The sequence below is a fragment of the Pontibacter ummariensis genome (assembly GCF_900188175.1).
Taxonomy (GTDB): Bacteria; Bacteroidota; Bacteroidia; order Cytophagales; family Hymenobacteraceae; genus Pontibacter; species Pontibacter ummariensis.
The window spans coordinates 1-57,671 of the sequence record NZ_FZOQ01000025.1 but is presented as its reverse complement, the minus strand read 5'-3'; the positions used below and the strand labels follow the sequence as shown (position 1 = coordinate 57,671).

At 51.2% G+C, this 57,671-nt stretch carries 39 protein-coding genes, 3 tRNA genes, 1 pseudogene and 1 riboswitch (1 of these 44 running past the window's edge); of the genes and pseudogenes, 20 read left to right on the top strand and 23 right to left on the bottom strand.

Annotation, left to right across the window (positions count from 1 at the left end; genetic code table 11):
- From CHB92_RS20785 to CHB92_RS20720, 14 genes and pseudogenes are all read right to left on the bottom strand, one after another.
- Positions 1 to 409: the start of a zinc-binding alcohol dehydrogenase family protein gene (locus CHB92_RS20785; RefSeq protein ID WP_089321164.1), read on the bottom strand. The gene continues 608 nt to the left of window position 1, outside the view; the window shows 409 of its 1,017 coding nt (coding positions 1–409); the start codon lies at positions 407 to 409; its stop codon lies off the left edge, out of view.
- A gap of 428 nt (positions 410 to 837) precedes the next feature.
- Positions 838 to 2,589, bottom strand: a complete 1,752-nt coding sequence (locus CHB92_RS20780) for a glycoside hydrolase family 43 protein (RefSeq protein WP_308701869.1) — start codon at positions 2,587 to 2,589, stop codon at positions 838 to 840.
- A 142-nt stretch (positions 2,590 to 2,731) separates the two neighbouring features.
- The gene (locus tag CHB92_RS20775; protein WP_089321162.1) at positions 2,732 to 4,324 is read right to left on the bottom strand and encodes a glycoside hydrolase family 43 protein; all 1,593 of its coding nucleotides are present in this window, start codon (positions 4,322 to 4,324) and stop codon (positions 2,732 to 2,734) included.
- Positions 4,325 to 4,411: 87 nt separating this feature from the next.
- Entirely contained in the window at positions 4,412 to 4,921 is a 510-nt protein-coding gene (locus CHB92_RS20770; RefSeq protein WP_245842764.1) for a VOC family protein, read from the bottom strand.
- A 134-nt stretch (positions 4,922 to 5,055) separates the two neighbouring features.
- On the bottom strand, positions 5,056 to 5,910 hold the full coding sequence (locus CHB92_RS20765) for a sialate O-acetylesterase (RefSeq protein WP_089321160.1): 855 nt from the start codon (positions 5,908 to 5,910) through the stop codon (positions 5,056 to 5,058).
- Between the two features lie 137 nt (positions 5,911 to 6,047).
- Entirely contained in the window at positions 6,048 to 8,006 is a 1,959-nt protein-coding gene (locus CHB92_RS20760) for a glycoside hydrolase family 97 protein (RefSeq protein ID WP_089321159.1), read from the bottom strand.
- A gap of 10 nt (positions 8,007 to 8,016) precedes the next feature.
- Positions 8,017 to 9,171, bottom strand: coding sequence for an endo-1,4-beta-xylanase (locus tag CHB92_RS20755; RefSeq protein ID WP_179223121.1), 1,155 nt, complete (start codon positions 9,169 to 9,171; stop codon positions 8,017 to 8,019).
- A 543-nt stretch (positions 9,172 to 9,714) separates the two neighbouring features.
- Positions 9,715 to 10,545, bottom strand: a pseudogene (locus tag CHB92_RS20750) (alpha/beta hydrolase); the annotation flags it as partial.
- Positions 10,546 to 10,819: 274 nt separating this feature from the next.
- Positions 10,820 to 12,970 (bottom strand): endo-1,4-beta-xylanase, encoded by a 2,151-nt coding sequence (locus CHB92_RS20745; protein ID WP_089321157.1) that lies wholly within the window; start codon positions 12,968 to 12,970, stop codon positions 10,820 to 10,822.
- Between the two features lie 24 nt (positions 12,971 to 12,994).
- Positions 12,995 to 14,023 (bottom strand): DUF5627 domain-containing protein, encoded by a 1,029-nt coding sequence (locus CHB92_RS20740; RefSeq protein ID WP_089321156.1) that lies wholly within the window; start codon positions 14,021 to 14,023, stop codon positions 12,995 to 12,997.
- Positions 14,024 to 14,079: 56 nt separating this feature from the next.
- Complete coding sequence (locus CHB92_RS20735) at positions 14,080 to 15,828, bottom strand: RagB/SusD family nutrient uptake outer membrane protein (protein WP_089321155.1); 1,749 nt, start codon at positions 15,826 to 15,828, stop codon at positions 14,080 to 14,082.
- Between the two features lie 24 nt (positions 15,829 to 15,852).
- Positions 15,853 to 18,876 carry a SusC/RagA family TonB-linked outer membrane protein gene (locus CHB92_RS20730; protein ID WP_089321180.1) on the bottom strand — a complete coding sequence of 1,008 codons (3,024 nt, stop codon included), beginning with the start codon at positions 18,874 to 18,876 and terminating at the stop codon, positions 15,853 to 15,855.
- Positions 18,877 to 18,920: 44 nt separating this feature from the next.
- Positions 18,921 to 20,807, bottom strand: coding sequence for a RagB/SusD family nutrient uptake outer membrane protein (locus CHB92_RS20725; RefSeq protein ID WP_089321179.1), 1,887 nt, complete (start codon positions 20,805 to 20,807; stop codon positions 18,921 to 18,923).
- Between the two features lie 10 nt (positions 20,808 to 20,817).
- Complete coding sequence (locus tag CHB92_RS20720) at positions 20,818 to 23,859, bottom strand: SusC/RagA family TonB-linked outer membrane protein (RefSeq protein WP_245842762.1); 3,042 nt, start codon at positions 23,857 to 23,859, stop codon at positions 20,818 to 20,820.
- A 1,784-nt stretch (positions 23,860 to 25,643) separates the two neighbouring features.
- Between CHB92_RS20720 and CHB92_RS20715 the strand changes: the two genes are divergently transcribed.
- Complete coding sequence (locus tag CHB92_RS20715) at positions 25,644 to 29,771, top strand: hybrid sensor histidine kinase/response regulator transcription factor (RefSeq protein WP_089321153.1); 4,128 nt, start codon at positions 25,644 to 25,646, stop codon at positions 29,769 to 29,771.
- 920 nt (positions 29,772 to 30,691) lie between these two features.
- On the opposite strand, the gene CHB92_RS20705 is transcribed toward CHB92_RS20715, so the two are convergent.
- The 3 genes from CHB92_RS20705 to CHB92_RS20695 form a co-directional block, all read right to left on the bottom strand.
- Positions 30,692 to 30,765 (bottom strand) — tRNA-Arg (locus CHB92_RS20705).
- Positions 30,766 to 30,836: 71 nt separating this feature from the next.
- Positions 30,837 to 30,910: transfer RNA gene (locus CHB92_RS20700), tRNA-Pro, on the bottom strand.
- A 122-nt stretch (positions 30,911 to 31,032) separates the two neighbouring features.
- Positions 31,033 to 31,119 (bottom strand) — tRNA-Ser (locus CHB92_RS20695).
- A gap of 345 nt (positions 31,120 to 31,464) precedes the next feature.
- On the opposite strand from CHB92_RS20695, the gene CHB92_RS20690 reads away from it, so the two are divergent.
- From CHB92_RS20690 to CHB92_RS20670, 5 genes are all read left to right on the top strand, one after another.
- Positions 31,465 to 32,436 carry a VWA domain-containing protein gene (locus tag CHB92_RS20690; protein WP_089321178.1) on the top strand — a complete coding sequence of 324 codons (972 nt, stop codon included), beginning with the start codon at positions 31,465 to 31,467 and terminating at the stop codon, positions 32,434 to 32,436.
- Positions 32,433 to 33,413, top strand: a complete 981-nt coding sequence (locus CHB92_RS20685) for an aerotolerance protein (RefSeq protein ID WP_089321151.1) — start codon at positions 32,433 to 32,435, stop codon at positions 33,411 to 33,413. The genes CHB92_RS20690 and CHB92_RS20685 overlap by 4 nt, the downstream gene beginning before the upstream one ends.
- Positions 33,414 to 33,460: 47 nt before the next feature.
- Positions 33,461 to 34,003: a heme NO-binding domain-containing protein gene (locus CHB92_RS20680; RefSeq protein WP_089321150.1), complete on the top strand. Its 543-nt coding sequence runs from the start codon at positions 33,461 to 33,463 to the stop codon at positions 34,001 to 34,003.
- 47 nt (positions 34,004 to 34,050) lie between these two features.
- The gene (locus CHB92_RS20675; RefSeq protein ID WP_089321149.1) at positions 34,051 to 34,572 is read left to right on the top strand and encodes an acyl-CoA thioesterase; all 522 of its coding nucleotides are present in this window, start codon (positions 34,051 to 34,053) and stop codon (positions 34,570 to 34,572) included.
- A 63-nt stretch (positions 34,573 to 34,635) separates the two neighbouring features.
- Positions 34,636 to 35,274, top strand: coding sequence for an HD domain-containing protein (locus CHB92_RS20670; RefSeq protein WP_089321148.1), 639 nt, complete (start codon positions 34,636 to 34,638; stop codon positions 35,272 to 35,274).
- A 9-nt stretch (positions 35,275 to 35,283) separates the two neighbouring features.
- On the opposite strand, the gene CHB92_RS20665 is transcribed toward CHB92_RS20670, so the two are convergent.
- Positions 35,284 to 35,676 (bottom strand): VOC family protein, encoded by a 393-nt coding sequence (locus CHB92_RS20665; RefSeq protein WP_089321147.1) that lies wholly within the window; start codon positions 35,674 to 35,676, stop codon positions 35,284 to 35,286.
- A gap of 113 nt (positions 35,677 to 35,789) precedes the next feature.
- Between CHB92_RS20665 and CHB92_RS20660 the strand changes: the two genes are divergently transcribed.
- Positions 35,790 to 36,230 carry a PaaI family thioesterase gene (locus CHB92_RS20660; protein ID WP_089321146.1) on the top strand — a complete coding sequence of 147 codons (441 nt, stop codon included), beginning with the start codon at positions 35,790 to 35,792 and terminating at the stop codon, positions 36,228 to 36,230.
- A gap of 51 nt (positions 36,231 to 36,281) precedes the next feature.
- Here the strand turns inward: CHB92_RS20660 and CHB92_RS20655 are convergent, their stop codons facing one another.
- A complete protein-coding gene (locus tag CHB92_RS20655) occupies positions 36,282 to 37,412 on the bottom strand; it encodes an SMP-30/gluconolactonase/LRE family protein (protein ID WP_089321145.1) in 1,131 nt (376 codons plus the stop codon).
- 271 nt (positions 37,413 to 37,683) lie between these two features.
- Here CHB92_RS20655 and CHB92_RS20650 point away from each other — a divergent pair, with 271 nt between their 5' ends.
- The 9 genes from CHB92_RS20650 to lysA all read left to right on the top strand — a co-directional run bounded on the left by CHB92_RS20650 (position 37,684) and on the right by lysA (position 48,755).
- Entirely contained in the window at positions 37,684 to 38,868 is a 1,185-nt protein-coding gene (locus CHB92_RS20650) for an acetyl-CoA C-acyltransferase (protein WP_089321144.1), read from the top strand.
- A 165-nt stretch (positions 38,869 to 39,033) separates the two neighbouring features.
- Positions 39,034 to 40,347, top strand: a complete 1,314-nt coding sequence (locus tag CHB92_RS20645; protein WP_089321143.1) for a toxin-antitoxin system YwqK family antitoxin — start codon at positions 39,034 to 39,036, stop codon at positions 40,345 to 40,347.
- A gap of 257 nt (positions 40,348 to 40,604) precedes the next feature.
- Positions 40,605 to 41,609, top strand: a complete 1,005-nt coding sequence (gene bioB, locus CHB92_RS20640) for a biotin synthase BioB (protein ID WP_089321142.1) — start codon at positions 40,605 to 40,607, stop codon at positions 41,607 to 41,609.
- 8 nt (positions 41,610 to 41,617) lie between these two features.
- Positions 41,618 to 42,751 (top strand): aminotransferase class I/II-fold pyridoxal phosphate-dependent enzyme, encoded by a 1,134-nt coding sequence (locus CHB92_RS20635; protein ID WP_089321141.1) that lies wholly within the window; start codon positions 41,618 to 41,620, stop codon positions 42,749 to 42,751.
- Positions 42,748 to 43,362, top strand: a complete 615-nt coding sequence (gene bioD, locus CHB92_RS20630; protein WP_089321140.1) for a dethiobiotin synthase — start codon at positions 42,748 to 42,750, stop codon at positions 43,360 to 43,362. The genes CHB92_RS20635 and bioD overlap by 4 nt, the downstream gene beginning before the upstream one ends.
- A 132-nt stretch (positions 43,363 to 43,494) precedes the next feature.
- Complete coding sequence (gene bioA / locus CHB92_RS20625) at positions 43,495 to 44,811, top strand: adenosylmethionine--8-amino-7-oxononanoate transaminase (protein WP_089321139.1); 1,317 nt, start codon at positions 43,495 to 43,497, stop codon at positions 44,809 to 44,811.
- A gap of 83 nt (positions 44,812 to 44,894) precedes the next feature.
- A complete protein-coding gene (locus CHB92_RS20620) occupies positions 44,895 to 46,094 on the top strand; it encodes a beta-ketoacyl synthase N-terminal-like domain-containing protein (RefSeq protein WP_245842760.1) in 1,200 nt (399 codons plus the stop codon).
- 194 nt (positions 46,095 to 46,288) lie between these two features.
- Complete coding sequence (locus CHB92_RS20615) at positions 46,289 to 47,620, top strand: aspartate kinase (RefSeq protein ID WP_089321137.1); 1,332 nt, start codon at positions 46,289 to 46,291, stop codon at positions 47,618 to 47,620.
- Positions 47,613 to 48,755 carry a diaminopimelate decarboxylase gene (gene lysA, locus CHB92_RS20610; protein WP_089321136.1) on the top strand — a complete coding sequence of 381 codons (1,143 nt, stop codon included), beginning with the start codon at positions 47,613 to 47,615 and terminating at the stop codon, positions 48,753 to 48,755. Before CHB92_RS20615 ends, lysA begins: the two co-directional genes overlap by 8 nt.
- 84 nt (positions 48,756 to 48,839) lie before the next feature.
- On the opposite strand, the gene CHB92_RS20605 is transcribed toward lysA, so the two are convergent.
- The 4 genes from CHB92_RS20605 to CHB92_RS20590 form a co-directional block, all read right to left on the bottom strand.
- On the bottom strand, positions 48,840 to 49,469 hold the full coding sequence (locus CHB92_RS20605; RefSeq protein WP_089321135.1) for a S8 family serine peptidase: 630 nt from the start codon (positions 49,467 to 49,469) through the stop codon (positions 48,840 to 48,842).
- Between the two features lie 227 nt (positions 49,470 to 49,696).
- Positions 49,697 to 50,941 carry a homoserine dehydrogenase gene (locus CHB92_RS20600; protein WP_089321134.1) on the bottom strand — a complete coding sequence of 415 codons (1,245 nt, stop codon included), beginning with the start codon at positions 50,939 to 50,941 and terminating at the stop codon, positions 49,697 to 49,699.
- Positions 50,922 to 51,983, bottom strand: coding sequence for a homoserine O-acetyltransferase family protein (locus CHB92_RS20595; RefSeq protein ID WP_089321133.1), 1,062 nt, complete (start codon positions 51,981 to 51,983; stop codon positions 50,922 to 50,924). The genes CHB92_RS20600 and CHB92_RS20595 overlap by 20 nt, the downstream gene beginning before the upstream one ends.
- A 9-nt stretch (positions 51,984 to 51,992) precedes the next feature.
- Positions 51,993 to 53,315, bottom strand: a complete 1,323-nt coding sequence (locus CHB92_RS20590; RefSeq protein ID WP_089321132.1) for an O-acetylhomoserine aminocarboxypropyltransferase/cysteine synthase family protein — start codon at positions 53,313 to 53,315, stop codon at positions 51,993 to 51,995.
- Positions 53,316 to 53,601: 286 nt separating this feature from the next.
- Positions 53,602 to 53,709, bottom strand: a riboswitch (SAM riboswitch).
- Positions 53,710 to 54,140: 431 nt separating this feature from the next.
- Between CHB92_RS20590 and CHB92_RS20585 the strand changes: the two genes are divergently transcribed.
- From CHB92_RS20585 to CHB92_RS20570, 4 genes are all read left to right on the top strand, one after another.
- Entirely contained in the window at positions 54,141 to 55,088 is a 948-nt protein-coding gene (locus tag CHB92_RS20585; protein WP_089321131.1) for a phosphoribosylaminoimidazolesuccinocarboxamide synthase, read from the top strand.
- Between the two features lie 54 nt (positions 55,089 to 55,142).
- Positions 55,143 to 55,520 (top strand): STAS domain-containing protein, encoded by a 378-nt coding sequence (locus tag CHB92_RS20580; RefSeq protein WP_089321130.1) that lies wholly within the window; start codon positions 55,143 to 55,145, stop codon positions 55,518 to 55,520.
- 12 nt (positions 55,521 to 55,532) lie between these two features.
- Entirely contained in the window at positions 55,533 to 56,450 is a 918-nt protein-coding gene (locus tag CHB92_RS20575; protein WP_089321129.1) for a ribonuclease Z, read from the top strand.
- Positions 56,451 to 56,673: 223 nt separating this feature from the next.
- Positions 56,674 to 57,459 (top strand): queuosine precursor transporter, encoded by a 786-nt coding sequence (locus tag CHB92_RS20570; protein ID WP_089321128.1) that lies wholly within the window; start codon positions 56,674 to 56,676, stop codon positions 57,457 to 57,459.
- Positions 57,460 to 57,671 lie beyond the last annotated feature (212 nt).

Sequence of the window (57,671 nt, the reverse complement as noted above, 5' to 3'; positions counted from 1 at the left end):
CGTCATAAGACAAACTGCCTCCATGCACCAGAGCACTGGAGGGCACTGTTAGATATTCTGCCATGCCGCCATCCACATGCACCCCGCACACCTGCATTTTTGTGCAGCAATTGGGCTTACCGGAGCGACAGGCAATACAGACACCGCAGTTGAAATAGGGAATAAAAGTGACCGCCTCTCCCTTCTGAAAGCCTGGTGCATCGTCAAAATCAACTAACTCTCCGGCGAGTTCATGCCCCAGTATGCGCGGATACTCAAAGTAGGGCTGTGTCCCCTCAAAAGCATGCAGGTCAGTGCCGCAGATGCCAATACGCCTGATTTTTATGATCGCGTGGCCTCTGGTAAGCGCTGGCATTGCTGCTGCACTATACGCTAACGTCCCGGGTGTTGTACATACTAATGTTTTCATATACTGTAATGTTATAGGCTGCTTCAAGCTCTTACCATTGTCCTCTCCAGGTGCCTATAGCCGCCATTCACATGGATAAGCTGCCCTGTGGTATGGGTGGCGATACTGAAAAATCAATTCTTCCCATGGGATGATAGGTATTTCCTGTAATGTAAAAAGTTTTTTTTAACAGGCGTTTTTTAAGTATGCCTGTTATTCTGATATAAGAAGCTTGTTACATGTACATTCTCATCTCCCGGCGAATTTCCACCAGTACATGCCAATAACATTCTTATCTTCTTTGAGCACCAGGTACAGCCCCCTTACTCCTTCTGTCCCGTTTATGCTACATGTTTTCCAATGTCACTTTCAGATCGAGCGATACATTGTAAGCGAAATCAAAAGTGCCGGTCAGTTGAATGCAGCATCCGGAAATAGATAGGAGCCTTTTACTTGGGGTAAGCATCATTTGCTGAAGTGGCGTACAAGCCAAGCAAAGTACCCGTGAAACCTCCTGCCACGTTGGTTGACAGGATATCACCTGAGACTGTGCCACCCACATTCACCAAGTCGGTTCCGTTCGTTGCGTAGCTGAACTGATAATCGTCCCCGTCGGCCTTCACCTGTAGCCGTATTGGTTTCTTAAGATCAATTTTGCTGCTGGCGATAATGTTCGACTGCCCCTTTTCTGTTCTTTGCAACACGATGTAGTAATCCTTGTCTTTTTTGGTAACACCGAATACGTAGTTAAATTTTTCACTTTGCAAGGCCACGATACCGGCCAAATCCTTTTCTGATGCAGGCTTGTAATCCAGTGTGGTGGTATAAGTGAACGCATTGTGCTGTTGCCGGTGAAAAAGCGTTGAGGTAGGTTTCACCTCCTTGATATTGACCGGGAACGGGTTGATCCGCAATCCCTCCTTTGTGGTAGAAGCAAACGCTTCCCGGGGTCCTCTCAAGCCAATCCACCGGTAATCCAGCTTATCAGAGGCAAAATTATCGGTGAAGGTAAAATTACCATTGGGGAAGTAACCTGCTTCGCCGGTTTTGTTTTCTACCCCTTCAGGCGTTTTCAGTTTCGGTTCCATCGGCACAAGCCCATTCTCGAAAACAGGGAATTCTCCGGACCAATCGACAGGCAGGATAAAAGTCTCACGACCAATGTTGACCCGGCCCTTTTCGTTTGGCCGGATAGCCAGAAACACACCATAATGTTTGCCGTCAGGCCCTTCCACTAAGTCGGCATGCCCGGCCCAGTCCACTTTGTTTGCCCTGTTTGGGTTCAGATACCTTTGCGACAAGATGGGGTTGTTCGGAGCAGGTGTATAGGGGCCTTTCGGATCATCGCTTACAAAAACGACTTCGCTATGGTTGCCGCCCGTACCGCCTTCGGCACACATTAAGTAATAACGTCCGTCTTTTTTATAGATATGAGGAGCCTCTATCCAGATTGGTTTCTTTTCAAGATCAACCCCGCCATTGACAATAATTTTGTCGGTTCCGGAAATTACCTGGTCCTTTTCAAGGTCGTACTCCCAAACCTTGATCACCCGGTGCCCTTCATACAGCTCTTTTCCTTTATCTGGGGCATCGTTATGCACCACATAGGCTTTCCCGTTGTCATCGAAGAAAAGAGAAGGGTCTATTCCGTTGAACTGTAACTTGTTCGGCTCGCTCCAGCCCTGTAAGGGATCTTTCGTTTTGACGACGATGTTTCCCAGCCCTCCGGCAAAGGCTGTCGTGATCATATAGAAGGTGTCATTGTTCGGGTTGTACTCTATATCCGGTGCGTACACGCCAGCGCTGATTCCCGTATCGTGCACATCCAACTGCGAGGGCCTGTCCAGCACATGCCCGATCTGTGTCCAGTTCACCAGATCATTGGAGTGGAAAATGGGCACTCCGGGAAACATGGCAAACGAGGAGTGCACCATGTAGTAATCATTGCCTTTGCGGGTGATGGCCGGGTCGGGGTAAGCACCTTGCAAAATGGGGTTGTAAAATTCCCCCGCCTTTAACGGATGGTTTTTGTATACCTCGTCTTTTCCCTCATATACAAAATCGGAAAATATGGGAGCGTTCTTTGCCGCCTTCCCCTTCGTTTGGCCCTTTCCCTCCAATCCCATAAAAGAAAACATAGTCAGAAGAACGCACAGTAGCGCAAACCGCCTGTTTACCAATGGGGTAAATTCAAATTTCATTCTATTCATCTTTAATTTTAGCTGTTGATTTATTAGTTCAGATCTGACATTACTCAGGCCTCAGAGGAGCAGGGGAATTTAAATAAATCTCTTTCTCCCTCCTTATTGGAAAATGGACTCCGCATCATCATCCGACGTACTTCTACTCTGCTGCCTGCGCTTTACTTGCATTGGTAATTCGGTCATCGATGTGGAAATAGTCAAAGTCTACGTAGCCGCCCGGCGTTTTCGTGGCATAGTTGAACAGGCCAAAGCGGTAGCCCATGAAATGCGGAATGGTGTAGGCCATCTTCAGCTGTGAGCCGATCCTCTTCCAGGTTTTGCCATCCAGGCTATAGTAGAAGGTGGCCACGTCCCTGCGGTTACGGAAGTCTCCTTCGGCTTTCAGGTATACCTTTTCCTGTTTGAGCGGTATACTTTCCGCTACCACCGGGCTGCCCGAGTCGGCATTGACCATCACAATGGATTTAGCCCCATTTTCGTATTTGACCCCAACCAGGCCGTACCCTTGCTGCAGCAGGGCCAGACCAGCAACATCACCCGCCTTCATGTTCGACACATCGATCGCTGTTGAAGCGGCGCTTTCAGGTCCGATGGTGCGTTGGGTCAGCGTATTTCTTGCCTGCAAAAAGTCCTGGTCTACCCGCCCGGTTTTCAACCTCAAGTGACCTTTCCGCTCTGTAACCGACCAAAGCGCATCCACAGGATTATGGTTCCACTGCCACACTAATGGCAATGCAGAATTCCCTTTTTTGCGCGTGAACTCATCGGATGCCACAATGCCTGGCACCAGGCCCTTGCTGGCAGGAAGGGATAGCTCATCGGGCACCTTGCCCTCCACGCCCAATATAGGCCAGCCATCCTCCCATTTTACCGGAACCAGGTATGGGATGCGCCCCACCGCGCCATAATCGCGGAACAGGTATGCATACCAGTCGCCATCGGGTGTATCGATCAGCCCTCCCTGCGCCACACCTTTATCCTGGAAGGCCACCCTGCTTTCGTAAGGACCCGTTATCTTATCCGCCCGGTGGACGATAACGGTTCGCATGCCGCCTTTGGGCCAGGCGATGTTAAACAGGTAGTATTTCCCATTCACCTTAAAAAGCTGAGACCCTTCGGCAGGCAGCCCGACATTGGGGCCGGCAGGTGCCGTGGCATTTTCGATCAGCACCCTTTCCGTACCCGGCTTTATGCCGGACAGGTCCTCCCTAAGTTCCACCATCTTTAGCTGTCCGCCGCCCCAGATCATGTACACCTTTCCGTCATCGTCGAAGAACAAGGTATGGTCATGAAGGGAAGGCTCGAAGGACTGGACTTTCCAGGGGCCGTTCTCAATATCCTTTGTCGAAAAAATGTAGGTTTTCCCGGTAGTCTGGGCGAAGGTGGTCACATAGTAGGTGCCGTCATGAAAACGCAGGCTGCTGGCCCAGGACCCCTTGCCGTAGGCACTTTCCCCGTTGGTCAGGTTTAACGCGTCAACGTCTCCCAGCGTGTCGTAGGCATAGTTCACCAGCTCCCAATTAACAAGGTCCCTGGACTTCATGATGGGCAACCCGGGGCTCATGTGCATGGTGGTACTGCTCATATAGTAGGTGTCTCCAACCCGAATCATGGCCATGTCGGGGACATCGGCGTGAATGATGGGGTTTTGTGCGCCCTGGCCGTGTGAGGGCAGCGCAATGAACAGGTAAAGAAAATTAAGTAAACTTAGTTGAAGAAGATGCTTAATCATTCGTGTAACCTATATTTATAAAAACTAACTACCGGAGACTGTTCTGGTGGTTCAGGTTGAAAGGGTACAATGGTTTTGAATGGCTACTTATTCCATAGGTCCTATCAGTTCAATAAAGGTTCCGTCAGGATCCTGCACCAACACAAAATGAGTATTCTGGTTCAAAGGGGTTGGCGAACTACCCAGAAATGCAACATTCCGCTGCTTCAGCCTTTCGATGACGGGCTTTAGTGCTTTTACATGGATGGTAATGTACTGTACTCCCGTGTCATCCTGAATAAAGGTTTGTTTCGGATGCGTGGCTTTTTTCCCAAAGCTCATGAGCTTCCATTCGCTGGCGTCCGGACTATTCTCAAGTTTTAGGACTGTTACCGAAGCCGGAACGCCGTTCGAAAGCCCCGAACGCTTTGAGAATTCTTCGTTGATCGTAAAGCTGTAGGCTTTCACCATACCGATTCCATTTACATAGAAGTCTAAAGAGAGGTCCAGGTCAGACACCACCACACCCAAGCCAATTAGCTTGCTGCTGAAGTTGGATTGCGCATGAGAAGCAAAAGTCACTAGCAATGCAGCAATCAGGAAAAACCATTTTTTCATAGATTCTCTCATATTTTTAATATTTTGGTGTTGTGTTATGGACCATTTCAGGAGTGATGATGCGGTAGATTCCGCTTAAATGCTTCTTTTCGTTTGCATAAGCTTATCTGTATTTAAAATCTTAGATTAACTACTTACTTAGGCTGAATGTTATCATACCCCATCAGTGACAGCATCTTCTCTCCGTAGCGCCTGCCCAGCATCCTGTAGCCTTCCGCACTGAAGTGCAGGTGATCAGACACGGCAGGGCAGCCTTCTGAAGAAATTATGTGTGCGTTGGGAATCGTTTCGGGCAGCTTCGCGATGATGGCGTTCATACTGGCGCAGGCTCCTCCCTGTTCCTTGCTTACCATTTCCCCGGCTAACAAAGGAACTGCAGCAGCGTTAAGTCCCAGGTCCTTCACCAGGTTATCATACACCCCTTTAACCTTTACGGGCCACTCCGTGTCACCTGTGTTTGACTCTCCCTGATGCAACAGGATTCCTTTTATCACCCCGTCTTCCTGAGCCAGCTTTGCCATCTCCACCAGGCGTCCGTAAGGGTTTTTATCATAGGGCACCAGGGCAGCCGTCATCCAATCGGGAGCTGTCGCAACATAGGACTTGTAACCTTCTTTCTCGAAGAGCTCGATTTTGCAGCCTCCAACAGAAACGTTGATAACCCCAACTTTGATGCTGTCGGGCAGGTTCGCGATTAAGGTTCTGCCAAAATAATCGGCGGGCGTCAGGCCAGTATTGCATCTGGCTAAAGGCGGAACAGCGGTATACCACTCCCCCTTCTCTCTTCCCAAGTCGGGGCAATCTACTGCTTCCAGAACCCTAAACCGCTTATCCACCCCTGTTGTGTCCTGAGGCTCGAACTTGGCATGCCCCTCCATGTTGGACTGCCCGAAGCACAGGAACACGTAGAAGTTCTTGTCCTGCGAAAAAGCGGCTGTGTGCACTAAAAACAACACGGTAAGAAGGGAAAGGCTGATTCTAAATTTCATGTTCTCATAGATTTAAGCTTCAAATAGCGACACGTTGAAAGTATCTTCTTTGAATACCTTGTCAGATTGGTGCCTCTCTTATGATGGTTGCTGTATCACTCACATTAATTTCAAGTAGTTTACCTCTCCAGGAATAGCTACTGTTCTAAAACCACTCCACCCCGCGGCTGAATAGTAATATCAAGCTCACCTTTCTTATTCACCTTCACCCGTTTCATATAGCTGGTTCCGTCTTTTTTGTCTCCATAGAACTTCACCTCTTTCCCGGAAAGCATCGGCACACTTAACTTCAACTTTACAGGTTCCGAAAGGGCGTTAACCCCTGCTACATACCACTTATCTCCGTGCTGCCGGGCCAGGACACAAGACTTACCAGGGTACCCATCGATGAACATGGTTTCCTCCCATGTAGTAGGTACCTGCTTCATAAAATCAATTGCGAAATCCGGTGCATCGTTCAGGTTATTGGGTGTCAGGGCAAAAAACTGTACCGGGTTCTGAAATAGGACTGCAGTCGCCAACTGAAACACGTCGGTTGTTTTCCTGTAATTTCCTCCGTCATTGGTCCGGTTGTAGCGCTTGTTTAATACCACACCGCCAAACTCCATGCTGCCCACCGCATTTCTGATAAAGGGATGCAGGGTGGCATGAAACGCTTCCATATCATTGGCGTGTTGGCTGAACATCAGGTTTTCTGATGCCAGAACAGCTTCACTTCCCACATAATTCGGGAACATCCTCTCCCATCCGCGCGGCAGCGTCGTCCCATGAAAAACTACCATCAAGCCGTAATCATTGGCATCCGATAAGATATCCTCATACAAACGCATGGTCTCCTGCTTGTCGCCTCCGAAGAAATCCACTTTGATCCCCTTCACACCATTTTCCTTCATCCACTGCATTTCCTTTTTCCGAGCGATGGCTGTATTCATTTTATTGATGGGAGTTTGGGGAGCATCATTAACTGCACCGTTAGAGTTGTACCAGAGGAAAACCCCAACATCTTTGGACCGTGCATATTCGATCAGTTCCTCCATTCGCTTGTAACCGATGCGCTGGTCCCACCAAGCATCAATCAAAACGTATTCGTAGTTCAGTTGCTCGGCCAGATCTATGTACTTTACCTGATCCTCATAGTTCATGCTTTGGTCCTGCCACATAATCCAGCTCCACGTGCCTTTGCCGTACTTGTACTCCTGAGAGGGCTCATAGAGTGGCTCCACTACATCGTAAGGAATGGTTGTTTCTACAATGGGCTCTAAACCCTTGCCAACCGTAATGGTGCGCCAGGGAGTAGTGGCCGGCAAGCCTATGGCTGCGCCTGTGCTTCCGAATCCGTTGTTCTCTGTCTCGTCAGGAAAAGCGATGGTGTAAGTTCCATCAGGAGTAGGATCGCTTAAATGAGACCCGCAGTAAAGTCCCCTAACACCTGTTTCGGAAACTAGTGCCCATTTTTCTCCTACTTTGAAAAGGCTGGGAAATGTGTAGCCAAGCCCATTGGCTGACTTAGCGGAAATGTCCTGCTCCACTTTATACCCTTCTTCATAACTAGGCTTGGTTCTGGCAAAACCTACCATTGATTTGGACTGCGGGGTTAAAAACCCTTTAGCCTGTTGAGGGAAATTAAAGCCCGTAGCCTCTCTTTCGACTACAAGCGCTCCCAGGTCGCCGGATTCCGGAATATCGTATCGAAAGGCGATGTCATTATTGCTGACCCTAAACTCAACCTTTAGCGGTTTGCCGTCTTTGTTTTTAAAAGAGCAAACCAGTTTGTTGGCCTGGTAAAAAATTTCTGATTGCTTTATTTTATCCTGCCGGTACGTTTTCTCAATCCTTTCCTGCTCAGTGCCACCCCAAGTCAATTCTCTGGAGTAATCAACGAGGTTGGTAACTAAGCCCAAAGGTGAATCCTCCAGCACCGCATCCCCCCCGTACATTACCCGGTAATAAGGCTGACCGCCCTGCAGCAACACCTCTACCTGGAGCTTACCGTCAGGACTTTTGACTGTGCCGTTTTGTGCCTGTGCCAGGCATGGGATTAGGGTAAATAATAAAACTAAAAGCTTTAATGATCTTTTTGCTTCTTTTAAATTCATGATAATCTTTTTATTGAGCAACGTGAATCAGCGCCTTCACCACAGACTTCGGTTGATTTTCTCTGTCGAAAAGCAGGGGATAGTCTGTTCTGCCTCTGACAGGAAAGTTGTTTTTCCAGGATTGCCCATCGTGTACACCCCACAGTGTCACCCTGGAAATTTTATCTTGGTGCTTTAAAAAGAGCTTAAAGAAATCCACATAACGTGCGTTGAATGCCTCCGTCACGGAATCAGGAAGCCCTTCGGTATAGGGGTTCAAGCTTTGCTGGTATTCAAAACTGGTAGCCACATCGGCCCCTACATTCCGTCTTGGAGAAGGAAGCGCAGAAAGGTCCAGCTCGGTAATGGAGACTTCCAGCCCCAGGTCAGAAAAGGCAAGAAGACTCTTTTCAAACTCCTCGAGGGAAGGATGGTCTAAGCCTATATGGCCCTGCATGCCGATCCCATCTATCCGCACACCCTGCTGCTGCAGATCCTTTACCATGGCCACCACACCGTTTCTTCTGCCAGGCAGGGCCATGGAGTAGTCGTTGTACATCAACTTTGCATCAGGGTCGGCCTCATGGGCAAACTGGAAGGCCAGCTTTACAAAGTCTTCACCGATGATTTCATAGAACTTAGTTTTCCTCCAAGAGCCGTCGTCCATGATAGCCTCATTCACCACATCCCAGGTGTTCACCCGCCCTTTGTAACGGCCGACAACAGTGTAGATGTGGTCTTTCATGCGCTGGATCAGCACTTCACGCGATACATCATTGCCAAGGCTGTCGGTGAAGAACCAACGTGGCGGCTGCGAGTGCCAGATGAGTGTATGTCCGTTGATGTACATGTTGTGCTGCTCACCGAACGCCACAAACTGGTCAGCCAGGTTAAATCGGAATTCACCCTCTCTTGGTTGGATCAACCCGCTCTTCATGATGTTCTCGGCAACAATCGCATTGAAATGCTGCTTCACCACCTTGATGGCTGCCGTGTCCTGGCCTGTAATCTGCTGGGTGTTGAGCGCTGTACCAATGTAAAACTTGTTTTTGTAGGCGTCCTTGAGCGTTAGTTCGGCGGCATTGGTTTCAGCAGCACCTGTGTTAGCGACCTTACAGCCGCCACAGAGAAGCACAACTCCAAGAATAGCTACTATTGATTTAATTAATATTCCTTTTTTCATCATTCTTAAAGATTTTCGGCCCCTCGGAGTGTGCAGAAACATAGCTACACTATCTGGTTTTATGCCATTCCGGTATGTATAACCACTGCGTCTAACTCACCTGGGGACACCCAAACCTATACAAACATTAGTTTGAAAACACATAAACAAATATATCTAATCAGTAGAAGAAAGTATCCCAGTATGTGGTGCAGGCCTTTTACACCATGTTACATTACCAGAACTGAGTGTTACAAACATTTTCGCTCATGTAACATTTTAGCCATATGTAACCTGGAATAGGCTTTTTCAGCTTAGAAAGTTGAGCTGGAGGGTACACTCTTACAGCAACAGCAATAGTTGCTGTCTACTATAACAAGACGATGGGTTGGCACAGGCAGAACAAGCAGTACTAGGCAGGTTTCAACCTTAAAACGCAATTTTACGAAGGCAAACTTGCATCGCTTTATCATTGGCTGCCTGTTGGTCAGGTAACGCATAGGCTGCGTGAAAGCTTAGCCTTTGCGCCATGCTGCTGATTTAGAAAGTTCTGTACACATTCCCTTTCTTGAACAACAGCTGAGAAAGCATATACAGGTCGTTTTTCCAGACTTCGAAGTCATGCCCGCCTGGTTCTACATAAAAAACATGGGGCACCTGGTGCTTGTCCAGGTAATCGTGGGTGCGCTTACTGAAGCTCATCAGGTTGTCCTCATCGCCGCAGGAGATCCAGAGCAGCTTTAGCTTCTCTTTTGCCTTCTTCTGATCAGGCACTAACTTTTCCGGTGCTTTTGTGTTCGGTGCCGACGAGAACCCGCCGACCCAGGCAAACTTATCCAGATTGCCCAAACCAAAATTCAGGGCCTGCCCCCCTCCCATGGACAGCCCCGCTATTGCCCGGTGTTCCCGGTCTTTGTAAACGGGGTATCGCTTTTGAATAAAAGGGATAAGGTCTTTCAGAAGGTCCCGTTCAAAGGTAGCAAACGCCTGTACCTTGACGCTATCGAAAACATTCCCGACAGCCCGGTCGTCTTTCATGGCCCGGCCGTTAGGCAGCACCACCACCATAGGCTCCAGTTTGCCTTTTGCATACAGGTTGTCCAGAATAACCTGGGGCTTACCGTTCTGCAGCCACTCATACTCGTCACCGCCAATCCCGTGCAACAGGTACAAAACCGGGTACTTCTCTTTTTTCGAAAAGCCGGGCGGCGTATAAACCAGTGCTTTCCGGCGGGTGCCTACGGTTTTGGAGTAATAGGTAACAGTATCTATGTTACCATGGGCAATACCAGGCTGTATGACGTCGAAACCCGTTGGGGCTATAGTCTCATGAGGCTGTGCCCAACAGAGCGGGGAAAGCAGCAAGCAGGCGAGAACAGCAAATACATGTTTCATCATTTCAATTGTAAATCGTAATCAGTAACTATACCAGGCATTTCGGGCACTCCGCCCCGGAAAGGCTGCCAGGAAAATGCATACTCCCCCTTTACTTGGCAAGACCTCTTTGGCAGATTCGCTATGACCTCATCTGCTGCCATGCGCCAGCCCCCCTTCCCTTGGCAATGTGTTCCTCAACACCTTACTCCGGTGTGGCCTACTCAAAAATATAGAAAATTAAGTGTTTTTTTGACATATTTTTGAGTAACCACCGTAGCCTTTACAACAGCAGTTTCTATTTCTGCCCTCCTAAACCGTTCGCAACGCCTGGATAGGCCGGCTTACGGACAAAGCCTTCTGTCCAAAGGCCGATTGGCTCATTGGCCCGCCAGGAGGCAGTTTTAGGGCTATCAAGCGGGCTCCAGACGGTGATGCCATAGCGCTGACCGGCAGGAATGAGCTCCATGTATTTTTCTACCACATAGCGGTACATTTCTTCCTGCGCCTTGTAATCCTCTTCCGAGGCGACGTCTGTCGTCACCCCTACCGAGACATTCAGCTCCGATACTCTGATAAGTTTTCCTGTAGCCGCAAGTAAGGTAAACATTTCAGCGATGCTTTCTTTGCTTGAACTTGTGCTAATGTGCATCTGGGTTCCTATGCCATCCACTTTTGCCCCTTTGCTTTCCAGGTAGCTTACATATTGGATGAGTCCCCTGGTTTTATCCAAATTAGACTCTAGGTTGTTGTCATTTATAAACAGCAGGTCACCTTCGTTTCCGTATTTCCTGGCCAGTTGGAAGGCTTTCACACCATAGTCCTTCCCAAGGTAGTCCTGCCAGTAAAACTCGTCTGTCGCCAGCCCTGTTTTCCCTGTGCCTGTCTTCAGCTCGTTCGGCCGTATGTCATCCATCGGCTCATTCACCACGTCCCATGCTTTTATGTAGGGGGCACTGCTGGTGACAACTCCTGAAATCCAGTGCTCCAACTGCCCGGCAATGATATCTGTTTTCTCTTCCGGGGTCCTCTGCACCACTGTGGTTGTGCCTCCGGATAAAGAAGCACTGCTCAGGCTAACGTTGTCCAGATACACCGTTCCGGCAAACTCACCGTAGCTGATGATAAAGCGGCTCCTGTCGGCTGCCGTCACGGTCGTGGAAATGTTCACGAGTTTCCATTCCCTGGTCACGTTCACCATCCCAAAACCATTGGAAGCGTAGCTCGGGCTCTGTAGTTCAGGCCTGATCACGCCTTCAGCGTCACCTTTTACCCAGAAGCTGAGGTTATAGGTTTCCCCATTCTTCAAAGGCTCGGCCAGTTCATAGGAGGTTTGTACACCCCAATAGCCACTCGTTGTAGAAGGGTTCGTGACGTAGAAGGCCCGCCCTTTGTTTCCGGCACCCTTGCCGTCCTCGGTCACTCCTCGCGTGGAGCCATTGCCCCAGCCTCCCCAGCCGGTGCCTGACTCAAAGTCGCCGTTTGCGATCAGGTTGTTTTTGATAGGCTCCCCCTGGGTGTCATACACGTAGAGATTGTTGATATCCAGGTGATAAGTGACACCGGGAGCATAGCCCAGATCGAAGTGGAGTTTGATAGCATCACCCTCAAAATCGCTGATCCTGAACCTGACTTCCTTCCAGCCAAGATTGGTGGTAAAGGTTTCTGTTGCCTCCCCGGAATTTGTCCAGTCTATTTCAGGGGTATTGTTTCCTAATCCTTCAAAAGCGACGCGTCCTTCTCCCGGCAGGTCTGACTTAATGTAAAAAACCACCTCATACGCATGCCCTGGCACAACCGGGATTTCCGGGCTTACCAGCTGTAAGTCCTCCGGTGCTGCTGCCTGGGCACTTGCGGTGAGCTTTACCGCTTTCACGCCGCCGCCCATGCCTTCGTTCTCCACAACCGATACACTTGCTCCCCCACCGGAATAAGTCCATCCCTCCAAGGTTCCGGCTGTAAGGCTGGAAACATCCAGTGCATTGGCAAAGGGGGGCGACTCGACAACCAAGGGAGAAAGCAGGCCATTCAGGTAAGTCGCATTCTGGTTACGATGCCAGGCAAGTGCGCTCCCAAATATTGTGGTTCCGGCCTTTTCAGCTGTAGACAGTAAACTCTTTACACTACCCAGGTTCAGGCTGCCGTCTGGCTGAACGACGGCGCCATGGCTCATCCCTTGGGCAGGCGTGATTTCATCGAAGTTACTGTTTATAAGCCTGTACAAGACACCTTTCTGTGTATAGCCGGTCAGGGAAACCCCTGCGCCTAACTGAAAGGCAGGGTTCGCGTCCCGGTCAACATAGGTTTTCAGGTCCCCGTAGGCGTTGATCTCTTCCTGCTGCGCAAAACTTGCCGGTTTCTTGACCTCAAATTCTAATGGGTCATCGTCACAAGAGCTTGCCACTACTAAACTTGAAACGCAAAGCAATACTTTATATAAATGTTTCATACTGTTCTGATGTGATGAAAAAGATTATTTGAGTACCGGAGAAAACGTTTCCATGGCAACCCCGCGGTCCCGCAAGACCAAGGTATCGGTGGAGGCAACGTGCATGTCCTCTAAATCAACCTCGTAGTCTAGATAGAGGACATCGCGGTCCTTACTGCCCCAGCTGTTCTTTTCCCCTTTTTTCACGAACTTGCCGCTACCGGTGGCAGTGTACCCTTCAGCCCCGGCCCGAACCGTTACGTTACCTTGCTCATCAAAACGGAGCAGTAGCGTTGCCTCAGCGTTTACCCCTTCACCGTTCTTGAATACCAGCGGCAGAGCTACCTCACCCAACGACTGGGTCGTTAATTTGATGACTTCGTCTTGCTCCACGTATTGCTTATGCCTGACAATCGTTTGGTTTAACCCGGTGTTGCCATTCTTCCCTTCTATGACGTCTTTCCCCCTGCGAAGGTAGAGTCCATGCCACGGGTTGACATATTTTACAGCATACAAGACATAGTCTTTGGGGGCGACACTCCAGTGCTCTGCAACAACCCTGTTAGGGTTCTCCACCAAAGGCACTCCGGACAAAATGGAGTCCGCATTCACCACATTGGTCATGTACAGCGGCAGGACATAGGTGTTCTTTAGCGCCAGCGGGTCGGCAAAGAATGCATCCGTGAGCTGCACCTCCACGCCACCTATCAACTCACCCTTTGGAATGACAATTTTGTCTGACGCTAATTTGTAGTAGCTGCCCGGTAAGGGCCTCACTTCATCCCCGCCCTGCGAAAACAGCACTCCTTCGGTTAGCGTGTTATCCACCGCCACGTCAATGATAACATCCTGGCTATTGTCATAAACACCTCCTGTGGTCGCCATAACTCTGAACTTGTGCTCATTATCAAGTGAGGTATCAAAGATGTCTTCACCTAAAACAATGGTGCGCACAGGATACTGATAAGCGAAGTATGTGGACTGGTATTCGTAATTCGGGAACACCCATTCCTTGTTCTCACAGGAAGTCAGGGTGGCAAGTAAGAGCAAAAACTTAAAGCATATCTTTTTCATCTTTCCTAATGTTTAATTCTGGTTTAGCAGGTAAATGGAATGCATTTCAATGTCTCTTACCATCCCACGTTTTGCGATAAGGCGTCGTATTTCAACGTTTCACTGTATGGGATTGGCCCATACTGCATGTAGCTTCCATACACCCTGGCCTCAACTGGTATTATCTCGTGATTCCCGTTTTCGATCCTCACCCCTGTGGCGGTTTCTGTAAGGTCTTCATTCCATCGCCGCAAGTCCCAGAAGCGGAAGCCTTCAAAGCACAACTCCAACCTTCGCTCATTTCTGATGAGGGCACGCATGGCCTCCTTGTTTGATTTGATAGACTCCAGGTAAGCATCAGGCTGGGCAATGCCCGCACGGTTCCGGATAGCGGCAATCACATCGTAGGCAGAGAACCCAAAAGCACCGGCTCCCGTGGGGCCCCAGGCTTCGTTGGCAGCCTCGGCATAGATCAGGTACAGCTCCGTGTAACGAATGCGGGGCTTGTAGTGCTTTTGTCTGTTGGTTGTTGTCGGGTTAAGGTTGACATCCTGCCGGAGCAGCTTGCGCATGTAGTACCCTGTTCGTGTGGAGGTTCCTACTTTGTTCAGTGCGTCATTCGTAGTACCGTCCGCTGCCGTGATGATGGTAGCGTTGCCCGGCCCGGCCGTACCGCCGTTCACCAGGATGTAATGCTTTAAACGCGGGTCGCGGTTGCTGTAGGGTGCCGAGGGATCATAGCCGGCGGAAGCCTCCGTGATAGGATACCCGTTGGCCATCGGAAATGCATCAACCAGGTTCTGCGAAGGATTCAACAACCCGTTACCGTAAAGGGTAGGCGGGAAATGCTGGCGCTCCAGATCGTTGCTTTCTGACACATCACTGCGCCACAGGATCTCCCGGGGATTAGCCCCCGCTGCCAGCCCTCCTATTTCCGTAGCGTTTGCGTACCAGGTCAGGCCATTGGGGTCCAGCCCCATAAGCCCCCCGTTAAGCTCCAGCACCTGCCCGGCGTAGTTGGCAGCGTCTGCCCAGGTAGTACTGTTACCTGTGTTATAGGCAGGGCTTGCGGCCAGTAGCGCAGCCTGCGCTCTTACGGCCATGGCGATACGAGCGGTCATGCGCTGGCGGGCAAATTGGCCGAACACACGGTTGTAATCGTCTAGACTACCCTTGTAATCGGCAGGCAGCCCGGAGTTGTCTGAAGCTCCCTCAAAATCAAGCGGAAGAAGCTCCTGTGCTTTCTGCACGTCACTGTAAATCTGTTGCATGCACTCCTCAAACGTCGCCCGTGGCTTGTTGAAGTCGGAATTTGTCTGCTCCGGTTCCAGCACGATGGGCACCCCCAGCAACTCACCGCTTTCACTCCACCCGGCATGGTTCTGCAACAGATGAAACATAAAAAGTGCCCGCAACCCGTACGCTTCCCCCTTCATGCGGTCTTTAAACATTTGACTGACATTCTCGTCTTTGGCCCACTTAACTTTATCCCCCTCTTGCAGCAGTATGTTCAGATACTGGATGGCTGCCTTGGAGTTCCTCCATTGGTCCAGCGGGTTGTTGTTAGCTGTCCACTGGCCTGTGGCCACTTTCAGGTAGTTGTTGCTTCTGTTGTTGCTCACCGCATCATCCGTTGCCATATCATTGAAGGACCAGGAGTTGGTGGGGATGCGCGCATAGCCGTTCAGCAGGAAGCCTTGGGCATATTCCGCCTCCTCATACATATCGTCCAGACCCCGCAGGTTTTCGATGCTGGGTTCAAACAGGTCCTCGCAACTGCTCGCCATCATGGCGACCGCTATAAATAAAAGTAATCTCTTTTTCATATTTCCAGAATATTCAAATACCTATTAGAATGATGCTTTCAGCCCGAAATTGTAGAACCGGGTCTGCGGAGAGCTTCCGACATTCAGCTCCAGCACGTCGCGTTCCGGAGAGACAGTGAGCAGGTTAGCACCGCTGAGGTAGACTCCCCAATCCCGGATAAAGGTGCGCTGCAGGATGCTTTGAGGAAGGTCATAGGACACCTGGACTTTGGCCAAGTCGAACCGGTCAGTGCTGTAAAGCCAGAAGTCGGAAGCGCGGAAGTTGTTATCGCTGCTCAATGTCGTCAGGCGTGGATAGGTTGCCGTGCTTTGGGTTTCTTCCGTCCAGCGCTCACGCACCACCTCCGAATACTTATCTTCCCCGTCTACCCAGAAGTAAGAGTTGTTCTTCAGGGCATGGGCCCCGAAGCGGCCAACGCCCAGGGCAAAGAAAGTCAGGTTCCGCCACTTGGCAGTCAGGTTAACACCCAGTGCGAGCGGGGATCCGTACCAGCCGCCTTTCCCGAGGTACACCTCGTCCTGCGTGTCAATAACGCCGTCCCCGTTCTGGTCGATGTACTTGATATCTCCCGGTTTTACCTGGCCAAACGCTTGTGCAGGCGAGTTGTCAATGTCCCCCTGGTTCCTGAAGAACCCATCGCTTTGCAATCCCCAGATCGCATCCAGCGGCCTGCCCTGTCTGTTCTGATACTCATCCTCGTACATTTCCGCCCGCTTTGTGGCTTCTGTCTTATAGTAAGTTCCTGCCACTCCTACCGTCCAGTCAACCGCCCCGATGCGTTTGTTCAGATGCACATTGAAGTCAAAGCCCAGGCGCTGGTCGTCGTTGTAGTTGACATAGGGAATGAAGGAAGAGTTTGGCCAGCCTGTAGAGAAGTAACTTGGGTACAGCACAGAAGCCTGTACCACACTCCCCTTGATCCTGTTCGCAAAAAGGGAACCTCCAAACGTCAGCAGCCTGTTAAAGGCAGCCCCTTCTATCCCAAGGCTTACTTCTTCTCGCCTGGAGAATGTAAGGTCAGGGTTTTCCCCGCGCCTTGCGTCTGTGGTCCGGTTCAGGGCGCCATCCCTCCAGCTGTACCATGCTCCGTCTGTCTGCGAATAGATGCTTTGGTACAGATAGTAGCCGGGAATATTCAGGTCTGTGTGCAATATGCCTGCTGTTAACGACAACTTGAGGTCATCTACCGCTGGCACATCCTGCATAAAGCCTTCTTCGCTCATCCGCCAGCCCAGCGAGAGGGTAGGCGAAAAAGCCTGTCGGTTCCCTTCCGGCAAACGGGCTGAGTGCACAAGAGCACCATTCAGGTCAACATAATACTTATCCTTGTAATCATAGCCCATATGGAGCCCCAGGTTCGCGTTGCTTGTTTTATGGTAAACTGCCGACTCAGCCTGCTGATAGCCGTTCGCGATCAGCATGGATGAAAAATGGTGCTTCTCGTTTACTGAGGTCAGGTAATTGAATTGCCCTGAAAACGCAATTGTTTGACGGTACCAGCTGTTGCTGATATTCTGCACCCCTGTTTTAGAGTCCTCCCCGTATTTTGTCAGGCTGCTGATCTGATCGTACCCGGCGTAATTGTTCCAAGCCGCCTCGTACACGGCGTAGTTGTTGTTGAAAGACTGGCTATAGGACGTGGAGTAGTCTACCCCGAAGGTGGACTGGAAGGACAGCCCTTTCAGCACATTCCGTAAGTCTGCCCCCACTCCTGTGTTAAAGAGAAATTGGCGGCTGGTGTACTTGTTGCTCCCGCCGGCGTAAATACTGGCAAAGGGGTTTGATTGATCTAGTTGCGTACCTCCTAAAAGATACTTCCCGTCTATCAGGTTGTTGCTGTTGTTCACCAGTTGCCAGGAAGCCTCATCGCTTTCCTCAAGCATGCTGATCGGGATAAGCGGGGAGAACCGGTGCGGACGGAGTGAGGCAACGCCGCTCCAGTAATTTGCGTTTACACCCCGCCCACTGTTGTAGATGGCGGCAGCGTCTACCTTCGCATAGATGAACTCATTCAGGTCTATGTCCACGTTTCCGCGGATGTTGAAGCGCTCGTTGCTGTTGTCCTTTGCCTCCCCGAAGTTCAGGAGAGAACCTGTAGTGTTGAAGCCGAGATTGGTGTAGTAGCGGGCCTGCTCGTTCCCCCCGGAAATCTCGACCGTACCGTCGTACCGGTTGTAGGTCTCTTTCAGGTAGTCTGAGGAATAGTAATCGACATTCGGATAGCGGTAAGGATTTGCCCCGGAGGCATGGCTGTAGATAACAGCATCTGAATACAGTTCATCCAACCCGTCATTTCGACGCGCCTCATTGTACAGGGTCATGTACTCAGCGGAGCCCAGGTATTTAGGATAACTTTTAGGAACAAACACGCCCGCATTTACCCGTACGTTGATTTGCTGCTCCTGTGCCTTTCCCCTTTTGGTAGAAATATAAATAACTCCTTTGGCAGCACGGCTTCCGTAAAGCGCCACGGCCGACACACCTTTCAGAAAAGTCACCTGTTCAATTTCCGTAGGCACCACACTTCCGGCATCCCGGGGGATCCCATCCACCAGTACCAGATAACTGTCCATTCCCCAGATACTGTTGCCGTTAAAGCCCCCGATGTAGGCTTCCATATCCTCCAAGGTGTAGGTGGTATAGTTTTTTTCCAGGACTGCAGGAACGCTAACAGCCGAGACCCCGGCCAGCAGATCATTTTTGTCTACTTGCCGGAACGCTACCTGTACTGGCTGAACAGCTGTGCCGGGCAGCAGGGTGATTTCCTTTAAACCAGGTGTCGCTTCTACAAGCATTGTTTCGTAGCCCGAAGCACTAACCAACAAAACAGAGTTAGGGGTGACTTGAAGAGAGAAAGCGCCTAAAGAGTCTGTCACTGTACTGGTAGCCTCCTCTTGGCTATTCACTACAGCACCTTGAAGAAGCTTTCCCTCAGCCCCACGAACAACAGCCGTGATATCAACCTTGTTAGTACTCTGCGCTCTCAGTATCACCGGAGTAAAAGCGATTATCGCGCACAATACTATTTTAATATAGATGTATTTCATTTTGTTCCCGTTTAAGACTATAGCTTTTTCAATCATCGTCCGTTTTACCAACCCGGGTTTTGTGCAAATTCCAGGTACATGTTTACATCGTTGTTTTTTAGAGGCAGCCAATAGTGCTTGTTACTGAACTTGCGCTCCAGAATAACCTCCTCACGCAGGTTCACCACCCTGTTTTGCCTCGGGTCTTCGGTGTTGAACTCACCGGCCCTGTCAAATTCAACTGACTTTTTAAGCGTATAGGGGCTCTCCGTTAACAGCAGCCAGCGACGAAGGTCATTGAACCTGTGCCCTTCAAAAGCCAGCTCCACGGCACGTTCGCGCCTCACTTCGCCCGTAAAAGCATCCAAGGAGCCTTGGAATTGATCGGCTACGTGCCCGACACCCGCCCTGTCACGAACCACATTGATGGCTTCCACAGCCGTCTTGCTGTAATTGGGGTCTTTGCCATTGGGCGCACCATACCCTTGGGCAGCGGCTTCCGCATACATGATATAGATATCCGCCAACCGCATCCAGGGGATGTGGATGTTGAGGCTGTTGCCGTAGCCATAGCCGTTGTCGTATTTATTAGCTGTTATGGGAATGAACTTGTAAAGCAGGTACCCTGTGCGGCTGCCGGTGCTCACATTCCTGTAGCTGCCCCCCGTGAACAAGTTTGCATACCGGTCGTCTTTCACGTTGTCAGGCATGGATCCCTGCACCACTTTTACCCCGTCGAACACAATGTCATTGTAAAACCGAGGGTCACGGCCGCGCCAAGGATAGGCCGGGTCGTAGCCAGACTCCGCGTCGGCCTGTGTTATGTCTTTAATGGGCAACCCGTTCGCCATGCCGTAATAGTCCACGTAGTTCGCTGTTGGCAAAAACTTTACGTCGCCGTCGGCAATGACAGGGGCAGGTTGGTACTGCTTACTGGTTCCCCAGTTAGACCCATTGGCGCCATAGTAAGGGCCACGGAAAATTGCTTCGGTACCACCGGGCATCTGCCAGTTCTGGCTGGTGGTATAGAAGTTTTTGGAGTATTCAGAAAAAGGAAGGAGCCTGTACGGGGCCTCACCGCTTTCGCAAAGGTTCAGCAGTTCGGCAAACGCCGCGGCTGCCTTTTGGCACAGTTCGGGGTTGTAGCTTCTGCTACCCGTCGACTCGGAGTTCATCAAGGGGCTGCCCGCCCACAGATAGTTTTTGCCCAGGTAGCCCAGCGCCATGATCTTGTTGATACGCAGCGCATTCTTCCCCAAAGTTCTTCTTCCTACAGTTGTGTTGTCCCAGTTAACAGGCAGCAAGTCGGCAGCCTCCCTGAAATCCTGCGCCGCTTTTTCCGCGCACTCCTGGTAGCTCAGCCGGGGTAATGTCAGCTTCTCGTCGCTGGGCAGCACATAATCAATGTAGGGAAGGCCTCCAAAGTACTGCATGAACTGGAAATGGAACCAACCTCTGAAGAACAGCAACTGCCCCTTGATCAGATTCCGCTCTTCTTCCGTAGCGCCTGTCATTTTGTCGAGGTTTTCCAGCCCCATGTTGGCCTTGCGTATCCCGTACCAGCCCAACTTCCACAGAGACTTCGTAAACCGGTCGTCATTCGTGTTCGTGTTGTTTCTGTCCATCCAGCCGGCCTGCCACCCGTCATGCTCTGACTGCCAGCCCCAGAAGTTACCGTTATCAATTTTAACCCCGAAGTGGAAGTCGCGGGCCGAAGACTGGATTTCGTCCTCTCCCCAGTTCCATGAGTTGGTCCAATAAGCATTGGTAAAATCCGGGATGCAGTGGTAAAGCTCTTCGGTATAGCCCTGAAAATTGGTAAAGTTCTCAAAAGCCTCATCGGGTGAGATGACAGATTCATCGGTGGCGTCCAGGTAGTCCTCACAGGATGTAGTGAGGACCAGGCTTAAGGCGACGCTGCACCTTAAGATAACTTTTATAAAAGATTTCATGATGTACAGTTTAGAAGGAAAGATCAACACCTAGATTATATCGCTTTACAGTCGGGTAAGCTCCCTGAGAAGCCCATCCTGTACCTGCGAAGTTGGATTCCCGGTCGTCTGGCATTTTCGTCCACACATGAAGATTATTCCCGTTTAAGTAGATGCGGACGTTTGTAAAACCAAGCTTCTTGATAGCCCCCGGGTTGAAGGTATAGCCGATTTCCGCGTTCTTCAGGCGGAGGTAAGAGCCATCAAACATATAGCGATGCGCGCTGGTATAGCCGCTTGGGGTAGAAAGCCAACGGGGCATCGGGGTATCGGCTCCGGTATTGTCCTTCGACCAGTAGCCACCCTCTTCGTAAACGACATGGTTCTGGGAGCTTAAGCTGGTCAGCACGACCTGCCGTGTCACATTATTTACACCGTAGAACTGCACGAAAGCATTGAACCCTTTCCACTCAGCACCCACAGTTGTGTTATAGGTGTTTTGCGGGGTTCCGGTAAATCCATAAGGGATGTTGTCATAGGTATCGATCACCCCATCGGCGTTATAGTCCACTAGCTGGTAATTACCCGGCAACTTCTGGTTATCGTTTGTGTTGTGGATCGTGCTGGCGTACAGCTCATCCCAGGTGTTGTAGTAGCCGTGGCCCACATAGGCATAAGCCTGCCCGATCGCCTTGTTCGCGTCTTTCTGGTACTCCGGCAACAAGCCCGCGTCATCCGCATCCAGCACTTTGTTTTGGGCATGGGTCATGTTCAGGTTAGACCACACATTTAAACCATTGGCGAAGGTGTGGTTCAGGTTCAGCACAAATTCAAAGCCCTGGTTCTGCACTCTTCCCAGGTTGGCTACCGGGGCTACTGTGCCGTAATAAGAAGGAATAGCTCTGCTTCCCCCCACTATGAGAATATCGGTACGTTTGTCGCGAAAGAAATCCACGCTACCGTCAATGGCGCCTTTCAGGATACCAAAGTCAAGGCCTACATTGTACTTGCTTACCTTTTCCCAGCGAACATCCGGGTTGCCGACAGCAGATTCCTTGTACCAGGTATAAGGGCTCTGTTCCGCCTGCTCGCCGGTCGTACCAAGCCTGGCCCGCCCTTCATAAGCCCACTGCGTCATGTACAGGAACCGTCCGTACACATTGTCATCACCCACTTCCCCATAAGAGGCGCGTAGCTTGAGCATGTCGAGAAAAGCAACGGACTCCAGAAACTTCTCCCTAGAGAGCATCCAGCCAACCCCTCCGGAGGAGAAGAAGGCAAAACGGTAGTCCCTGCCGAATTTTTCAGAGCCATTGTAGGCCCCGTTGTACTCGAGCATGTACTTATCGTTAAAGTTGTAGGTGGTGCGGAACACCCAGTCCTCCCGGTACTGTGGGACTTGGCTGCCAACAGCGTACTCATTCCGGTTAAAAAGCCCCATGGCCGTCAGGTTATGCTTCTCCCCAAGGGTAACTTTGTAGTTCAGCTGCCCTTGATAGAAAAGCCTGCGCTGGGACGCATAATTTAAAACAGTTCCCGGGCTGGCGGACCATTTTACTCCTTCCTGAAAGTCAAACCTGTTGTTGGGGTCATAGCTTTGCTTATAGGTGATCAGGCCGGTCACAGGGTCCACCCACGACTGCTGGGTGTCATTGTACAAGTCGTTCACCCCTCTGTCGGCCTCGACAAACGTATTGTCCAGGGCAAGAGTGCCTCTAAAGCTCAGTCCGTTGGCCAGCATGTCCAGGTTCTGCTCCAGCGTAAAGTCTGTGTTCAGGCGCGTTGTGGTTCTGTACTGTATCCCGCTGATGGCCAGGCTCCTGACAGAGTTCTCCGCCTTCCCCTCGTTCGGCGCGTAATATCCCCAGGAACCGTCCGCATATTGTGGCAGGAAAGCATCGGGTGCGTTGCTGTAGGCAGCGATCCACATGCCATACTCCCCACCGGTTGCTCCCCAAGGGCTTTTCTTCACGCCGTACGAACCGGCCAGGTTCGCCTTGAAAACCGTGGAAGGAGTCAGCTGGAAATCCAGGTTGCTCCGGACATTCAGTCGGTTAAAGCCATAGCCGGGGTCGTATCCCCGGTTGTTGTCATACTGCCGCATCAGGTCCCCCTCGCGCAGGAAATCGACACTGGAGAAATACTTGACAAACTTGCTCCCCCCACTTACGTTGAGGCTGGCATTGTAAGACATCGTGTGATCCTTAAACAAGGTGTTTGCCCAGTCTACATTAGGATAACGCGCCCTTTCCTCCTCATTGGCCGGGAACCGGTATTTATCAAGAATATCCTGTGGAAGGAAATCCCCCCAAGCCTCCGGCCTAAGCCCAAGCTCGTTCTCAATAGCCTGGTTACGGATCCTTAGCGCATCATAGGCGTCGTACTTCCCAGGCAGCTTGGAAGGGACTTTCATGGTGGTGTTCACTCTTCCCCTGATAATCGCTTTTCCTGCCTGGCCTCTTTTGGTAGTGATGAGCACCACGCCGTTCGCCCCTCTTGACCCATACACAGCAGTAGCCGAAGCATCTTTCAGGATAGAGATGGACTCAACTGAGGTAATGTCCACGCTACTCATTGGTCGCTCAATGCCATCCACCAGCACAAGTGGAGACGAGCTGTTCCAGGAGCTGCTCCCACGAATGACGATTCGTGGGTCTTCCTCACCTGGCATACCCGTACTGGCTGATGTAACGACGCCAGGAACATTACCTGTTAATGCCGCCCCAACGTTGGATACCCCACCGGCACGTTCCAGCACCTTGCCGGTCGTTTGGGTAATGGCAGCAACCACGCTTTCTTTTTTCTGCTCGCCGTACCCCACCACAACAACCTCCTGCAAAGCCTTGACATCTGCTGATAGCGTCACATTGATCTCTGTTCGGTCACCGACAGTTACCTCCTGCGTGGCATACCCAATGAAGCTGTAAACCAACACAGACTCCTGGGAAGGCACTTTGATGGAGTAATTCCCATTCGCATCTGTAGCTGTTCCGACACTGGAGCCTTTCAGGTACACGCTTACCCCGGGTATGCCCTGTTGGTCGTCACTTAGTATAACCTTCCCGGTAATCACTATACCCTGTTGCAGACGGCTCTTAACCCGAGTATGGGGTGTAGCCCCTTCTGTTAGAAAGGATGCCGTGTTCAGGCTTTTCGAAGGGGGACCAAGTTCAGACGCCCAGGACGCTTCGACTAAAAAACACTGAACACAAACCCCCAGGAACGCATATTTGACCCTATGCAGGTTTTGGTGTAGTAATTTTTTCATATTGCAATCTTATAGTTGAACCTCTTGAACAGCTTTAAACAATAGCCTCTCCTGTATATCAAGCGTCATCTAAACACTTAATCTGCAGGACATGGGTCGGCGCTCCCCCTACTGCAGTCTCACTTAGCAGAGGCATCTTTTCTCCTTACCAGTTCCCTCACAAACAAGCACTTGCCTTTATGCCGAATGGGTAGTCGTCGCGTGGAAGCTATGCTGTTACTTGTCAAGCCAAAGGAGTTGCCGTAGAAATTTGTACCACCTCGTACCTCTACCCCTCCCCTATTACAGTTTAAAAACTTGTAGCCGGGAACGGCGCTCCAGCACAGGGCCATCCTGCTTCCAGTTTACCTGACTCCTGCTGCTGAAAAGCGGAAGTAATCATCCGGTAGCTCTTGCCCTTTTATATGCTATATGCCCAAGTAAGGGGCCCCGCCAGGAAAAAGGTAGTTCTGATTGTAATTGTCCATGCCTCTTAAGCAATGTGGTCAGAATGGGCACCCGCCTTACCTGATAAAGGTTTCGCCTGACCCGCCATTGCATTCTTTCCTGCCATAAAGCGGCCGACGTAACTAACACCTATAACACTTCATGCGAGGAGCCCCAAATAACAGATGCGGTTCCACGTTTTTCAGATAGCCCGTTAAAGCCATACAGACATTTTCACCGTCTTTCTATTTCATTGCTATCACTTTCTTGAGTAGCTATTCATCTTAAAAAAGCAAACACTCACTCATTACAGCAACCACTCACTTACATAGAAGCAAATATAACTTCTTCCATGACTATGTGAATATTTTCATGTAACACGTCTTTCCAGCCATGTTACATCCGCAAAAGAACATGTAACATATCGTTGCACTCATGTTACATAATAGCCTGAATGCGGCGTAACGGCACTTTTTCAGACAAAACAGACCAGGCAAAGCAGCGCCGTCCACTTTCTCTGGAAACTTGCCTGAGTTTACTAAATGGTTGGCCGACGGCGGAGCAAGATTGTGTACTCCTGAAGCTTGCGCACTTCTGCTTTGTGGAGATCCTGTAACCAAAAACATAGGAGACAGCTCCAACTGTATCCTGCTTCCTTTACCGCTGCCTATGCATTAAGAAGGTTTACCCGAGCCGGCACGGCCCGCTCTATACCCTCACCAACTTCTGCTTTTCAGAGTTTCTGCTCCGCATGAATGAGTCCCGTGAACGAAAAGTGCAAATAAATTGTCCGGTAAGCACAACTTCCGCAGCTGCTTCCCTTGAAGCTGTACAGGAACAAAAGCGTATCGCATGCTCTTCTGCTTCTAAATAAGAACCGCTGGTGCAATAGCGAAAGGACTCTCTATTTTGGATAGTTTTTGTTCTTTTCCCGGCAAACCGCTTGGAAAGTAGACGGCAGAAAGCTAAGTTAGACAGGGCAATGCTTTGGCAGGAAGGCAATGATTGAGCGGGTTGTACCATACTATGCTTTTGGTTCAGATACAGCCCCACTAAGAGGTAAAGGAGCCGGAGCTAACGCCCACACCTACGCTCCAGGAGCGTGCAGGAAGGCTACAGTTTTAATTTAAAACAGACGGTGTGGCTGGCTGAAACTGCTTGTCATGAACACTTATTTTACGGTGAACATCAAAAACAAACTTCTTTTTCTACTCCTCCTGCTCTTCTCCGGGGCTTCTGCACAGCCGGGGAAAATGTTTTCCGTGGACGTAGAGCTATCCAACAGCCTTATCTATCAGGTGTATCAGGATAGCAAGGGCCTTGTCTGGGTGGCCACTGAGGATGGCTTGAACCGATACGATGGTTCCAAGTTCACCATCTATAAGCATGATCAGCGGAACCCGGCTTCCATCTTAAATAATTACGTACGCCTTCTGTTCGAAGACTCGAAAGGCCATCTGCTGGTAGGTTATTTCAATGGCCTGCAGCTGTACGACCATGCGACAGACTCCTTCAGGCAAATCCGCCTCTTACCCGAAGACGGCAAAGAAGCGGATGCCCATGTCCTCAGCATCACGGAGCGCGAAAACGGGGAGATCCTTATCGGCACCTCAGGATTTGGGGTGTTCTCGCTCACTTTTGAGGGAAACCAGCCTGTTATCCAGCAGAGACACCAGTTCATCCCTGCTGCAATCATTGATTATCTTTTTGAAGACAGGGAACAGCGGCTTTGGGTAGCCACGCAGGACAAAGGGCTTTTCCTTATCGACAGGAATGGGAAAACCAGGCACTTCCGTGGGATAGAGGCACCCAGTAATACGATTAGCGGTATTTGCCAGGATAGAGCGGGAAACGTGTATGTCAGCAGTTTGAGCAATGGGCTCTTTATGTACAAGGAGTCAGTTGGTGCATTCCAGCAGATTCCGTACCCTCCTTCTCCGGAGCTGTCCATCAGCACCATGCACATGAGCAGGCGGGAAGGCAAGCTCTACCTGGGAACGGACGGGGAAGGCGTAAAGATCTATGACCTGAACAGTGGAACAATAACTGAGGGGAACTTTAACGTAGCTACCTTTAACCTTTTAAAGTCAAAAGTGCACTCTATCCTGGAGGATCAGGCGGGTAACCTCTGGCTGGGAATTTACCAAAAAGGCGTTCTGCTGTTGCCTGCAAACTCCAGCAACTTCAAGTATGTCGGGTACAAATCCGTCAACCACAACACCATCGGCTCTAATGCCGTCCTTTCTGTTCATGAAGACCATGAGGGCACACGTTGGGTCGGAACGGACAGCGACGGCCTTTACGCCATCGATTTGGATGGGGAACAAATAGCGCATTTTGACCGAACGGCTTCCCCCTCCTCGGTGCCCTCCTCCATTATGAGCATTTACGAGGATTCGGACCAGAACCTTTGGCTGGGCTCCTACCTCAATGGCCTGGCAAAGCTAGACCGCAGCACAGGAAAATGCGACTATATCACCGCCTTGCGTGATGAGCATAATGATCCGGTAGAGCGCGTGTACAGTATCCTGGAAGACAGGCACAAGACAGTCTGGATCGGCACGATGGGAGCCGGTCTCTTCTCAATGGACTTGCGCACCCAGAAGCTCACCCACTACTATGCCCGTCCGGGGGCCAGCAACACAGGCGTACAGAACCACCTCCCCAGCCGCTGGATCAATTGCCTGCTGCTCACCAGCAAAAACAAGCTCTACATTGGCACTTACGATGGTATCGGCTGCCTTGACCTGGAAACCAAAAACTTTGCCTCTACCCACGGCACCAACCGCCTGCTGCAGGGCTCCATCATCTACGCGCTGCACGAAGACCCGGAAGGGAATATCTGGATTGGCACTTCTCAGGGACTGATGCGCCTGGAGGTAGAAACTAACAAGATAAAAACCTATACGATGGAGGACGGGCTGCCCAGCAACGTCATCTGCGCCGTGAAGGGAGACAAGGCCGGCCGCCTTTGGATCAGTACGAACTACGGCGTGACGAAATTGGATCCGAAAAAAAACAGCTTCATCAGTTACTATGCGAATGACGGCTTACAGGGCAATGAGTTCAGCAAAGGAGCGGCGTACGTAGACAGCAAGGGACAGATCATTTTCGGGGGAATTAACGGCATTACCTTGTTCAATCCAGCTGATATACCAGATAATCCCCCCACTACAGGAAATGACCTGAACGTGCGTATAACCGGTTTTTACCTGCATAACCAGGCAGTGAAAAAAGGAATGAGGTCCGGCCCGTATGCCATTGTCAATGCCGCTGTGATGGAGGCGGACAGCTTCCATCTCTCGCACAAGGACAATTCCTTCAGTATGGAGCTGTCGGCCATGGACTTTGCCAACCCGGAGCGGATCACCTACCAGTATTCCCTGCAGAACGAGGAGTGGATTACCCTGCGCCCGGGAACAAACACCGTCAACTTTACGGATCTAACTCCGGGTACTTACCGCTTCCGCTTCAGGGCCAGAAACTACAGCGACTATTCTGATGTAAGGGAGGTGACCGTTGTTATTTCTCCAGCCTGGTATTTCTCTCCCCTGGCAAAGTTTTTTTACGGGCTTATCCTGGCAGCCGTGCTTTTACTCGTATGGCTGCAGGTCCGCCACCGGCTGCGCACCCGTCAGAAAATGCTGGAGCATCAGCATGCAAAGCAAATCATTGACGCCAAGCTGCAGTTCTTTATCAATATCTCCCACGAGATTCGCACTCCCATGACCCTGATCATCAGTCCGCTGAAAAAACTCATTTCAACAGACAAAGACCGGGATCGCCAGCAGACTTACCTTACCATGCAGCATAACGCTGAACGCATTCTGCACCTCATCAACCAGCTCATGGATATCCGTAAGATCGACAAGGGACAAATGCAACTGAAGTTTCAGAAAGTGGAAATCGTGGGATTCATCAGAAAACTATGCGCCATTTTCGAAGAGCAGTCCCAGACCAGGAACATCGGCCTCCATCTCCACCGCAGCACCGAACAGCTACCGGTATGGGTAGACCCTGATTATTTTGATAAGGCTGTCCTGAATGTGCTCTCCAATGCATTCAAGTTTACACCTGATGGAGGTAACATTGACATTTATCTCCAGACCGGCGAGGACGATGGCGCAGCAGGTGCATTGCGCCGCTATGTTGAGTTAATTGTTTCGGATAGTGGCATTGGCATTCCATACCACGAACTGAAGAAGGTTTTTGAATGCTTTTACCAGGTCCGCACATCCCATAATCATTTTGCAGCGGGCACGGGCATCGGTTTAAGTCTCACCCAATCCATTGTAGCGCTTCACCATGGCAGTATCAGGGCAGAGAACAATAACGGAGCCCAAGGGTGCCGCTTTGTCATGCGCTTTCCGCTTGGGAAGGATCACCTGAAACCGGAGGAGTTAATGGAACCCAGCCTTTTCGTACAGGCCTCCGAGCCTGCTGTACCAGCGTTGCCAGCTCCAGTGGAAGGGCCGGAAGAGTTTAAAGTGAGTTCCAAAACCAATATGCGGGTGCTGGTGGTGGACGATGACAAGGAGATCCGGAAGTATATCTGCCGGGAACTCTCTTCAGAGTTCCATATGACGGAGAGCGCGAACGGGAAAGAGGCACTCTCCGCCATCTTGGAAAAGGCTCCTCACTTGATCATCAGTGACGTGATGATGCCTGAAATGGATGGGATCACCCTCTGCCGGAAAATCAAGCAGAACGTGAATGTCAACCATATTCCTGTCGTGCTGTTAACAGCCAAAGCAGAGGAAGAGGACACATTAGAAGGGTTGGGTATTGGAGCGGACGCCTACATGGTGAAGCCCTTCAACATTGACATATTGAAAAAGACGGTTCAAAACATCATTAGGAACCGCGATATGCTCCGGAATAACTTCAGCGGGAACCAGGACCAGCGCGATAAAGTACAGAAAGTCGCCATCAAGTCGGCGGATGAAAAGCTGTTAAACAAACTCCTGGACATCATAAACCGCAACATGGACAATCCGGCCCTGAGCGTGGAAATGATTGCCGGTGAGATTGGCATCAGCCGGGTGCATCTGCATCGTAAGATGAAGGAAATCACCAACCAGTCTACGCGTGACTTCATACGGAATGTCCGCCTGCAGCAAGCCGCAGACCTGCTCTCGAGCAAGCACCTGAACATTTCGGAAGTTGCCTTTGCGGTAGGGTTCACAAGCCTGGCCTCCTTTTCCACTGCTTTCAAAGACCTTTACGGCGTTCCGCCAACAACCTACATGGAATCACACCTGAACCAGTATGAGAACGCTGTTAGCAATTGAAAAAACTATTCACCCTTGGAGTCGCGGTTAGCCACCTCTCTTACTTATCTTCATTCGAGAAATTCACGAATATAGAAAGTTTCAGGATGTGCATGCATGAAAACGTAAATCAGTTCGTGGTAACTGTTAGACCTCGTGTAAAGGATTCGGATACACTTCTATAGTAAAGTGCCAGACCAAAGACATCACTACAGAGCTAGAAAGGTAACTGGCAGCTCCCCCGATCATAAAACTGTTTTACAATAGAGAAAAATATTTGATTTTGTACAGTTACTTTTGAAAAGAAAGACGTTCACTCCCCAGCAGATCACCAAGCCCCTGAAGGAGTTCGAGAATGGCAAGGGGGCAGCAGAGCCAGCCGGGAGTATGGCGTGAGCCAAGCTGCCTTCTACAAGTGACGCCAGCGCGATAATGCAGTGGACGCCACCAAACTCAAACGCATGAAGGAGCTGGAGGATGAGAACCGCCACCTCAAGGCCAAGTGTTCCGACAAGCCCTGCCATAAGCGACAAACAGCCTAGGAAACGGCCTCTGCAGAGGTAGGCATTAGCAGATTGTGCCATGTGCTCTAACTGAGCAAGTGCGTCTACTACAAGTCCAAAAGGCCGAGCAGCGCCCGAATTACACTTCTAGTATTTGTGTTTCCGGAAAACCGGGGTAATGAGGTAAGCCTATTTGTACGCTTATGCTCCGACAGGAGTATTTGGACTATCAACTTCAATGATATAGGATTACACGGCAGCATGTTGAACTACACCACCTAGTAAATACACGAAAAGATAAGCTGTTCTCTTTCTTGAGTAAATCAGCTCTTGATAACCGGAAAGATGTTGCGTGCACGGCTATTTTGCTGAAAAAAATTTGTGTGCACATAAAAAAAGCACTTATAAGCTAAAACTTATAAGTGCTTGATAATGGAGTGATCCCGTTTGGATTCGAACCAAAGACCTACTGCTTAGAAGGCAGTTGCTCTATCCAGCTGAGCTACGGGACCAGCGTTCTCAGGAGAGCAAATGCTCTACCCTTAAACAAAAAATTTCGGAATTGCTTCCGAAATTTTTTTAGTCGGGGTGGCAGGATTCGAACCTACGACCTCCACATCCCAAATGTGGCGCGATACCGGGCTACGCTACACCCCGAACTATTTTCGCTTTCTGGCTTCTGATCTTTCAACCGTTCTGCCTGATTGCGGTGCAAAGGTAAGTGAAGATTTTAGATTTGCAAAAACTTTTTTTCAGTTTTTTTCATCGTCATCTTACAGCGGAGAAGGGGGGATTCGAACCCCCGGTACCCTTACGGGTACGGCAGTTTAGCAAACTGCTGGTTTAAGCCACTCACCCACCTCTCCGTGGTGTCTCTTACTGCTTAAGAGATTGCAAACATACTACATTAGTTTTTATAGCGCAAGAGCAACCCCTAAAATTCAGGCCCCATAAACGTAAAATTGCGCATCGCCATCGGCTAACTATTTGATTCTTTTCTGCTTGCTGAGGCACATTTTTTTAAAACTTTTTTCAGCGCATAGCTGCGGCAACATAAATACAGGCCTTTCGGCGTTCAAGGTACCGCGCAGGGTAGCGGATTTCCCCTTTTCCCCCGCCGGTAAAACTTAATTTGAGAGGCAGCTTTTGTATCTTTGCAGCTAGCAGCAAGTGCAAAAGCGATAATGTTGCGTAGCCCTGTTCCTAAAAACATGATCTGGTACCAAACCCTTACCCTGCTTGAGCTACTTTTAGGCATCCTGTTCTTCGGGTTGTACGTAGGGTATCTGCTGCGTGTACGGAAGGTTGCCTTATTTTTCGGACAGCGCCCGCACGGCATCTGGTTTAAGTTCCTCTTGCGCCACGTGTATGCGGTCCTCCTCATTGTCGCCATCCTGGGCCCCTCCTTCGGGGCCATGAAAAAAGAGATCAGGACCATTGGAAAGGACCTGTTCATTGCAGTAGACCTGTCCAAGTCCATGGACGCAACCGATGTGCAGCCCTCGCGCCTGGAGAAGGCCAAGCACGAGATACAGCGCCTGATCACGCGCTTCAACTCCGACCGCATCGGGCTGCTGGTGTTCTCGAACGAGGCCTTTGTGCAGAGTCCGCTCACCTACGATCAGAATGCCCTGCAACTGTACACCCAAACCCTACGCACCAGCCTTGTGCCCCACTCCGGCACCGACTATGCGCCCGTGCTGGCATTAACCCTGGACAAGCTAAAGCAGAACGCTATGCCGGAGGCAGAAGAGCAGAAGGCCCGGGTACTGGTATTGGTAAGCGATGGGGAGGACTTTGGAGGAGAAGTAACAGAGCTGGCCGAGCAACTGCGGGACCAGAACATCAGGGTATATACCCTGGGCATTGGCACCACCGCGGGTAGCCCCATACCAACAAACCGCGGGCTGAAGAAAGATGCGGAAGGCAACACGGTCCTTACCCGGTTAAACCCGGAGCCACTGATGCAACTGGCGGCGCTAACGGGCGGACAGTACTACGAGGTAAACGACCGGGTGAGCGAGGTTAGCAAGCTCATCAGCGCCATTAACAACATAGAGGGAGAGTTGCGGGAGAGCAAGACGATCGATGTGACGGCAAACAAATACATCTACCCCCTGGCACTGGCACTGTTTCTGATTGCACTGGATGTTTTGATCACCATTAAACTCGTGCGTATATGAAACCGTTCTTTATCCTGTTCCTGATCAGCATCCTGGGTGGCGGGCTAAACACGATCTCGCGCATCAACGAGTATGCGAAACGCGCGGCTGTTGCTTATGAAAAGAAAGACTACGTAGAGGCCATTGCGGCCTACGAATACCTGCTCAGCGACCTAGATGTGCAGGACGATCAACTGCGGCTGAACCTGGCCCACGCCTATTACCAGGCGGGTCTCCTGCCGCAGGCCCAGGAAAGCTATTACCTGCTGGCGGATCACCCTACTCAGCACCTGAGGGCCATTACCCACCTGCAGTTGGGTAACATTGCCACTAAGCAGCAAAAATACAAGCAGGCGCTCTCGCTGTACAAGCAGGCCCTGATCGCCGAACCCTCGAACGAGGCGGCCCGGTACAACTTTGAGTTACTAAAAAAGTACCTGGACCTCCACCCGGAGAAAGCCCAAACCCCGCCTCAGGAAAAACTGCAGGCGCCCGAGGCCGAAAGCGCGCTCCCCGACAGCATCCCCCCTCCTCCACCGGCGAGCGACGAAGTGGAGCCACAGCCCCGTAAAAAGCAAGATGCGAACGGCACTTCTGAAGAAGAGGTAGAGCAGCCACAGCCCGATAAAAAAGGGCAACAGGAGTCGGGCATCGGCCAGGGCCAGGGAGAAGGCGGCCAGCAGGGCGAACAACCCGGCAACCAGGACAGAGAAGAGAGCAGCGGCAAGTTACCCGGCGACACCAAAGGGCAAAACCCGGAGGGCACGCCCGATCCGAACCAAAAGCCACGTGGTGGGGCGGATGCCCCCTCCGCAGAGGACGAACGGGCGCAAACCCGGCGCGACAGGCTACAGCAAATAAACATGAGCCCCGAAAAGGCCCGTTTGCTGCTGGATGCCATGCGTAACGCAGAATTACAGTACATTCAACAATTACCCAGAAAGTCGACCAGAAAGCCTGACCATACCAAGCCTGACCATACCAAGCCTGACTGGTAAGACCAGATCACAGGAACAGTTTCTGGACACCAAAGCAAGAAAAAGAGATGCATGGATTCATATTCTTACAGTTCAAAAAATTTGTGCAGCAAACGCACGGGGTGCAGGCGTGGCAGGAACTGAAAGACGAGGCGCAGGTCTCGCGCCCGCAGTTTAATGCCACAGAGATTTACCCTGATGCAGACATCATCGCCCTCGTTCATACTGCCGCTGCGAAGTGGGAGCTCCCGGCAGAGGTGTTTCTGGAGCAGGTGGGCACTTTTCTGGTACCAGACCTGCTCGATGTGTACCAGCTCTACATAAACCCAGCGTGGCGCACACTCGACCTGGTAGAGCATACCGAAAACAACATGCACCGCGCCGTGCGGGTAAGCAGCCCGGAAGCCACTCCGCCGATACTGCACGTTACCCGCGTAAACGCCAAAAAGCTCATCATCGACTACCACTCCAAGCGCCGTATGGCCGCCCTTGCCGTTGGCATCATCAAAGGGATAGCCGCCCATTACCAGGAGTCGGACAGGATAAACATTGTGCTGCATAAATACAGCGGCGGGGAGCGTGTCCAGATCGAGTTAACCTACAGCGCTTAACGAAGCGCAGCTATCAAAGAAGCAAAAGCCCTACGCATCATCATAACATGGATAAAGATCAAAGCACATTACCACAGTACCCGGAAAGCACCGTGCGCATCCGGTTCGAGGATTCTGACCCTTTTGGCCACCTGAACAATGGCCGCTATGTAGACTACTTCATGAACGCACGCGAAGACCAGATGCGCGAAGTGTACCAGCGGGACATCTACGAACACATGCGGCAAAGCGGGAAAGCCTGGGTGGTGGCCTCCAGCCAGATCGCTTACCTGCGGGAGGCAAAGTACAACGAAGAAGTGATCATCCGCACCAACCTGCGCTGGTTTACGGCATCAGACCTCCTGACGGAGGGCCAGATGCTGGATCCGGAGACAGGCGCTCTAAAGTCGGTGGTTTGGATGCGCTTTGCCTACCTGGACGTGCGAAAAGGGACCAAGGCTACCCATGAACCGGAGCTGATGGATTTCTACAAGACCATCGCCATTGTAGGCGAAGGAAAGGAAGACCTGTTCTTTGAGCAAAGGGTAAAAGAACTCCGCGCTTTAGCCAGCGCCTCATCCGGGGCTTAAGCAGCCCATCCACTTATTCCTTAGCTGCTGCCTGAGGACTTTTGAAACCTGTTACTAGATCAATTGAAAGAAGACCTGAAAAGGGTGCTGGAGGTACTGCACCTGGCCGAAAAGCTGAAGTATGAAATGCGCCACAGCTGGCTGTCTAACGGACGGCAGGAAAGCGTGGCGGAGCACACTTGGCGGATGTCGCTCATGGTGGTGCTGTTGGAGCCTTACCTAGACAAGCGCATTGATATAGCCCGCACCCTGAAAATGGTGATCATCCACGACCTGGTGGAGGCAGAAGCCGGGGACGTTCCTGCCTTTGAGGTGAAGACCCCGGAGGCAATGGAGCTGAAGCGCCAGAAAGAACTGCAGGCCATCGCAAACCTCCGCCAAACACTAGGCGAGGGCATCGGCGAGCACGTGTACGAACTGTGGCATGAGTTTGAGGAGAAAGCAACCTATGAGGCCAAAGTAGCCCATGCTCTGGACAAACTGGAGGTGCGGATACAGCATAACCATGCCGACATCGCGACCTGGTTGGAGATAGAGCAGGAAATGGTGTTCCTGATGGGGCAGCACACCGCATTTGATACCTGCCTGTCCACTTTAAAAGAGCTGATCGAAGAACTGGCGGTGCAGAAGATGGAACATGCCGGCATTGATGTGACCGCTGTAAAAGCACGCATGGCTGCAAAAAACCTTCTTAAGCCTTAGCCCTTCTCCCTATAAAGGGATATCAGGCATATAAGCCACCTCCAGCACAAAATCATTGGGGTCGCGGAAGTCCACCGTATAGTACTGTTCCGTATAGTGGGGCATGGGCTGTGGGCCCCGGATAATACCTGCACCGATGCTTTGCAGCCACTCCCCTACTCTGTCTACCATCTCGCGGCTGTTAGCATGAAAACAGATATGGCGCACCCCCAGGCTATCGTGCCGCTCTACAGGCATTTCTTTGAAGTAAATCTCGTGTATCCCGCAGCTAAAGGAGGTTCGGGTATGCGCATACCAGCCGATGATAGGAAAGAGCTGGCTGTAAAAGCTCAGTGACTCCTCCAGGTCTTTTACCCAGAACTCCAGGTGACTGATGCCCAGGCCGTGATTATACTCCGTCATCCGATAAGTGTGTTATGGCTGCTAAAGTAGGGAATAATTAGAAACAAGCACACTCCCCATGAACCAGTCTGGCGCAGCGGCAGGCTTAGCGGATTAATCCGTATACTTGCCCTATGCAACACGAAGAACATTTCCAGCGCCTGGAACGGCTTTATCACAGAGCAAAGGTCCAGGAATTATTTAATGGCAGCAGCATCCGGGTAGGGCATAGCCGGGCCGAGATTACACTCCCCGTACAGGAAAAGTACTTTCACGGTGCCAATGCCATACATGGGGCGGTTTATTTCAAGTTAATGGATGATGCTGCCTATTTTGCCGTTGCCTCCCTCGTGCGGGATGTTTTTATCGTCACCTCCTCTTTTCAGTTAAACCTGCTTCGCCCTGTCGCCAGCGGCACCTTACGGGCTGTAGGCACCTTACGCTCGCAAGGCAAAAGCCTTTTTGTCGCAGAGGCGACCCTCTACAACGAGCGGGGGAAAGAAGTAGCCTTTGGGACCGGACAGTTTATGCGGACCACGCAGGCACTGAGCAGCCTGGAGGGTTACGCCGACTAAACAAGAAGGGCAGGAGTTCTCTCCTGCCCTTTCCGCTTGCGCTTTGCCTTTTTAGTCCTTTGCCAGGGGCACCTTGTAAATCTCAAACGTCATGTTGCTGATATCGCCTGTGGCGGCTGCCAGTTTGGAGGTGGTGAAGTAAAGCATTTCGTCCGGGCCAATCGTAAAGGTATCGGCCCAGTCGATGCGCGGGTCCTGCACCAGGGTCTTTATCTCGCCGGATGGCGTTCGGTACACGATCGCGTCCCGCTCCAGGTCGGCCATGTACAGGTTCCCCCGCTCGTCAAAGATCATCCCGTCCGGCGCCGGCGTATTTCCCAGGCTTTGTACCTTCTCCTCCACAACTGCTTCACGAAGACTTGCGTTTGCCAGGGCATCTGTTGGCACCCGGTACAAGGTATAGCCGGTGAGGGCATGGTAGTACAGGCTATCGTTATCCGGAGAGAGGGCAATGCCATCCGAATGGATCTGGGGCTGTTGGCCGTTACGCAGCCACTTCTCTCCGTTGATGTTCAGGAACACGTTCTCCGCTTTTGTCGACACATGGTTATCCAACAGACGCCGGGCCTTCCCGGTTGCTGGGTCCAGCACCACAATGGCTCCTAAGCCGGAGTCTGTCATATAGATCTTCCCCCGCTCGTCATCTAGCCGCAGGTCGTTTAGGTAAGATTGCTCGGGTGCCACGCTCCGATCAAACTCCCAGGTGTTTTTCAGGGTGTTCGTCGCCAGATCAAACTCGTACAGCTTGGCATTACCCACGACGCCCTTGAACATTGGATTTGCCGGATCCAGCACGTACAGCGAACCGTCATGCGCCACGACCGATTGCACAGACGTAAACTGGTGGGGTTGCGGCTGCCCGGTCCAGCTGTTCCAGGCCTCGTTCGGATAGGGCTTCGGTGTTCCATCCGGCATCACCTCCACCACCGAAAAAGGCACATCCTCACGCCAACGCGGGAAGTTGGCAAAGAGGCGTCCGTCTTCCGTCATCGTTACCCCTGTTACCTGATTGCTCTTAAACGTGGCTACTTTGGTTAACTCAACTTCTGTTGATTCTGCGGCTATGGCCTCATTCTGTAATTCCTGTGTCGTAGCCGCTTCGGCCTCTGCTTCCGGCTTGGTTTGCGAACAGCTGGCCAGCAGAAACATTCCGAGTACGGGCACTGTAAGTAGTCTTTTCATTGCTCGTTTATCTATTCCTTTTAAGGTTACATAAACCTGAAAACCTTTTAAAGGTTTTAGACAGCTTACTTCCCAGCTCTTTACCTGAATAATGAGAGCATGTCCCTCTGTCGTTCGGTGTCGCTATGCGTACCTTTTGGACCCATCTTGCCCACCAAACATCACCTTCTAAGACCAAGTACACCACAACCCTCCTAGGCTAACGATCGTTTGGTTTTGAGGGCAAATCCCTGTAACTTCACAACAAAACGCAACAAATCCTATTAAAACTATGCAAACCAAGGAAGTATATATTATATCGGCTGTGCGCACTCCCATCGGTAGCTTTGGCGGCGCCTTATCGAGTCTGTCCGCAACACAACTAGGTGCTGCTGCCATCAAAGGGGCACTGGAGAAAGCCGGGGTAGATAAAAAAGAGGTAAAAGAAGTGATCATGGGCAATGTGCTCTCTGCTAACCTGGGCCAGGCGCCTGCACGTCAGGCGGCGATCTTTGCCGGCCTGGGTCACGAAGTAGAGTGTACCACCGTGAACAAGGTGTGTGCCTCTGGCTCTAAAGCCATCATGTTTGCCGCACAGGCCATCATGCTGGGCCATAAGGACGTGATCGTGGCGGGGGGCATGGAGAGCATGAGCAATGTGCCGTATTACCTCGAGAAAGCCCGCTTCGGTGCCAAACTGGGTCATGGCCAGATGACGGACGGCCTGTTGAAAGACGGCCTGTGGGACGTGTACAACGACTTCCACATGGGAAATGCCGCCGAGAACACCGCCCGGGAAATGCAGATCACGCGCGAGATGCAGGACGAGTACGCGATCGGTTCCTATAAAAAAGTAGCACAGGCTGCCGAAGCGGGTCTGCTGAAGGACGAGATCGTACCAGTAGAGATTCCACAGCGCGGCAAAGACCCGATCCTGGTAACAGAAGACGAGGAGTACAAGAAAGTAAATTTTGAAAAGATCCCTTCGCTCCGCCCGGTTTTTGACAAAGAAGGCTCTGTTACCGCTGCAAACGCCTCCACCTTGAATGATGGGGCTGCGGCACTTGTACTGATGAGCAAAGAGAAAGCGGAAGAACTGGGTGTTAAGCCAATCGCCAAAATTCTGGGCTTTGCTGACGCGGAGCAGGACCCGATCTGGTTCACCACTACTCCTTCCCTGGCCATTCCGAAAGCACTGAAAAATGCAGGCGTAGAACCTTCTGAAGTAGACTTCTACGAAATCAACGAAGCATTCTCGGTGGTATCGATCGCCAATAACCAGAAACTTGGCCTGGAAGGCGGCAACGTGAACGTATTTGGCGGGGCCGTGTCACTCGGTCACCCGCTGGGTGCCTCCGGTGCCCGCATTGTGGCTACCCTTTGCAACGTACTGGACAAAAAAGGGGGTAAGATCGGGGTGAGCGGTATCTGCAACGGCGGTGGTGGTGCCTCCTCTATCGTGATTGAGAAACTGTAACCCCGCTTAGGCATATTGTTTGCGGAAAGCCTTACGTTAAGCACGTAAGGCTTTCTTTTTGCACACGAATAGTAGCTTTGAATGCTTTTCAAGCACTTCGTGTTAAAACAGCAGAAACGAGCCCTGGCTCCAGCAATACCAGAACCCTTATCTTAGTCATCGCACATGTACAAGTTCCTGTCTTTCCTGTTGCCCCTTAGCCTGCTGCAAGGCTTTGCCATGGCACAAACCAAGGTAACAACCTACCATAAAGATGCGCCCGCCGCCATCAAAGAGGAGTATTATATTATCCCGGATTCCGCCATTGTAGGTTACTATAACCGCTATTACCCCGGCGGAGAACGGGAGGCACTGGTGAAATTTGTGGAGGGCAAAAAGGATAGCGTGTACACTGAGTTTTACCCCAACGGCCAAACCAGAATGCAACTAACCTACGTGATGGACGTAAAGCAGGGGCCTTTTAAAGCATACAGCCCGGATGGGAAACTAGTGCAGGAAGGGCGCTATGAGAACGACCTGCAGCAAGACTTCTTCAAGACATTCTACGAGGATGGCAGGGTAAAAAAGGAAACCCAGTTCGAGAAGGGCCACCCGGAAGGCCTGGTGCGGGAGTACTATCCTAACGGCCAGCTAAAATCTGAGATCACCTACAGGAACAACCAGCAGAATGGCCCGGCCAAAACCTTTTATGCCAACGGTCAGCCGGAAACAGAGGCCACCTATAAAAACGGCATGCTGGAGGGCTCTTATAATACGTTCTATGACAATGGCCAAGTACAGACGGAAACAGTGAACGTGGCCGGCGAGAAGCAGGGAACTTACAAAAGCTATTATAAAAACGGGAAGCTCAGCACGGAGGGCAGCTTTGTAACTGGCAAAATGGATGGAACTGCCAAATCCTACTATGAGGACGGGAAGCCGCGCAGCGTGATCAGTTACAAGAACGGTGCTATCAACGGCAAAGCGCTGTACTATTACGAAACCGGCCAGCTGAAAGAAGAAACGGTAAGTTCGAACAATGGGGACGACAGCAAGACCTTGCGTTATTACCTTTCCGGAAACCTACAGGCGGAAGAACAGCTAAAAGCCAAGCAGAAGCACGGCACCTGGAAGACCTACTTCGACTCGCCTGCAAAGCAGGTACAGCACAGCGAGACCTACAATGCCGGCAAGTTGGTAGGCGATCGCCTCGAGTACCACGAGAACGGGCAGGTAAAAGAGAAGCACACCTACCAGGACGGCAAGATCGTTGGCCTGAGTTATACCTACTACGCCTCTGGTAAGCTGAGGTCCGAGACGAACCACAAGGACGGGCGGCGCTTTGGGCCGTACAAGCAATATGATGAAGATGGCAAGGTAGAGGTGCTGGGGCAGTTCCGTAACAACCGCGAGACAGGCACCTGGAAGTACCTCAGTCCCGAAGGCAAAGTGATCAAGACCCGGGTGTACCGCAACGGGGAAATACAGGAAGAAAAGTAGGGCGGCGACCAGCCTGACACGAGGAATCCTCTGCAGCGCATGCAGGGGATTTTTTGTTTCCCTCGTACCCTCCTGCACCTCTTGCCTGACCTCCCCTCTGCGGCATGTGAACACTTCACAAATTCACACACCAATTTTTCCACAGAAAACCCTCACAAGCTGAACCAGTTAAGTATTTATCCACTAAGTTCACCCCAGATGGTGATTTTTTATTCCTAAATCTTCAAATTACCTTCGTAACCCTAAACACGAGTACCATGATGCAGAACGGACAAAACACAGTGCTCCGCAATGACTGGAGCCTGGAGGAAATAAAGGCAATTTACAACAAGCCGGTACTGGAACTGATCGTAGAGGCGGCCCATGTGCACAAGCAATTTCAGGCCACTGGCGAGGTACAGGTATGCACCTTGTTATCAGTGAAGACCGGCGGATGCTCTGAAGATTGTGCTTACTGCCCACAGGCAGCCCGTTACCACACCGATGTGGAGGTGCACAAGCTCATGAGCCAGGAGCAGGTGTTATCGGCGGCACAACGTGCCAAAGAAGGCGGCTCTACCCGTTTCTGCATGGGTGCTGCCTGGCGCGAGGTGCGCGACAACCGCGACTTCGACAAGGTGTTGAACATGGTGAAGGGCGTAAATGACCTGGGGCTGGAAGTGTGCTGCACGCTGGGCATGGTAAACGAGTACCAGGCAGAGCGCCTGAAGGAAGCCGGCCTGTACGCTTACAACCACAACCTGGATACCTCAGAAGAGAACTACGCCAGCATCATTACCACCCGCACCTACGACGATCGTCTGAACACGATCGACAACGTGCGCAAGGCAGGTATCTCTGTCTGCTCTGGCGGCATTATTGGCCTGGGCGAAACAGACGAAGACCGTATCGGCATGCTGCATACGCTGTCCACTATGGAGCAGCACCCGGAATCTGTACCGGTAAATGCCCTGGTACCCGTGAAAGGCACTCCGCTGGAGAACCAACCCCTGGTATCTGTATGGGAGATGGTGCGCATGATCGCCACTGCCCGTATCCTGATGCCGAAGTCTATGGTACGCTTATCGGCTGGCCGTGAGCGCATGAGCGTTACCGACCAGGCACTTTGCTTTCTGGCCGGTGCCAACTCTATCTTTACCGGTGAAAAGCTGTTGACAACCCCTAACCCGGATTTCGATGCGGACAAGGCCATGTTCGACTTGCTGGGTCTGACGCCCCGAAAATCATTTAAAGAAGAAAAGCAGCCTGAAGTAGTACAATAGTACGCACTGTGGAACTGCATCAGAAGTTAGCGCAAAAGCTGGCGGAGCGAGCGGCACAGGGTAACCTGCGTCAGCTCAAGACAACCTCCGGCCTGACAGACTTCTGCTCGAACGATTACCTCGGCCTTGCTCGCTCAGAGAAACTGCGGGCACTTATCCACAAGGCAGAGGAACAATACAAGCATTTGCCATTGGGGGCAACCGGTTCCCGTTTACTTTCTGGTAACAGCCCCCTGTTTGAAGAGTTGGAAAACCGGATTGCGCACTATCACTGCGCAGAGGCGGCCCTCCTCTATAACTCGGGCTACGCAGCCAATGTGGGGCTGCTGTCGGCCTTGCCACAGCGCGGGGACACCGTGTTTTATGACGAGGCCAGCCATGCCTCCATGAAGGACGGGCTCCGCCTGAGTTTTGCCAAAGCCTACCCTTTCCGCCATAACAGCGTGGAAGACCTGCGGCAAAAGCTAAAGCATGCGGCTGGCCAGGTATATGTGCTGGTTGAGTCGGTGTACTCGATGGATGGCGACAGGGCTCCTTTAAAGGAACTAGCGCAGCTGTGCCAGAAACAGGGTGCAGCCTTGATCGTGGATGAGGCCCACGCTGTGGGGCTCTACGGGGAGAAAGGTGAAGGCCTTGTATCTGAACTTTGCCTGGAACAGGAAGTATTTGCCCGGGTAATGACTTACGGCAAGGCCATGGGCAGCCATGGGGCAGCTGTCATCGGCCCGCAGGTGCTGCGCGACTACCTGATTAATTTTAGTCGCGCCTTTATTTATACCACCGCTTTGCCTACTCCGGCGCTACTGGCCCTGAAAAGTGCCTACCAGCTATTGCCGGACTTAAACAAAGAACGCCAGCAGGTAAAAGATATTGCTGGTGCGCTATCTAAAAAGCTGAACGAAGTACCAGGTGTGTGCTGTGCCCCTGCAGAGAGTGTGATTCTCTCTGTTTTTGTAAAAGAAGGAGGCGCAGCCAAGCTGAAAGGTCTGGCAGCTTTTTTACAGACGACAGGTTTTGACGTGCGCCCCGTCCTGAGCCCTACTGTGCCGAAAGGCAAGGAACGCTTACGGATCATTGCGCATGCATTTAATACATTTGATGACATTGAGGGCCTCGCGCAGGCCATAGCCAAAGGAACATGAAACGCTATTTTGTAACAGGCATCGGAACGGATGTGGGAAAGACTGTGGCTGCCGCCATCCTCACCGAAGCCCTTCAGGCTGACTACTGGAAACCTGTGCAGGCAGGAGGTCTGGACTTCACCGATACCGACACTGTTATGAGTCTGGTATCTAACTCCGTTTCCGTTTTTCACCCGGAAGCGTACCGCCTGAAAATGGCCGCCTCCCCACACCGTGCCGCTGCCGCGGAAGGCGTGGAGATCAACATGCAAGGCCTTCAGTTGCCGGAGACGAACAATAACCTGATCGTGGAAGGAGCCGGCGGGCTGATGGTGCCGCTGAACAAGCGTTTTCTGGTTCTGGACATGGTACAGCAACTGGGCTTAGAGGTCATCCTTGTCTCCAGAAACTACCTGGGAAGCATTAACCACACGCTTTTAACAGCCGAGGTGTTGCGTTACCGCAAGATTCCGGTGGCAGGCATTATCTTTAACGGCGAGGAGAACAACGCCTCCGAAGATTTCATCACAAAATACACAGGCTTACGCCGTTTGCCGTCTATCCGCCAGGAAGCTGATTTCTGTAAAGAAACAGTGGCAGCGTACGCAGAGCAGTTTAAGCCTTTTTTATAGGAAGAATACCTCCGGCATAAGATAAAGGACATTTTACGTTAGTATGTATACTTGCTGAGAAGGGTAAGTACAGAACGGACTGCTAACTAAATCCGCCGCCGGGTCTTTTTCCTGTATCTTTAAATTAAAAACATGAGTTTAGCCGAACGCGATCATAACGTTATCTGGCACCCCTATACGCAAATGAAAACAGCAGCGCTTCCTGTTCCGATTGTTCGGGGTGAGGGAGCGCTTTTGTTTTCAGAGGATGGCCGGACCTACATCGATGCTGTGGCATCCTGGTGGGTGAACCTGCACGGGCACGCCCACCCTTATATTGCGCAAAAAGTAGCAGAGCAACTGCACACTCTGGAGCACGTCATTTTTGCCGGCTTTACCCACCCGGCAGCGGTCACCTTTGCTGAACGCCTGCTGCAAATCCTCCCCCGAGGGCAATGCCGTATCTTTTATTCAGACAATGGCTCCACAGCCGTGGAGGTAGCGCTCAAAATGGCCATCCAGTACTGGAACAACCAGGGCACTCCCAAAAAGAAGATCATCGCCTTCCGTGACAGCTACCATGGCGATACCTTTGGCGCGATGGCCGTTAGTGCCCGCAGTGCTTTCACGGCTCCTTTCTGGTCTTTCCTCTTTGAAGTCGCTTTTGTGGATGTACCCGTATCCGGCAAAGAAGAGGAGACGGTAAAGCAGCTGGAAGCGTTAGCTAGGGGCGGAGACATTGCCGCCTTTATCTACGAGCCGCTGGTGCTGGGCACAGCCGGCATGGTAATGTATTCGCCTCAGGTGCTGGACCAACTGGTAGAAATCTGCCAGCAACACGACATTCTAACCATAGCCGATGAGGTAATGACCGGTTTTGGCCGCACGGGCCGCACCTTTGCCTCTGATTATCTGCAACATAAACCTGACATGGTCTGCCTGTCGAAGGGGCTGACTGGGGGAACGATGGCCTTAGGCGCTACCTCCGCCTCTGAAAAGGTGTACCAGGCTTTTTTGCACGACGATAAGAGCAAGACCTTATTCCACGGCCACAGTTATACAGCAAACCCGGTTGCCTGTGCCGCCGGTCTGGCCAGCCTCGACCTACTGCTTAAGGAGGAAACGCAACAAGACATCGCCCGCATTCAGCAGCAGCACAAAACCTTCGCACAAGAGATACAGGCCCTTTCGCATGTAAAGGAGGTGCGCCAGCAGGGCACGATCCTGGCGGTAGAGTTCGAAGACGGCGCGACCTCCTACTTCAGTGACCTGCGCGATACCTTGTACAGTTACGGAATGGACCAGGGCGTGCTCTTGCGGCCGTTGGGCAACATTATCTACATTATCCCGCCCTACTGTATCACGAAGGCCCAACTAGAGCAAGTGTACCAGACCATCCGGGGCATGCAGGAGGTCGTGTCTGGGCAAAAGCAACACCCCCGGCCAGATTTAACCATGCTCCACGACTAAAGTGCCCGATTGATACTGATACCTTATTCACCCGAGAGCCCGTTTGGAATGAATCCCTTACCTTTGCCACCGGTTTGGTAACAGTGAAAGAACATATCGTGATCAGAGGCGTTGGGGGAATCTCTCCCTTGGGGCATAACGCTGTCTCTACTGCCAATGCTTATAGTGCGGGCATACCAGCCTTCACAGCCAAGCAGTACCAGGGCAGCCCAGCCCCTGTTGCCCCCTTGTCCCCTGCCGGAGAGCAACAGTTGCAGGAATTCGTACAAAGTAATCCAAACTACAAGCAATTGGACCGTTCGGTGCTGCTTGCTGTCTATGCCGCCCGACAGGCAGCAGACGAAGCAGGTTGGCTGGCTCATTCGACCACGAACGATGACCTGGCGGTGAACATCGGCTCATCGCGTGGGGCAACGGGTTTGTTTGAGCAGCACTACGAGGCTTTTCAGCAGGAACAGCTTTCCTCTGGCGCCTCCCCTACCACGACCCTTGGCAACCTATCCAGTTGGGTAGCCCACGCCGTTAATGCCGGGGGTGGCCAGATCAGCCATTCCATTACCTGTAGCACTGCGCTTATGGCTGTGGCCAATGGTGTAGCCTGGTTAAAAGCAGGCATGGCCAAATGCTTCCTGGCCGGGGGTACAGAGGCTCCCCTTACTGAATTTACTGTCGCTCAAATGAGGGCCGTTGGCATCTACTCCAAGCTTGCTGACCACCCTTACCCTTGCCAACCTTATGCACTCGAAAAGCAGAACACGTTCACCCTTGGCGAAGGCGCAGCCGTTTTTGCCTTAGAACAAGTGCCGCAAACAGCAATAAAGCCGGGTGATTTCGTTATAGAAGCTGTAGGCCTGGGCTTCGAAAAGATCGTCAGTAAGACGGGAATCTCAGCGGAAGGCCTTAATTTCCAGAAAGCCATGCGTCATGCACTGGCACAGTTACCCGAGCAGGACAGGCAGATAGACCTGATCATCACCCATACCCCCGGCACCCGTGCCGGGGATAAAGCCGAACTAAATGCTGTACAGGCCGTCTTTGGTAAGGCTACCCCTGCGGTTACCACGAACAAATGGCTGCTTGGCCATACCTTAGGCGCCTCTGGCGCATTGAGCCTGCAGTACGCGCTGTATATCTTACAGCAGCAACAGTTTGCACCTGTTCCCTACCCTAACCAACTCTTGCCGCAGCAAACACAACAGGCTAAACTTATCAAACGGATTATGGTAAATGCGGCGGGTTTTGGGGGTAATGCGGCCAGCCTGGTTGTTTCCTGCCAGCAATAGGAACTGCAACAGCCGCAGAGAAACAAGAAATCAAGCCTTCCGGTTTCACCATGTTTTGTCTTTTACAGACAAGAAAAATTTAGCTGAACCCTTCTTCGTTTTTGTTCTGTTGATAGTTTTATATACCTGCTGTTAAGTGCATGGTTTTTTGCTATTTTTGCAAGACAACGTTTGTTCATTTCTTAATCATCTAAATGAAAGTACTAAAGTTCGGCGGCACCTCCGTAGGGTCTGCTGAGAGGATGAAGGCGGTAGCCTCGCTTATCAATAATGATGAGCCAAAAATTGTGGTGTTGTCTGCGATGTCAGGCACTACAAACGCGTTGGTACAAATCGCAGAGACGCTGTACCAGAACAAGAACGAGGAAGCGAACGCGCTGATTGATGCGCTGCATGATAAATATAAACAGGTGGTAGAAGAACTCTACACCTCCGCAGAAAAGAAAAAACAGGCAAACGAGTTGCTGACAGAGCACTTCGACCATGTGCGTGCCTTTACACAGGACTTGTTTACCATACACGAAGAGCGTGCAGTACTGGCCCAGGGAGAATTGCTTTCCACAGCGCTGTTCCAGTTCTTTTTAGAAGAGCAGCAGATCAATTCTGTGCTGCTTCCTGCCCTCAACTTCATGAAGATCGACGAGGACGAGGAACCAGACACGGCTTATATCGCCAAGCACCTGAAAGAGGAGTTGGAAAAGTTTCCGAATACCAAGCTGTTCATCACGCAGGGCTACATTTGCCGCAATGCATTTGGGGAGATCGACAACCTGAAGCGGGGTGGGTCTGACTACTCTGCCTCTCTGATCGGCGCGGCTGCCGACGTGGAGGAGATCCAAATCTGGACGGACATCGACGGGATGCACAACAACGACCCACGCATCGTGAAGGACACCTATCCGATTGCAGAGCTTTCGTTTGATGAGGCGGCGGAGTTGGCCTACTTTGGCGCTAAAATTCTACACCCGAGCAGTGTGACGCCGGCTAAGCAGAAGAATATTCCGGTAAAGCTGTTGAACACCATGCAGCCTGAGGCAAAGGGTACTACCATTTCGGCAGAAAGCACTGGCGGCACAATCAAAGCGGTCGCAGCGAAGGATGGCATCACGGCTATCAAGATCAAGTCCGGCAGAATGCTGCTGGCTTATGGCTTCCTGCGCAGTGTATTCGAGGTGTTTGAGCGCTATAAAACGCCAATCGATATGATCACAACTTCAGAGGTGGCTGTATCGCTTACCATTGACAATGCCAGGCACCTGGAGGAGATCGTGGCAGAGCTAAAGGAGTTTGGCCAGGTAGAGGTAGACCAGGAGCAGACAATTATCTGCGTAGTGGGCGACTTTATCGAAGAGCGCAGTGGCTCCGGACTGAAGATCTTCCAGTCGCTGAAAGATATCTCGGTGCGCATGATCTCTTATGGCGGAAGCAAGAACAACATCAGCTTGCTGATCAATACAAAAGACAAAGTAGAGGCCCTGACTAAATTAAACGAGGGGATTTTTGATAGAAACACGAATAATGCTTAAGCAACACATACAGGAGTTACAGCAACACCCTACTCCTTTTTACGCCTATAACCTGAGCCTGCTGCGCCAGACACTGCAGGCAGCAAAACAGGAGGCTGAGAAATATAACTACCACGTGCATTATGCCCTGAAGGCAAATGCAAACGAGCCGATCCTGACCGAGATGCGTGAGCACGGCTTTGGCGCCGACTGTGTAAGCGGCAATGAAATAAAAGCGGCCATCGCGAATGGCTTTGCCCCGAAGGATGTGGTTTTTGCTGGTGTCGGTAAATCAGACGCAGAAATTAACTATGCCCTGGATCAGGAGATTTTCTGCTTCAACTGCGAGTCCAGCCACGAACTCAGCGTGCTGAATGAACTGGCTCAAAAAAAAGATAAGGTAGCCCGCGTGGCCCTGCGTATCAATCCGAATGTGAACGCCAACACGCATAAGTACATTACCACAGGTCTGGAAGAGAACAAGTTCGGCATTAATGCATGGGAACTGGAAAGTGTGCTGGCCCTGCTGGAGGAGCTCAAGCATGTAGAACTGATTGGCATACACTTCCATATCGGCTCACAGATCACGGACCTGACGGTTTTCAAGAACCTGTGTACCCGCGTGAATGAGTTCCAGGAGTGGTTCCTGGCGCACAACATCCGCCTGCAGCACATTAACGTGGGGGGGGGACTTGGTGTGGACTACTATAACCCGGATGAACAGGCGCACCCTGATTTCGAAGCTTACTTTGCGCTGTTCAACCAGTTTCTGGAGTTGAGACCGGGACAGGAGGTGCATTTTGAGCTGGGACGCGCGCTGGTAGCCCACTGCGGCACGCTTGTCTCCAAAGTGCTGTACATCAAGAATGGCCAGAACACCAATTTTGCCATTTTGGATGCGGGCATGACAGAGCTGATCCGCCCGGCCCTGTATCAGTCGTACCACAAGATCGAGAACCTGAGCAGCGACAAGGAGGAGGTAAAGTACGATGTAGTAGGGCCGATCTGTGAGTCGTCTGACTGCTTTGGAAAAGCAGTTAGCCTACCCGAAACTAGCCGTGGCGACCTGATTGCGATCAGAACAGCAGGAGCTTACGGTGAGGTGATGTCCTCTGGCTATAACCTGCGCGACAGAGCCAAAGCGATCTATTACTAGCCGGAACAGGTATACAACAAAAAGGCCCGCCTTCTTTCGTGAAGGCGGGCCTTTTCTTTATCAACGGTACTTTAAGTCTCTGTCTCAGTTCGCTGCCATCACCAGGTTTGGCTCTGCGTGGGCGATGCCTTCCTGTCCTGCCATAAAGTTCGCCAGGTCCAGTGCATTCCCCTTTGAGCTCTTGTCTACCTTTAACAGGTACGTGTTTTCGCTTAGTTCTTCCACTACTTCAGCATCAAAAGCAGCGGCTAGTTGTTCTATCGCTGCTGCGCTGCCATCCTCAAGGGTGATAATAGCTTCGTCGCTAATGCCCATTATTCCGTCTCCCTTCAGAAAGTAAGGTGCCGCATAGGCGATAGCAGGATCTTCGGAGAGGATCTTAATGGCCTGTTCGACTTCCTTACAACTCAGGCCCTCTACAAGCTCCAGGCTTTGCAGAGGCCCTGTGCGGGCTTGCTGCCCGGCTATTCCTTTTACAAAACTGTAGCTGGCCAGCGCTTCAGCTTCTTTTTCAGCACTCAGGCCGTATGAAAAGGACACGAGCACCTGCTGCGTGTACACATTCCCCAGCACTTTTTTATCCTCCCCGTTCAGGTAGGTATAACTGGTGCAGGAGGCAGGACTACCCGCGGCCTGTGCCCTGAGCAGGTTAGGCCCTGCTTTGATGTTTCGGATTGGAGAGGCTTCCTCTTGTCTGCAGGAAGAGAAAGCCATTAATACAAATAGGTATGTGAATATAGGTAAAGTTATTTTTTTCATTGCCGTACAATTTATCTCGTTCTGTTGCTTATTTGTACGGGCTTGTTCGCTTTAAAGCTGCGTTTTCAGGGACTAAAAATTAAGATAATCCAAGTTTTGCAGGTCTCTCAATAAACTCATATAATTAGTCAAATTGATTCTATAGAAAGTAAAATATTTGACATTCGCATCTGATTTACAGGTTAAGCAACTTCCGCTGCGGCCAGGCGTGTCCCCCTAACTAATTCATCTACAGATATATTTACAGGAACTTGTGCAACAAACACACCCAACTCCTGCAGCTGCACCTGGTATGCCAGCAGGTCTTTCCGACGGATAACCCCTATTAACTGGGCTACCTGAGCATCCACGCCAAAAGAAGTTAGCTCTTCCCAAGGCAAACAGGGTAACAGTTCGGGGTTTTCTGTACGGAGGTATACTTTCAAGCCTACATTTTCGCCCAAATCCGGCGCAGCCGCTGTGTGCAGCTTCGGATATTGATACTTATATCCCTCCAATGCTGCCGACACGTCTGCCCAAACCGCTGAGCCGGTTGGATGACTGCCGGCACCACGGCCCTTCAGGAACTGGCTTCCTGCGAATTTTGCCTCTAACTGCACCCCGTTAAACTCAGCATTCACGTAATACAACTCGGAATCCGGGTAAACAAACGTAGGGAGCACCTGCACTTCTAAAGTGCCCAGCTGGTTCAGCTTTGCCGATGCAACCAAGCGGATGCGGGCACCCAGAGCCTGGGCCAGGCCAATGTCCTTTCTGGTAACCGAGCTTATCCCAAAGCGCAAAATGTCCTGCGGTTGCACAATGGCTCCAAAGGCATGGGCTGCCACAATACTAATCTTATGAGCGGCATCAAAGCCCTCTACATCTAAGGTTGGGTCTGCCTCGGCAAAACCAAGTGCCTGCGCCTGCTCTAAGGCTTCCTGAAAAGAAGAGCCCTCTGCATCGAGTTTAGAGAGGATATAATTAGAGGAACCGTTTAGGATGCCATTCACTTCCTGCAAGGGCTCACTGCCGTAATACGCCTCCAGCGTACGTAAAATAGGGATGCTGCCTCCCACAGCGGCCTCATAGAGCAACACGCCACCACACTGCAGCTGCAACTCCACCAGTTCCTGCAGGTTCTCCGACACCATCTTCTTGTTAGCCGATACGACTGTCTTTCCTGCTTTCAGGGCCTGCCGCACGATAAACAAAGCCTCGGCCGGATCACTGATCAATTCTGCAAACAGATCAATGCTTTCATCCTGCAGCAACTCCTGTGGATCATAGGTAAAGATGGAAGACGGCAGCGCACGCAGCTTCTCTTTGTCGCGCACGCAGATCCTGGCCACCTCCAGCCGCTGGTTGTCCTGCAATACGTCGTATAATCCCTGCCCTACACAGCCAAAACCAAATATCCCAATGCGCTTAGCGCTCTTGTCGCTCATAATTTAACTCTTCTTGAAATGTTTCTTCCTGGTAAAAATTTGAAATGGCCTCTGCTAACTGCTCACACTCCACTAGAAAGCCATCGTGCCCGTAGCTAGAGTGGATGAGATAAAAAGAGGAACCCGGCACCTGTTGGTGCAGAAACCGCTGTTCTTCTACAGGGAACAGGATATCCGTGTTCACCCCGACAAACAGGCAACGGGTCTTCACGTGTGCCAAAGCACGCTTCAAGCCTCCTCTGTCCCGGCCTATGTTATGCGAGTCCATCGCCTTCGAAAGCAGCCAATAGCTATAAGCGTTAAAACGCCCGGCCAGCTTCTCACCCTGGTATACCTGATAAGAGGCTGCTCTGAAATTGTCCGTAATACTGTTGCCCGGCTCCTGCTGCGTGGCAGCGTAAGTGTTGTAATGCCGGTAAGAGAGCATGGCAATGGCACGGGCTGTCTTAAGGCCTTCTGCACCGGCTTCTGGTGTGTCTGTGCCCCAGCTAGGGTCCAGACGGATTGCCATGCGCTGGCTCTCGTTAAAGGCAACCCCCCAGGGTGAGTGACGGGCATTTGAGACCACATGCACGAGTCTTTCAAACACCTTGGGTTGCTGTAACACCCATTCCAGCGCCTGCTGTCCGCCTAAAGAGCCTCCGATCAGCGTGTGCACCCGTTCCAGTGCCAGTTCCTGCCGTAACTTATCGAAAGCCGCGACAATGTCCCGGTTGGTAAGCTGCGGAAACGCATGGTAATAAGGGGCTAAGGTTTTCGGGTTTTTGGACAGGGGGCCTGTGGAGCCATAGCAACCGCCGAGAGCATTTGCGCAGATGATAAACCACTCCTGCGGGTCATACAGCTTTCCTTCCCCGAACAGCTCACTCCACCAGTCGGTGAAGTCAGAGCTGCCGGTTAAGGCATGGCACACCCACACCACGTTGCTGCGGTCAGGGTTAAGGGTGCCATATGTTGTATAAGCCAGCTGAAAGCCAGGGAGCGTAGCCCCTGACTCCAGCACAAACTCTTCTTGGTAATGAAAAACGTCCTGTATTGGCATAATGGTAATCTAGCTAAGGGCAGGTTCTGCCTTTGGTACTTTGGAAAAAGCCTGTTCAAAGTCGGCTTTTATGTCTTCGATGTGCTCTATCCCTACGGATACGCGCAGCTGGGTGGGCTCTACCCCTGCTTTCAGCTGCTCCGCGCTGCTTAGTTGCTGGTGGGTGGTTGAGGCCGGGTGGATGATAAGCGTTTTTGCATCGCCTACATTCGCCAGATGGCTCACCAGCTGCAGACTGTTCACAAAGGCCTCTGCCTGCGCCTTCTCCCCTTTCAGCTTAAAGGAGAGCACGCCGCCGAAGCCCCGCTTCAGGTACTTCTGCGCCAACGCGTGGTACTTGCTGCTTTCCAGGCCGGGGTAGTTCACGCTCTCCACCTGTTCGTGCTGCTCCAGCCACTTGGCCAGCTCCAGCGCATTCTGCACTGTTCTGTCCAGGCGCAGCGACAGGGTTTCGAGGCCTTGCAGCAACAGGAAGGAGTTAAAGGGGCTGAGGGCAGGACCGAAATCACGCAGGCCTTCTACCCGGGCCCGTATGGCGAAGGCGATGTTTCCGAATGGTCCGTCCGTGCCGAACACTTCCCAGAAGTTCAGGCCATGGTAACCTTCGGAAGGCTCCGAGAACTGCGGGAATTTACCATTACCCCAGTTAAAGTTACCGCCATCCACAATCACGCCACCAATGCTGGTGCCATGCCCGCCGATCCACTTGGTTGCTGACTCCACAACCACGTTAGCACCATGCTCCAGAGGGCGGAACAGGTAGCCTCCGGCACCAAACGTGTTGTCCACCACCAAGGGAATATCATGCTTACGGGCGAGGGCGGCGACAGCCTCAAAATCAGGTATGTTGAAACGGGGGTTACCGATCGTCTCCACGTAAATGGCCTTTGTCTTTTCATCAATCAATTGCTCATATCCCTCCACGTCATCGCTTTCGGCAAAGCGGGCCTCTATGCCCAGTCGTTTGAAAGACACCTTAAACTGGTTATAGGTCCCCCCATACAGGTAACTTGTCGTCACGAAATTGTCCCCGGCCTCCAGAAGGTTTGTCAGGGCAATGAACTGCGCTGCCTGCCCCGATGCCACTGCCACGGCTGCCGCACCGCCCTCCAGTGCGGCTACGCGCTTCTCAAACACATCCGTGGTTGGGTTCATGATGCGGGTGTAGATGTTCCCGAACTCTTTCAGGGCAAAGAGGTTGGCCCCGTGCTCTGCGTTCTTAAAAGCATAGGAAGTGGTCTGGTAAACAGGAACAGCGCGCGACTGGGTGGTAGGGTCTATCTCCTGACCGGCGTGTAATTGTAGTGTTTCGAAACGAAGTGAATCAGACATGGTTATTCAGGTTAAAGGATTAGACAATTTGGAACATGAGGTTTGAAAAGGCCTGCCCTAGGACAGGTATGCGTTGGCAGTAGCAGCAGAGGGTTCTGACGCTAGCTTATGATGTAAAGACGAAGGAACAAGTCTAACAACAACAGCGCCTCATGCGGCACATGGGCATGCGCATGACGTACAGCTCAGTTGTTCGTAAAAAAGGTAGCTGCGACAGCTGAGTGGCTACCGGCGAAAGAAATGAAAAATGCTGTGTTGGATTGATCCCTTTATTCATAAACGTATCAATTTATATTCTTCCGGACGTTCCGGAATCAGGAATTAGCACCTTAACCTCGTTAGTTAGGTTGCTAGAGTTTCACAGAGCCTGTCTCTCCACTCTTCTTTATAAATCAATTCCCGAAGGGATGATTGACTTGATGATGCAATTATAAAGCCCGCTGAAGGCAATTCCAAATTCTTTTCCTTTTTTTTCGGATATTGTCTTCCCTCGTTTCTCATCTCCCTACGCAGCCTGCCTCAGTTCGTTTCCCTTTTCTGATGATCGGCCTTCCTCTTTTTCAGGCTAGCCCTTTCGCCGGGACTGAATACAGGTGCAGCGGCAAAATCAGGAGCACCTACAGGAAGGAAGCCCTCCCCAAATGTTCTTTGTAAGGTGCAATCTATAGGTTCTATTGTATAAAACTTAAAGGGATTCCCCAAGTATAATTCAATATTATTCGCGGCCTATATTTTTGAGTGAAAACCATAACAGGAACATCATCCAGTTTTTTTTCCTGCCCTCTAAAATATAGTTAACTTTGCTTGCCTATAACGATAAATTTAATGGAGGCCATAAAAGAAACCAACTTCTCCTTCGAGGGACAAACCGGCTTTTACAGAGGCAAAGTACGCGATGTTTACTACTTTGAGGACCGACTGGCTGTTGTTGCCACCGACCGCATCTCTGCTTTTGACGTGGTATTGCCACGTGCTATTCCTTATAAGGGACAGGTACTGAACCAAATAGCCAGTCTTAATCTAAAAGCTACTTCCGACATTGTTCCAAACTGGGTATTGGCCACACCAGACCCAAACGTAACCATTGGATACCACTGTGAGCCATATAAAGTGGAGATGGTGATTCGGGGTTACCTGGCCGGCCATGCCTGGCGCGAATACAAAGCTGGCAAGCGAAGTATTTGCGGTGTAGCGCTGCCAGAAGGGTTAAAAGAGAACGATAAACTGCCGGAGCCTGTTATCACCCCTACAACGAAAGCCGACGAAGGCCACGACGAAGACATCTCGCGGGAAGAAATTTTGGCGAAAGGCCTTGTGTCAGAGGAGGATTATACTAAATTAGAAGCTTATACACGAGCCCTTTTTGCCCGTGGCACGGAACTGGCAGCACAACAGGGGCTGATCCTGGTTGACACGAAGTATGAGTTTGGCAAGTACAACGGCGAGGTGTACCTGATCGACGAAATCCATACGCCGGACTCCTCCCGCTACTTTTATAGTGAGGGGTATGCCGACCGACAAGAGCAAGGAGAGCCACAGCGCCAGTTATCAAAAGAGTTTGTGCGACAGTGGCTCATTGCAAATGGCTTTCAGGGAAAAGAAGGCCAAAAGGTGCCCGAAATGACGGACGAAGTAGTGCAAGGAATATCTGACCGCTACCTGGAACTGTACGAAGTTTTTACGGGCCAAAAGTTTGAGAAAGAAGACTATAAAGAAGCCCTGCAACGCATACAGCAGCGGGTGCAGGAGAACATTTTTACAACCAAAAATTAAGATTATTAAAGTAGATTTTGGTACATTTGCATTTAAATCCTTACTGGTAGATCTATGAAGTACACGATTGATAAGAAAGAAAACTACACAATTATCACAATAGACGAAAAGAAACTGGACACTTCTATAGCGCCAGACCTGAAGTCGGAGTTTGTGAAATTGAATGCCGAAGGGATCACCAATTTGATTCTTGACCTAAGCAGCGTAAAATATACTGATTCATCCGGGCTAAGCTCTATTCTGATTGCCAACCGCCTTTGCAACTCCTCTAATGGTCTGTTGATTATGACAGGTTTGCAGGACCATGTGATGAAGCTAATCACCATCTCTAAACTGGAGTCTGTCCTTAACATTCTTCCTACTGTGGAAGAAGCGATTGACCGTGTTTTCTTACACGAGATTGAGCAGGACCTGACCAACAAAGAAGACTAGTAGAACCGGATTGTGGAGTTTGAACTCAGAATACTAGGCAGTTCTTCGGCCACACCATCTACAAACAGACATCATACCGCACAGGTGCTGACTTTGGGAAACCAATACCACCTGATTGACTGCGGTGAAGGTACGCAGATGCAGCTGATGCAGTACAAGATAAAGTATCAGCGCATCTGCAATATCTACATCAGCCACTTACACGGCGACCATTATTTCGGCCTGGCCGGGCTCCTCTCTACCATGCACTTGCAGGGCCGCCACACGCCACTGCACCTCTTTGGCCCTCCCGGCCTCTCTGAAATCCTAAGCTTACAGTTCAGATACTCGGGTACCAACCTTTGCTATAAGCTCATTTTCCATGAGCTAGACACCGCTTGCTTTACCCAGATCTTTGAAGATGAGGAAATAACTGTGCATACCATCCCCATGGAGCACCGGATTCCCTGCTGTGGGTTCCTCTTTAGGGAAAAGCCCAAACCCTACCCCCTGATCAAAGAAAAGCTACCAGACTTCCTGACCCCGCCACAACTGGTGCGCCTGAAGTGGGGCGAAGACATCCGCGATGCTCAGGGGAACGTGTTGGTGTACCACCAGGAGGTGACCATGCCCCCCAAGCGAAGCCGTAGTTACGCCTACTGCTCTGACAGCCGCTACAGACCCGAGCTGCTCCCCTACTTACGGCACGTGGACTTGCTATACCACGAGGCCACCTTTACCGATGAGTACCGGGAACGCGCTTATTATACCTTTCACAGCACAGCACGGCAGGCAGCCGAGCTGGCCGCGGCCGCCGAAGTACGACGCCTGTTACTGGGACACTTCTCCGTACGCTATAAAGACCTCACGCCCCTTCTGGAGGAGGCCATGGAAGTATTTCCTGCCACTAACCTGGCAATTGAAGGAGATGTTTTCAGCATACAAGAGTAATCCCGCTATGCGCTTTCGGTTCTGCTCATACTTTGTCATTAACTGTATAAGTGCATACAGGTGCCATTCTGCACCCACGGGTGTTTATGCTGGTGTATAAGGCAAACTTTAAACTGAAGCAGGGCAAGCAAGAGGGCCAGGCTAACACCTGAGCGGGCAAACACAGTTTGCCTGAATATGCTTAACTTAGAAGCCGGAGTACGGCTCCCCTAAAACTACAGCTATGCCTCTGCCTTCTACTGCTAAAAGACGAACCAACCTGTTTCTGGTGCTGAGCGGCATTTTTATCTCCAATGCGCTTCTTGCCGAATTGATTGGCGTGAAGATATTTTCCGGTGAAGCACTGTTTGGACTACCAGGGGCACAAGTACCGCTGTTGGGGGACGCAAAGCTTGACTTTAACCTGACTGCGGGTGTTATCATCTGGCCTGTCGTATTCATTACCACCGACATCATCAACGAGTACTTTGGAAAAGCTGGGGTTAAGAAAATCAGTGTGCTCACTGTTATGCTGATCCTCTATGCTTTTCTGGTCATCACGATAGTCACAGGGCTCCCTCCCGCTCCTTTTTGGCTGGAAGTGAATAGTCTTGATGCGCAGGGGAATGCGTTTAATATAAACACAGCCTTTAACAGTGTGTACCGCCAGGGGCTGGGGATTATACTCGGGTCGGTGGTTGCCTTCCTCCTCTCCCAGTTTTTGGATGCCACCGTTTTTCACTGGCTGCGCCACATTACGGGCAGTCAGAAGATATGGCTCCGGGCGACCGGCTCTACCCTGGTCTCGCAGCTGGTCGATAGCTTCGTGGTGCTGTTTGTAGCCTTCTACCTCTTTGGCAATTGGCCTATAGAGCAGATTCTGTCCGTTGCCACCATCAATTATATCTACAAGTTCTGCGTAGCCATCCTGCTTACGCCTCTCCTCTATGTAGCACACTACCTCATCGACAGCTACCTGGGAGAAAAAGAAGCAGAAGTACTGATGGAAGAAGCTTCTGAGGAAGGTTAAAAGCTGCATAGTACCATTACGAGCTGCGTACTATACCTATAACTTCACCCACCTTAGCCCCTCCAGGGCTAATCTTGTAGGGAAAAGTTTGTATTATTTTGTTGCGTTTCAAAGAGCCTCCATCCTTCTACCATATTTTGTAGTTTAACCAGTGCTTCTCCCAAGAGCTTTGCTCCCGGCAGTGGCTGTTTCTTTGTTTTCTGGAAGCCTGC

Excerpts from the sequence above, each read along its gene's own strand:
- CHB92_RS20655 (WP_089321145.1), bottom strand. The coding sequence starts at position 37,412 with ATGAAAAGACTACTTACAGTGCCCGTACTCGGAATGTTTCTGCTGGCC.
- CHB92_RS20725 (WP_089321179.1), bottom strand. The coding sequence starts at position 20,807 with ATGAAATCTTTTATAAAAGTTATCTTAAGGTGCAGCGTCGCCTTAAGC.
- bioA (WP_089321139.1), top strand. The coding sequence starts at position 43,495 with ATGAGTTTAGCCGAACGCGATCATAACGTTATCTGGCACCCCTATACG.
- CHB92_RS20570 (WP_089321128.1), top strand. The coding sequence starts at position 56,674 with ATGCCTCTGCCTTCTACTGCTAAAAGACGAACCAACCTGTTTCTGGTG.
- CHB92_RS20600 (WP_089321134.1), bottom strand. The coding sequence starts at position 50,941 with ATGAGCGACAAGAGCGCTAAGCGCATTGGGATATTTGGTTTTGGCTGT.
- CHB92_RS20595 (WP_089321133.1), bottom strand. The coding sequence starts at position 51,983 with ATGCCAATACAGGACGTTTTTCATTACCAAGAAGAGTTTGTGCTGGAG.
- CHB92_RS20735 (WP_089321155.1), bottom strand. The coding sequence starts at position 15,828 with ATGAAAAAGAGATTACTTTTATTTATAGCGGTCGCCATGATGGCGAGC.
- CHB92_RS20765 (WP_089321160.1), bottom strand. The coding sequence starts at position 5,910 with ATGAAATTTAGAATCAGCCTTTCCCTTCTTACCGTGTTGTTTTTAGTG.
- CHB92_RS20775 (WP_089321162.1), bottom strand. The coding sequence starts at position 4,324 with ATGATTAAGCATCTTCTTCAACTAAGTTTACTTAATTTTCTTTACCTG.
- CHB92_RS20585 (WP_089321131.1), top strand. The coding sequence starts at position 54,141 with ATGGAGGCCATAAAAGAAACCAACTTCTCCTTCGAGGGACAAACCGGC.
- CHB92_RS20685 (WP_089321151.1), top strand. The coding sequence starts at position 32,433 with ATGAAACCGTTCTTTATCCTGTTCCTGATCAGCATCCTGGGTGGCGGG.
- CHB92_RS20730 (WP_089321180.1), bottom strand. The coding sequence starts at position 18,876 with ATGAAATACATCTATATTAAAATAGTATTGTGCGCGATAATCGCTTTT.
- CHB92_RS20605 (WP_089321135.1), bottom strand. The coding sequence starts at position 49,469 with ATGGCTTTCTCTTCCTGCAGACAAGAGGAAGCCTCTCCAATCCGAAAC.
- CHB92_RS20770 (WP_245842764.1), bottom strand. The coding sequence starts at position 4,921 with ATGAAAAAATGGTTTTTCCTGATTGCTGCATTGCTAGTGACTTTTGCT.
- CHB92_RS20580 (WP_089321130.1), top strand. The coding sequence starts at position 55,143 with ATGAAGTACACGATTGATAAGAAAGAAAACTACACAATTATCACAATA.
- bioB (WP_089321142.1), top strand. The coding sequence starts at position 40,605 with ATGATGCAGAACGGACAAAACACAGTGCTCCGCAATGACTGGAGCCTG.
- CHB92_RS20590 (WP_089321132.1), bottom strand. The coding sequence starts at position 53,315 with ATGTCTGATTCACTTCGTTTCGAAACACTACAATTACACGCCGGTCAG.
- bioD (WP_089321140.1), top strand. The coding sequence starts at position 42,748 with ATGAAACGCTATTTTGTAACAGGCATCGGAACGGATGTGGGAAAGACT.
- CHB92_RS20740 (WP_089321156.1), bottom strand. The coding sequence starts at position 14,023 with ATGAAAAAGATATGCTTTAAGTTTTTGCTCTTACTTGCCACCCTGACT.
- CHB92_RS20665 (WP_089321147.1), bottom strand. The coding sequence starts at position 35,676 with ATGACGGAGTATAATCACGGCCTGGGCATCAGTCACCTGGAGTTCTGG.
- CHB92_RS20690 (WP_089321178.1), top strand. The coding sequence starts at position 31,465 with ATGATCTGGTACCAAACCCTTACCCTGCTTGAGCTACTTTTAGGCATC.
- CHB92_RS20675 (WP_089321149.1), top strand. The coding sequence starts at position 34,051 with ATGGATAAAGATCAAAGCACATTACCACAGTACCCGGAAAGCACCGTG.
- CHB92_RS20645 (WP_089321143.1), top strand. The coding sequence starts at position 39,034 with ATGTACAAGTTCCTGTCTTTCCTGTTGCCCCTTAGCCTGCTGCAAGGC.
- CHB92_RS20715 (WP_089321153.1), top strand. The coding sequence starts at position 25,644 with ATGAACACTTATTTTACGGTGAACATCAAAAACAAACTTCTTTTTCTA.
- CHB92_RS20755 (WP_179223121.1), bottom strand. The coding sequence starts at position 9,171 with ATGATGAAAAAAGGAATATTAATTAAATCAATAGTAGCTATTCTTGGA.
- lysA (WP_089321136.1), top strand. The coding sequence starts at position 47,613 with ATGCTTAAGCAACACATACAGGAGTTACAGCAACACCCTACTCCTTTT.
- CHB92_RS20660 (WP_089321146.1), top strand. The coding sequence starts at position 35,790 with ATGCAACACGAAGAACATTTCCAGCGCCTGGAACGGCTTTATCACAGA.
- CHB92_RS20780 (WP_308701869.1), bottom strand. The coding sequence starts at position 2,589 with ATGAAATTTGAATTTACCCCATTGGTAAACAGGCGGTTTGCGCTACTG.
- CHB92_RS20650 (WP_089321144.1), top strand. The coding sequence starts at position 37,684 with ATGCAAACCAAGGAAGTATATATTATATCGGCTGTGCGCACTCCCATC.
- CHB92_RS20615 (WP_089321137.1), top strand. The coding sequence starts at position 46,289 with ATGAAAGTACTAAAGTTCGGCGGCACCTCCGTAGGGTCTGCTGAGAGG.
- CHB92_RS20680 (WP_089321150.1), top strand. The coding sequence starts at position 33,461 with ATGCATGGATTCATATTCTTACAGTTCAAAAAATTTGTGCAGCAAACG.
- CHB92_RS20745 (WP_089321157.1), bottom strand. The coding sequence starts at position 12,970 with ATGAAACATTTATATAAAGTATTGCTTTGCGTTTCAAGTTTAGTAGTG.
- CHB92_RS20760 (WP_089321159.1), bottom strand. The coding sequence starts at position 8,006 with ATGAATTTAAAAGAAGCAAAAAGATCATTAAAGCTTTTAGTTTTATTA.